The 42,204-nt window shown below is 71.5% G+C and carries 39 protein-coding genes and 3 tRNA genes; 25 read left to right on the plus strand and 17 right to left on the minus strand.

The window, feature by feature from the left end; translation table 11 throughout:
• Positions 1-19 precede the first annotated feature (19 nt).
• Together EYA84_RS02780 and EYA84_RS02785 are read right to left on the minus strand one after the other, a co-directional pair.
• Positions 20-583: a YbjQ family protein gene (locus tag EYA84_RS02780; protein WP_131051410.1), complete on the minus strand. Its 564-nt coding sequence runs from the start codon at positions 581-583 to the stop codon at positions 20-22.
• 23 nt (positions 584-606) lie between these two features.
• The gene (locus EYA84_RS02785; protein WP_131051411.1) at positions 607-1,287 is read right to left on the minus strand and encodes a DUF1986 domain-containing protein; all 681 of its coding nucleotides are present in this window, start codon (positions 1,285-1,287) and stop codon (positions 607-609) included.
• 451 nt (positions 1,288-1,738) lie between these two features.
• Here EYA84_RS02785 and purS point away from each other — a divergent pair, with 451 nt between their 5' ends.
• The 4 genes from purS (at position 1,739) to EYA84_RS02805 (ending at position 6,344) form a co-directional block, all read left to right on the plus strand.
• Positions 1,739-2,002: a phosphoribosylformylglycinamidine synthase subunit PurS gene (gene purS, locus EYA84_RS02790; protein WP_131051412.1), complete on the plus strand. Its 264-nt coding sequence runs from the start codon at positions 1,739-1,741 to the stop codon at positions 2,000-2,002.
• Positions 1,999-2,682, plus strand: a complete 684-nt coding sequence (gene purQ / locus EYA84_RS02795) for a phosphoribosylformylglycinamidine synthase subunit PurQ (RefSeq protein ID WP_131051413.1) — start codon at positions 1,999-2,001, stop codon at positions 2,680-2,682. The genes purS and purQ overlap by 4 nt, the downstream gene beginning before the upstream one ends.
• 67 nt (positions 2,683-2,749) lie before the next feature.
• Positions 2,750-5,587: a phosphoribosylformylglycinamidine synthase subunit PurL gene (gene purL / locus EYA84_RS02800; RefSeq protein ID WP_131051414.1), complete on the plus strand. Its 2,838-nt coding sequence runs from the start codon at positions 2,750-2,752 to the stop codon at positions 5,585-5,587.
• 4 nt (positions 5,588-5,591) lie between these two features.
• Positions 5,592-6,344: a 2-phosphosulfolactate phosphatase gene (locus EYA84_RS02805; RefSeq protein WP_131051445.1), complete on the plus strand. Its 753-nt coding sequence runs from the start codon at positions 5,592-5,594 to the stop codon at positions 6,342-6,344.
• Between the two features lie 123 nt (positions 6,345-6,467).
• Here EYA84_RS02805 and EYA84_RS02810 read toward each other — a convergent pair whose 3' ends face one another.
• On the minus strand, positions 6,468-8,654 hold the full coding sequence (locus EYA84_RS02810) for a carboxypeptidase regulatory-like domain-containing protein (protein ID WP_343232747.1): 2,187 nt from the start codon (positions 8,652-8,654) through the stop codon (positions 6,468-6,470).
• Between the two features lie 234 nt (positions 8,655-8,888).
• Between EYA84_RS02810 and EYA84_RS02815 the strand changes: the two genes are divergently transcribed.
• The 5 genes from EYA84_RS02815 to amcA all read left to right on the plus strand — a co-directional run bounded on the left by EYA84_RS02815 (position 8,889) and on the right by amcA (position 13,654).
• Positions 8,889-9,221 (plus strand): sterol carrier family protein, encoded by a 333-nt coding sequence (locus tag EYA84_RS02815; RefSeq protein ID WP_394347543.1) that lies wholly within the window; start codon positions 8,889-8,891, stop codon positions 9,219-9,221.
• Between the two features lie 163 nt (positions 9,222-9,384).
• Positions 9,385-10,938, plus strand: a complete 1,554-nt coding sequence (gene purF, locus EYA84_RS02820; protein WP_236145569.1) for an amidophosphoribosyltransferase — start codon at positions 9,385-9,387, stop codon at positions 10,936-10,938.
• A 64-nt stretch (positions 10,939-11,002) separates the two neighbouring features.
• On the plus strand, positions 11,003-12,154 hold the full coding sequence (gene purM, locus EYA84_RS02825) for a phosphoribosylformylglycinamidine cyclo-ligase (RefSeq protein ID WP_131051417.1): 1,152 nt from the start codon (positions 11,003-11,005) through the stop codon (positions 12,152-12,154).
• A gap of 191 nt (positions 12,155-12,345) precedes the next feature.
• The gene (amcB, locus tag EYA84_RS02830; RefSeq protein WP_343232748.1) at positions 12,346-13,464 is read left to right on the plus strand and encodes a cyclophane-forming radical SAM peptide maturase AmcB; all 1,119 of its coding nucleotides are present in this window, start codon (positions 12,346-12,348) and stop codon (positions 13,462-13,464) included.
• Complete coding sequence (gene amcA, locus EYA84_RS02835) at positions 13,418-13,654, plus strand: multiple cyclophane-containing RiPP AmcA (RefSeq protein WP_131051419.1); 237 nt, start codon at positions 13,418-13,420, stop codon at positions 13,652-13,654. The genes amcB and amcA overlap by 47 nt, the downstream gene beginning before the upstream one ends.
• Before the next feature lie 142 nt (positions 13,655-13,796).
• Here the strand turns inward: amcA and EYA84_RS02840 are convergent, their stop codons facing one another.
• Together EYA84_RS02840 and EYA84_RS02845 are read right to left on the minus strand one after the other, a co-directional pair.
• Positions 13,797-14,006, minus strand: a complete 210-nt coding sequence (locus EYA84_RS02840) for a DUF3073 domain-containing protein (protein ID WP_131051420.1) — start codon at positions 14,004-14,006, stop codon at positions 13,797-13,799.
• 297 nt (positions 14,007-14,303) lie between these two features.
• The gene (locus EYA84_RS02845) at positions 14,304-15,386 is read right to left on the minus strand and encodes a Glu/Leu/Phe/Val dehydrogenase (protein WP_131051421.1); all 1,083 of its coding nucleotides are present in this window, start codon (positions 15,384-15,386) and stop codon (positions 14,304-14,306) included.
• Positions 15,387-15,660: 274 nt separating this feature from the next.
• Between EYA84_RS02845 and EYA84_RS02850 the strand changes: the two genes are divergently transcribed.
• Together EYA84_RS02850 and EYA84_RS02855 are read left to right on the plus strand one after the other, a co-directional pair.
• Entirely contained in the window at positions 15,661-16,500 is an 840-nt protein-coding gene (locus EYA84_RS02850; RefSeq protein WP_131051422.1) for a hypothetical protein, read from the plus strand.
• Between the two features lie 252 nt (positions 16,501-16,752).
• Positions 16,753-16,962, plus strand: coding sequence for a BldC family transcriptional regulator (locus EYA84_RS02855; RefSeq protein WP_007073996.1), 210 nt, complete (start codon positions 16,753-16,755; stop codon positions 16,960-16,962).
• A gap of 100 nt (positions 16,963-17,062) precedes the next feature.
• On the opposite strand, the gene EYA84_RS02860 is transcribed toward EYA84_RS02855, so the two are convergent.
• The gene (locus tag EYA84_RS02860) at positions 17,063-17,443 is read right to left on the minus strand and encodes a PPOX class F420-dependent oxidoreductase (protein WP_117229983.1); all 381 of its coding nucleotides are present in this window, start codon (positions 17,441-17,443) and stop codon (positions 17,063-17,065) included.
• 55 nt (positions 17,444-17,498) lie between these two features.
• On the opposite strand from EYA84_RS02860, the gene EYA84_RS02865 reads away from it, so the two are divergent.
• On the plus strand, positions 17,499-18,275 hold the full coding sequence (locus tag EYA84_RS02865) for a bifunctional 2-polyprenyl-6-hydroxyphenol methylase/3-demethylubiquinol 3-O-methyltransferase UbiG (protein WP_131051423.1): 777 nt from the start codon (positions 17,499-17,501) through the stop codon (positions 18,273-18,275).
• 128 nt (positions 18,276-18,403) lie between these two features.
• On the opposite strand, the gene EYA84_RS02870 is transcribed toward EYA84_RS02865, so the two are convergent.
• Positions 18,404-18,700: a hypothetical protein gene (locus EYA84_RS02870; RefSeq protein ID WP_131051424.1), complete on the minus strand. Its 297-nt coding sequence runs from the start codon at positions 18,698-18,700 to the stop codon at positions 18,404-18,406.
• Between the two features lie 193 nt (positions 18,701-18,893).
• Here EYA84_RS02870 and EYA84_RS02875 point away from each other — a divergent pair, with 193 nt between their 5' ends.
• Both EYA84_RS02875 and EYA84_RS02880 read left to right on the plus strand, forming a co-directional pair.
• Positions 18,894-19,826 (plus strand): 3-hydroxyacyl-CoA dehydrogenase family protein, encoded by a 933-nt coding sequence (locus tag EYA84_RS02875; protein ID WP_131051425.1) that lies wholly within the window; start codon positions 18,894-18,896, stop codon positions 19,824-19,826.
• A complete protein-coding gene (locus EYA84_RS02880; RefSeq protein ID WP_131051426.1) occupies positions 19,823-20,569 on the plus strand; it encodes an enoyl-CoA hydratase/isomerase family protein in 747 nt (248 codons plus the stop codon). Before EYA84_RS02875 ends, EYA84_RS02880 begins: the two co-directional genes overlap by 4 nt.
• Before the next feature lie 66 nt (positions 20,570-20,635).
• Here the strand turns inward: EYA84_RS02880 and EYA84_RS02885 are convergent, their stop codons facing one another.
• The gene (locus EYA84_RS02885) at positions 20,636-21,973 is read right to left on the minus strand and encodes an ABC transporter substrate-binding protein (protein ID WP_131051427.1); all 1,338 of its coding nucleotides are present in this window, start codon (positions 21,971-21,973) and stop codon (positions 20,636-20,638) included.
• A gap of 154 nt (positions 21,974-22,127) precedes the next feature.
• Between EYA84_RS02885 and EYA84_RS02890 the strand changes: the two genes are divergently transcribed.
• Positions 22,128-22,517, plus strand: a complete 390-nt coding sequence (locus EYA84_RS02890; protein ID WP_131051428.1) for a hypothetical protein — start codon at positions 22,128-22,130, stop codon at positions 22,515-22,517.
• Between the two features lie 50 nt (positions 22,518-22,567).
• Here the strand turns inward: EYA84_RS02890 and EYA84_RS02895 are convergent, their stop codons facing one another.
• Entirely contained in the window at positions 22,568-23,080 is a 513-nt protein-coding gene (locus EYA84_RS02895; RefSeq protein WP_131051429.1) for an SRPBCC family protein, read from the minus strand.
• Positions 23,081-23,265: 185 nt separating this feature from the next.
• On the opposite strand from EYA84_RS02895, the gene EYA84_RS02900 reads away from it, so the two are divergent.
• Positions 23,266-24,180 (plus strand): hypothetical protein, encoded by a 915-nt coding sequence (locus tag EYA84_RS02900; protein WP_131051430.1) that lies wholly within the window; start codon positions 23,266-23,268, stop codon positions 24,178-24,180.
• Positions 24,181-24,258: 78 nt separating this feature from the next.
• Here EYA84_RS02900 and EYA84_RS02905 read toward each other — a convergent pair.
• From EYA84_RS02905 to EYA84_RS02940, 8 genes are all read right to left on the minus strand, one after another.
• Positions 24,259-24,332, minus strand: a tRNA-Phe gene (locus tag EYA84_RS02905).
• A 102-nt stretch (positions 24,333-24,434) separates the two neighbouring features.
• Positions 24,435-24,508, minus strand: a tRNA-Asp gene (locus EYA84_RS02910).
• A gap of 33 nt (positions 24,509-24,541) precedes the next feature.
• A tRNA-Glu gene (locus tag EYA84_RS02915) sits at positions 24,542-24,614 on the minus strand.
• Between the two features lie 153 nt (positions 24,615-24,767).
• Entirely contained in the window at positions 24,768-25,550 is a 783-nt protein-coding gene (locus EYA84_RS02920) for a polysaccharide deacetylase family protein (protein WP_131051431.1), read from the minus strand.
• A 155-nt stretch (positions 25,551-25,705) separates the two neighbouring features.
• The gene (locus tag EYA84_RS02925) at positions 25,706-26,641 is read right to left on the minus strand and encodes a MerR family transcriptional regulator (protein ID WP_131051432.1); all 936 of its coding nucleotides are present in this window, start codon (positions 26,639-26,641) and stop codon (positions 25,706-25,708) included.
• Complete coding sequence (gene idi / locus EYA84_RS02930) at positions 26,631-27,209, minus strand: isopentenyl-diphosphate Delta-isomerase (RefSeq protein WP_131051433.1); 579 nt, start codon at positions 27,207-27,209, stop codon at positions 26,631-26,633. Before idi ends, EYA84_RS02925 begins: the two co-directional genes overlap by 11 nt.
• A gap of 16 nt (positions 27,210-27,225) precedes the next feature.
• Positions 27,226-28,707 (minus strand): phytoene desaturase family protein, encoded by a 1,482-nt coding sequence (crtI, locus tag EYA84_RS02935; protein WP_201272276.1) that lies wholly within the window; start codon positions 28,705-28,707, stop codon positions 27,226-27,228.
• Positions 28,708-28,721: 14 nt separating this feature from the next.
• Positions 28,722-29,876 carry a polyprenyl synthetase family protein gene (locus EYA84_RS02940; RefSeq protein WP_131051435.1) on the minus strand — a complete coding sequence of 385 codons (1,155 nt, stop codon included), beginning with the start codon at positions 29,874-29,876 and terminating at the stop codon, positions 28,722-28,724.
• Positions 29,877-29,941: 65 nt separating this feature from the next.
• On the opposite strand from EYA84_RS02940, the gene EYA84_RS02945 reads away from it, so the two are divergent.
• From EYA84_RS02945 to EYA84_RS02985, 9 genes are all read left to right on the plus strand, one after another.
• Complete coding sequence (locus tag EYA84_RS02945) at positions 29,942-30,853, plus strand: phytoene/squalene synthase family protein (RefSeq protein ID WP_131051436.1); 912 nt, start codon at positions 29,942-29,944, stop codon at positions 30,851-30,853.
• Positions 30,850-32,172, plus strand: coding sequence for a deoxyribodipyrimidine photo-lyase (locus EYA84_RS02950; protein ID WP_131051437.1), 1,323 nt, complete (start codon positions 30,850-30,852; stop codon positions 32,170-32,172). The genes EYA84_RS02945 and EYA84_RS02950 overlap by 4 nt, the downstream gene beginning before the upstream one ends.
• Positions 32,173-32,226: 54 nt before the next feature.
• A complete protein-coding gene (locus EYA84_RS02955) occupies positions 32,227-33,705 on the plus strand; it encodes an NAD(P)/FAD-dependent oxidoreductase (RefSeq protein WP_131051438.1) in 1,479 nt (492 codons plus the stop codon).
• Positions 33,706-33,777: 72 nt separating this feature from the next.
• Positions 33,778-34,779 (plus strand): LacI family DNA-binding transcriptional regulator, encoded by a 1,002-nt coding sequence (locus EYA84_RS02960; protein WP_131051439.1) that lies wholly within the window; start codon positions 33,778-33,780, stop codon positions 34,777-34,779.
• Between the two features lie 350 nt (positions 34,780-35,129).
• Positions 35,130-36,503, plus strand: a complete 1,374-nt coding sequence (locus tag EYA84_RS02965) for an ABC transporter substrate-binding protein (RefSeq protein ID WP_131051440.1) — start codon at positions 35,130-35,132, stop codon at positions 36,501-36,503.
• 85 nt (positions 36,504-36,588) lie between these two features.
• Entirely contained in the window at positions 36,589-37,545 is a 957-nt protein-coding gene (locus tag EYA84_RS02970; RefSeq protein ID WP_131051441.1) for a carbohydrate ABC transporter permease, read from the plus strand.
• A gap of 12 nt (positions 37,546-37,557) precedes the next feature.
• Positions 37,558-38,445 carry a carbohydrate ABC transporter permease gene (locus EYA84_RS02975; RefSeq protein WP_131051442.1) on the plus strand — a complete coding sequence of 296 codons (888 nt, stop codon included), beginning with the start codon at positions 37,558-37,560 and terminating at the stop codon, positions 38,443-38,445.
• Between the two features lie 26 nt (positions 38,446-38,471).
• Positions 38,472-40,109, plus strand: a complete 1,638-nt coding sequence (locus EYA84_RS02980; RefSeq protein WP_131051443.1) for a glycoside hydrolase family 13 protein — start codon at positions 38,472-38,474, stop codon at positions 40,107-40,109.
• Between the two features lie 134 nt (positions 40,110-40,243).
• On the plus strand, positions 40,244-42,204 hold a 1,961-nt coding region (locus tag EYA84_RS02985; protein WP_131051444.1), incomplete at its 3' end, for a glycosyl hydrolase family 28-related protein.

A 42,204-nucleotide genomic window follows, 5' to 3' on the forward strand; every position in this document is an offset into this window, starting at 1 on the left:
GGGGTGGGGTGGGTGGGTGTCAGTCGCGGGTGGGGGTTTCGGCGGCGGAGCTGAGGTTGGGAGCGCTGGCAGGCTCGGCGATGCCGCCCGGGGTCTCGGCGAAGGACGGGTCCTGGGCGGTCTCGGCCGCCACGAGGGGCTGGTCCGGCGGCATCACGTCGGGCATCTTCGGTGCCACGATCACGGCGGTGCCGTAGGCGCAGATCTCCATCCACATCTCGCCGCAGTCGCGGCTGTCGAACCGCATTCCCACGACCGCGTTCGCGCCGAGCCGTCGGGCCTCCTCCCCGAGCCGCGCCACCGAGTCGGTACGCCAGCGGGTGAGGTTGTCCGGTGCGGACGGGTCGTACGCGCCACCGCGCAGGTTCTTCACCCCCTCGCGGTAGGGGTTGCGGGTCCTGGCCATGGAGGAGACCACTTCGCCGAGGATCTGGCGGATCTCGTAGCCGGGAAGTTGGTCCGTCGTCACGACCAGCACGTTTCTGATGCTGGCAGTCGATGCGGGTCGCCAACGCGAGGGTTGTTCACCTGAACGGATGCTGCAAAACGACGCGGCGCGGACGGCGGGCGCGCAGCCCACCATCCGCGCCGACCGGGCGCTAACCGTCAGACACCGGCCACCGAGGTGATCCAGGCACGGTTGAACGCGACACTGCCGTAGTTCTGGATGTTCACCCCGTCGGCCGTCGAGGCGACGCCGACCTGCGCGCCGTTGTAGAACTGCGGACCGCCCGAGTCGCCCCGCCAGGCGTTGCCGTTGATCCGGGTGCTCCGGATCGCCTGCCCGCCGTACGCGTCGGTGACGCCGGTGCTGGTCACCCGGACCGACGCGGTCTTGAGCTGGGGGGAGGCCGCGCAGCCGCTGTAGCAGGTCCGGCCCCAGCCGTAGATCGAGTTGGTGGAGTTGACCGGCGGGTTGCTGCTGGCCAGCGTGACGTAGCTGGTGCTCACCGTGCTGGAGAGCCGCATCAGGGCCAGGTCGTAGCGGCCGTAGGTGGCGCTGACCGTGCGGGTGACGCCGCCGGAGGAGAGGTACACGCTGCCCACCCGGACGGACATGTTGCTGCCGATGCAGTGCTGGGCGGTGAGCACCCACTGGGGCGCGATGATCGTGCCGGAGCAGGTGAACGAGCCGTTGCTGAACACCGCTGCCGCCCACGGCGCGGAGGAGACGGTGCTGCCGCCGATGATGTACGGGCTGACGGGGGAGGCGACGGCGCCGGAACTGGCGCCGACGACGCCGACCATGGCTGTGGCGAAGGCCACGATCAGGGATCGGATGCGCATCGGTAGGGCTCCTTCGGGGTGTGGCGACCCGGGTTGACCGAGTCGATCTGCGCTGGCGGGAGGGGGTGAACCGCCACCGCGACGACAGTTAATCGACGTCTGACGATGTACCGTAGGGCCCGGTGAGGTGTTTCACAAGAGGTTCATCGAAACAGCCGGATGTAACAGTCGGATTCGCTGGCGTCGGGGAAGGGGGGCCGGATCGGGCCGATCAGGGCCCGTCGACCGCCTGGAGGGGGGTGAAACCTGCCCGGACCGGGCCGTCCGGCAACGAACCCGTATCGAGACTGCAACGAACCCGTATCGGTCCCGAAGGCCCCACGCGGGTACGGTCGGACACCGCCGGGACCGCGTCCGGCCGGTGCGTCTGGCGCCGTATCTGCCAGGTAGGCTGGCTGCGCTCGCCCGTTGTGGGTCGGCACCCAACTGCGTACACAGTCAGGAGTGCCCAGTGCCTCGCGTCGTCGTCGACGTCATGCTCAAGCCCGAGATCCTCGATCCTCAGGGCCAGGCCGTCGCAAACGCGCTGCCCCGGCTCGGCGTCAACGACGTCGCCTCGGTACGGATCGGCAGGCGGATCGAGATCGACTTCACCGGTGAACCGGACCTGGACCGGGCCCGGGAGATCGCCGACAAGTTGCTCGCCAACCCGGTCATCGAGGACTTCACCGTCCACCTGGTCGAGGCCGACGAAGCCGCGGACGCCCGCTCGTGACCGCCCGGGTCGGTGTGGTGACGTTCCCCGGCTCGCTCGACGACGGGGACGCGGCCCGGGCCGTCCGGATCGCCGGCGCGGAGCCGGTCCGCCTCTGGCACGGGGACGCCGAGCTGCACGGGGTGGACGCGGTCGTCCTGCCCGGCGGCTTCTCCTACGGTGACTACCTGCGGTGCGGCGCCATCGCCCGGTTCGCCCCGGTGATGGAGAAGATCGTCGACGCCGCAGCCGGTGGTCTGCCGGTGCTCGGCATCTGCAACGGCTTCCAGATCCTCTGCGAGGCGCACCTGCTGCCCGGCGCGCTCACCCGCAACCAGCACCTGCACTTCCGCAACCGGGACCAGGTCCTGCGGATCGAGGCGACCGGCACGGCCTGGACGAACGCGTTCCAGCCCGGCCAGGAGGTGCTGATCCCGGTCAAGAACGGCGAGGGTTGCTACGTCGCCGACCCGGCGACGCTCGACGCGCTGGAGGCCGAGGGTCGGGTGGTGGCCCGGTACCTCGGCGGCAACCCGAACGGGTCGCAGCGCGACATCGCCGCGATCACCAACCCCGCCGGCAATGTGGTCGGCATCATGCCGCATCCCGAGCACGCGGTGGAGGCCCTCACCGGCCCCTCCCTCGACGGCCTCGGCTTCTTCACCTCGGTGCTCAAGCACCTGGTGGGGGCGCCGGCGTGACCGTCGGCTGCGGGATCAACGGTCAGCTCACCCGCCTCCCCGGCGGCGAGCGCAACGAGGAGATGTCATGACCACGCATCCGGACCCGGTACGGGAGACCCCGGAGGCATACCCGGCCGCGCCGGTCCAGCCGAACCCGGCTGCCGCCGCGTCCCCGGTCGCCCCGCCCCGGCACGCCGCCGCGCAGGAGGCCACCGACTGGACCGGCGGGGTGGACACCGTCCCGGCCGCCGACGGCAGCCCGGACGAGCTCCAGCCCTACGCCGAGCTCGGGCTCCGCGACGACGAGTACGACCGGATCCGGCACATCCTGGGCCGCCGGCCGACCCAGTCCGAGCTGGCGATGTACTCGATCATGTGGAGCGAGCACTGCTCCTACAAGTCGAGCAAGGTGCACCTGCGCCAGTTCGGCGAGAAGGCCCCGCCCAGCGACCGGCTGCTGGCCGGCATCGGGGAGAACGCCGGTGTGGTGCAGATCTCCGACGAGCTGGCGGTGACCTTCAAGGTCGAGTCGCACAACCACCCCAGCTTCGTCGAGCCGTACCAGGGTGCCGCCACCGGCGTCGGTGGCATCGTCCGCGACATCCTGGCCATGGGTGCCCGCCCGGTGGCGGTGATGGACCCGCTGCGCTTCGGTGCCGCCGACCACCCCGACACCGCCCGGGTGCTGCCCGGCGTGGTGGCCGGAGTCGGCGGGTACGGCAACTGCCTCGGTCTGCCCAACATCGGCGGCGAGGTCGTCTTCGACCCCTGCTACCAGGGCAACCCGCTGGTCAACGCGCTCTGCCTCGGCGTCCTGCCGGTCAGTCGCCTGCAGAACAAGGCCGCCGTCGGCCCCGGCAACGTCGTGGTGCTGATGGGCGCCAAGACCGGCCGGGACGGCATCGGCGGTGTCTCCGTGCTGGCCAGCGCCACCTTCACCGAGGGCAGCGAGAAGCGCCGCCCGTCGGTGCAGGTCGGTGACCCGTTCATCGAGAAGCTGCTGATCGAGGCGTGCCTGGAGCTGTACGACGCCCAGCTCGTCGCCGGCATCCAGGACCTCGGTGGCGCCGGGCTGACCTGCGCGCTCACCGAGACCGCCGCGGCGGCCGGCACCGGCATGCGGGTCTGGCTGGAGCGGGTGCCGCTGCGCGAGCCGTCGATGGAGCCGCACGAGATCCTCGCCAGCGAGTCGCAGGAGCGGATGCTCCTGGTCGTCGAGCCGGACAAGCTCGACGCCGTGCTCAAGACCTGCGAGAAGTGGGGCGTCCTGGCCACCGCCATCGGCGAGGTCACCGCGCCGCAGCAGGACGGCCAGCCCGGCCGGCTGCTGATCACCTGGCGGGACCACCTGGTGGTCGACGTGCCGCCGGGGTCGCTGGTGGACGACGGCCCGGTCTACGCCCGCCCGATGCGGGAGCCCGCCGACCTGATCCTGCTCCAGGCCGACCGGGCCGAGACGCTGCCCCGGCCGACCGACCCGGACGCGCTGCGCGAGACCCTGCTGCGCATGATCGCCTCGCCGAATCTGGCCGACAAGACCTGGGTCACCGAGCAGTACGACCGCTACGTGCTGGGCAACACCGTGCTCGCCCAGCCGGAGGACTCGGGCGTGATCCGGATCGACGAGCAGACCGGCCTGGGCGTGGCGCTCTCGGTCGACGGGAACGGCCGGTACGCCCGGCTCGACCCGTACCACGGCGCCAAGCTGGCGCTGGCCGAGGCGTTCCGCAACGTCGCGGTCACCGGTGCGACGCCGATCGCGGTCACCGACTGCCTGAACTTCGGTTCGCCGGAGGACCCGGGCGTGATGTGGCAGTTCGCCGAGGCCGTACGCGGTCTGGCGGACGGTTGCGCCGAACTGGGCATCCCGGTCACCGGCGGCAATGTCAGCTTCTACAACCAGACCGGTGCGGCGGCAATCCACCCGACTCCGGTCGTCGGCGTGCTCGGTGTGCTGGAGAACGTGGCCGAACGGGTGGCGTCCGGCTTCGTCGCGCACCCCACCAACGAACACGACCAGCTCTTCCTGCTCGGCGAGACGCACGTCGAGCTCTCCGGCTCGGAGTGGGCCTGGGTCACCCACGAGCACCTCGGCGGCGTACCCCCGCAGGTCGACCTGACGCGCGAGAAGCAGCTCGCCGGGCTGCTGGCCGCCGCTTCCCGGGTCGGTCACCTCAGCTCCGCGCACGACCTCTCCGACGGTGGTCTCGCGCAGAGCCTGGTGGAGTCCTGCCTGCGCCACAACGTCGGCGCGCGGATCGCGGTGCCGGAACGGTTCGAGGGCGGCTCGATGCCGTTCGTCTTCCTGTTCAGCGAGTCCGCCGGTCGGGTGCTGGTCTCGGTGCCGCGCGGGCACGAGAAGGCGTTCACCGCGCTCTGCGCCGAGCACGGTGTGCCGTGGGAGCTGATCGGGGTCACCGACTCCACCGCCGCCGCACTCGAGGTGCACGGCCAGTTCCGGGTCGAGCTGGACGAGCTGCGCGAGGCGCACACCGGCACCCTGCCCAAGCTCTTCGGGGGCGTGCAGCCGTTCGAGGTGACCGCGCCGGAGGCCGTCGGGACGTCGGCCCAGGCCGACGTCGCCCCGACCGCCGACGCCGCCGAGGCGGCTCCGGTCGTCGAGGCGGCACCGACCGCCGACGCGACGCCGGAGACCGCCGACGTGGTGGACGAGGTGGCGGTGGCGGACGAGGTGCCGGCGACCGACAGCCCGGTCGTCGCATCCGAGGAGCCGACGACGGCGGGTGCCGAGGACGAGGACGAGTCGGTGGCCGAGCGGCCGGCCGAGCGGGCGACGCCGCCGGTCCGGGCTAACGCCGCCGGTGAGACCTCGACGGCCGGGAACGCGCCGGTCGACCAGGCCGGCGCCGAAGCTCCGCAGCCCGGTGCCACTGAGCAGCCTGCCGCGTCCGACGAGCGCTGAGGCGGTGGCCTCGGCCGTCTTCGCCCAACCCGGATCGGGAGCCCGGTTCGACTGGGGCCTCGCGGGAGCGGCCGAACTCGGCCGGGTCTGCGCGGCACTGGTGGTGGTGGACGTGTTGTCGTTCACCACCACCGTCGAGGTTGCCGTCGGCCGGGGGATGCGCGTGCACCCGTTCCCCTGGGGCGCCCAGGCCGCCGACTACGCACAGCGGATCGGTGCGGTGGTCGCGACCGGTCGGCGGCAGACCGCGCAACATCCGTGGTCGCTGTCGCCTGCCGCGTTGAGCCGGGCACCCTTCGTCGCCGAACTGGTGCTGCCCTCCCCGAACGGATCGGCCATCAGCGCCGCCGCCAGCGCCACCGGCCTGCCGGTGGTGGCGGCCAACCTGCGTAACGCCCGCGCCGTCGGGAGTTGGCTGCTGCGCCAGGGGTACGGCTCGACCATCGATCCGATCGGCGTGGTCGCCGCCGGTGAGCAGTGGCCGGACGGCTCGCTCAGGCCGGCGGTGGAGGACCAGCTCGGTGCGGCCTGCGTGCTGGACGCCATCTCCGGAGTGCCGGGTGGTCTGTCGGTGGAGGCGGCAATGGCACTCGCCTCGCTGGCCAGCACGCCGGATGTGCCTGCGGCGGTCCGGGGTTGCGTGTCCGGTCGCGAGCTGATCGAGGCCGGTTTCCCCGACGATGTCGAGGTCGCGGTACGGGTCGACGCCTCCGATGTGGTCCCGCTCCTGCGGCAGGGCGTCTACTCCGCCGCCTGACCGTTCCGACCGATCACTGCGGACACGTGACCGATCCACCATCGACGAAGAGCCGTGGACCTTCCGGTCCACGGCTCTTTCTCGTCGGTGCCTCCGCGTCAGCGGGATACGAGGTCCGGGTGGTCAGTCGTCCATCCAGTCCAGCCGGCGACCGCCCCGCTCCTGTCCCGGGCCGTCCGGCCGACCGCGACCGCTCTGCGCCGGATCGCTGTGGTAGCCGCCACCCTGTTGCTGCTGCTCGTAGTCGTTGTCGTAGCCACCGCGCTGGCGTGGCGGTTCCTGGCCGTAGCCGCCGCCCTGGCCGTAGCCGCCCTGCTCGTAGGCGTTGTCGTAGCCGCCGCGCTGCTGCGGTGGTTCCTGGCCGTAGCCGCCGCCCTGGCCGTAGCCACCCGGGGCGTAACCGGTGGGCTCGTTGTAGTTGTCGTAGCCGCCGCGCTGCTGCGGTGGTTCCTGGCCGTAACCGGCGCCCTGGCCGTAGCCGCCGGTCGGCTCCGCGCCGTGACCGTAGCCGCCGGTCGGCTCACCCCGGCCGTAGCCACGGGTGGCGTCGCCGCCCTGACCGTAACCGCCGGTCGGGTCTTCCTGGCCGTAGCCCCGGGGGGTGTCACCGCCGCCCTGGCCGTAACCGCCGGGCCCGCCCTGGCCGTAACCGCCGGTCGGGTCGCCCTGGCCGTAGCCTCGGGTGGCGTCGCCGCCCTGGCCGTAGCCACCGGGCTCGCCCTGGCCGTAGCCGGCACCACCGGGCTCGCCGCGACCGTAGCCACCAGGCTCGGGCTGGCCGTAACCCTGGCCGCCCTCCGGCTGGTAGACGCCGGTCGCGTACGGGTCGGCAGGCGCCGGGTAACGGGTGTCGTCGCCCTGGTAGCGGCCGGTCGGCTCGTCGTACCGCTCGCCGTAGCCGGCGGCACCACCGGCACCGGCCGGCGGGTACTCCGACCCACTGCCGCCCGCGCCGTAGTCACGACTGCCGTAGCCGCCACCCGAGGACGGGCTGGTGCCGTAGCCCCCGCCCGAGGAGGGTGCGTTGCCGTAGCCACCACCGGAGGACGGGGCGTTGCCGTAGCCCGGACCGCCGCCGTAGCCGCCGCCCTGCTCGTCGCCGTAACCGCCCGACCATGCCTGCTGCCCCGAACCGCCCGCCGCGCCGTACGGCTGCGGAGGCGCACCGTACGGGTCCGGCGGGACGTCGTCGACCACCGGCTGGTGCATCATCGTCGGCGCGTTGGCCAGGCCCGGACCGCCCACCATGGTCGGATCCGGAGCGGAGCCGACCCGGTTCACCACCCGGGTCTGGTCGTCCGCCCCGGCGAACGAGCCACGGGCTGCGGGAACCGCACCGGCCGGTGCCCCGGCGACGGGCTCACCGTCGGGATCGGGGTCCTCGTTCTCCTTGCGCTTCATCCAGAGCAGCACGATCGTGCCGACACCGATCGCCACGAAGAGCCCGCCGAGCAGGATCAGCAGCCAGTTGCCGAAGCCGCCGGAGCTCTCGTTGCCGGCCGGGGCCTGGGCGGCGGGAGCGTCGCCGGGAGGCGCGTCCGTCTCGTCGGTGGCGTCGTCCGCGAACGGGTCCTCGGTCGGCTCCGCCGACACACTCTCCGAGGGGGTGGCGCTCGGGCTGGCCGAGGTCTCGATGGCGAGGGTGATCCGTCGCCCGGTGATCTGCTGGCCGGCGTTGGCGGTGAAGCTCACCGTGGCCCGGATGTCGTCCTTGCTCGCGCCGATGTCGACCCGGCCGGGCGCGATCGGGTTGCCGCTGTTGCCGGTGAAGCGGAAGTTGCCGTTGCCGTCGCTGGTGGTGTCCCGCTGACGGCCGGCGCTGTCCACCAGCAGCACGTACGCGTTCGGCACCCCGTCACCGGAGCGCGCCACGACCTTGCCCGCGATGGAGCGCACTGTCTGCGGCGCCTGGGAGGTGGGCGCGGGGTTGGGCCCGCGCACCGTCATGTCGCGCTCGTCGCCGCCCTGGTCGCCGCCGGCCCGGGCGGAGACCCGCACCTTGCCGGAACGCTCCTGACCGGCCGCCACGTCGCCCGCGACCAGGTTGACCGTGATCGAGACCTCTTCGTTGGGCCCGACCACGCGCGCGGGGATGTTGCAGTCGCCCTGGCAGCTCAGCCCGTTGAAGACGTTGACGGAGATGTTGAACGGAGTCGGCAGCTCGTTGTTGTTCTTGACGCGGAACGTCATCGACGTCTGCTGTCCGGACTGGAGAGTGCCGTTCGGCAGGTTGGTGATCTGGACGTCCGGGTTCGCGGCGAGTGCGGGTGTGGCGGGGACGGCGAGCAGGGCACCGACAATCAGCGCCACGACCACACCGGCCCGCTTTTGCCAGGCTCGTCGGTGTGTTGACACGTCCACCGCCTTCCGGACTGACCTCCTCGTACCGGCGAGCGCCGGCCGAAGGAACATCACGGTACGAATACGCCGTCGGCAACTATGCCTTGTCGGGTCGGATCGGCGCGACCCAGGGCCATCGTGACGCGCCGGGCGACCGCGCCGTATCGTCCCGTCGTGTCCTCTCCGTACATTAAGTCCGCTGCGGTGGCCGCAGTGTTGTCGGCGCTCGACGAGGGGCGCGCGCCCGAACGGCCGGTGCTTCGTGCGGCGGTCAGGGCCCTACTGGCCACCCTCGCGGAGCGTGCCCCCGGCCGATCGGTGGAGGTGCGTGTCCCACCTTACGGTGCAGTTCAGTGCGTTCCGGGGCCACGACACACCCGCGGTACTCCGCCGAACACGGTGGAGATGGATCCGCAGACATGGGTCCTTCTCGCCACCGGACGGCTCGACTGGGAGTGGGTCGTCACGGAGGGTCGCGTACGGGCGAGTGGCGCGCGAGCGGATCTGTCCGCGTACCTGCCGCTCGAACTGGAGTGACGCGTGTGGCGCGATGACACTACGCCGCATCAGTGTGACTGTATGTGGCGACATGGATTCGCGTACACTGTCAGGCGACGACAGTGTGGTTCCGGCCGATGCAGCGCGGAGCGGCCCCGGTGGCTCCGACAGGCCAGTCCAGACCAGCAAGAGGGAGCGGCAGGTGCCCCGAGGCGACGGCCGGCTGAGCCACGACCTTGATCCCCAACGACCAGGCCCCCAGGACGCGTGTGGCGTCTTCGGTGTCTGGGCGCCGGGGGAAGAGGTCGCCAACCTGACCTACTTCGGGCTGTACGCGTTGCAGCACCGTGGGCAGGAAGCGGCCGGGATAGCGGTCAGCGACGGCTCCGGCGTGGTGGTTTACAAGGATCTCGGCCTGGTCGCCCAGGTCTTCGACGAGCCGACGTTGGCGAGCCTGCGCGGGCACGTCGCCATCGGCCACACCCGATACTCGACCACCGGTGCCTCGACCTGGGAGAACGCCCAGCCGACCATCCGGGCCACCAGCTCGGGCACCACGATCGCGCTGGCGCACAACGGCAACCTGGTCAACACCGCCGATCTCCAGCGTGAGGTCGCCGAGCGTGGCCTGGGCACCGACGGCTCGACCAACGACACCTCGCTGGTCACCATGCTGCTGGCCAGTCGCCCGGATCTCTCCGTCGAGGCCGCCGCGCTGGAGGTGCTGCCGCAGTTGCGGGGCGCGTTCAGCTTCGCCTTCATGGACGAGACCACGCTGTACGCCGCCCGGGACCCGCACGGCGTGCGTCCGCTGGTGCTCGGCCGCCTGGAGCGGGGCTGGGTGGTGGCCAGCGAGACGGCGGCGCTGGACATCGTCGGCGCGAGCGTGGTCCGCGAGGTCGAGCCCGGTGAGTTGATCGCGATCGACGCCGAGGGGCTGCGCTCCAACCGGTTCGCCGCGCCCGAGCCCAAGGGCTGTCTCTTCGAGTACGTCTACATCGCCCGCCCGGACGCCACCATCGCCGGACGCAACGTGCACTCGGCACGGGTGCAGATCGGCCGCCAGTTGGCCAAGGAGCACCCGGTCGAGGCGGACATGGTCATCCCGGTGCCCGAGTCGGGCACGCCGGCCGCCATCGGCTACGCCGAGGAGTCCGGCATCACCTACGGCGCCGGCCTGATGAAGAACCCGTACGTCGGTCGTACCTTCATCCAGCCGTCGCAGACCCTGCGTCAACTCGGCATCCGACTCAAGCTCAACCCGCTGCGCGAGAACGTACGCGGCAAGCGCCTGGTCGTGGTCGACGACTCGATCGTGCGGGGTAACACCCAGCGCGCGATCGTCCGGATGCTCCGCGAGGCCGGCGCGGTGGAGGTGCACGTCCGCATCTCCTCACCGCCGGTCTCCTGGCCCTGTTTCTACGGCATCGACTTCGCCACCCGCGCCGAGCTGCTCGCCAACGGCCTCGACAACGAGGGCATCCGGCGTTCCATCGGCGCTGACACGTTGGGCTACGTCTCGCTGCCCGGTCTGATCGCCGCGACCGAGCAGCCGAAGACCCGGCTGTGCCGGGCCTGCTTCGACGGGGAGTACCCGATCGAGTTGCCCGTCGGGAACCTGATCGGCAAGCACGTGCTCGAAGGGATCAGCCGCCGGGTCGCGAACCGCGTCGACGACGACGTCGACACCGGTGAGCAGGCCGGCACGACGCCCCGCACCGACGTGACGATGTCGGCGACCACACACCGCCCGTAGCACCATCCGGCTGCGGCGCCGGTCACCGCCGACGCGGCCGCCGAGAACCACTAAGGGGAGAACCGTGACGCACGTGTCCGAGCGCAGCGGCGCAGGAAGCAGCCCGACCGGCGGCGGCGACCGTCAGTCCTGGACGGCCGGCACCGGCCGCCCCGCTCGCAAACGTTCCGTCTCGTACGCGGACGCCGGCGTGTCGATCGAGGCGGGCGACCGCGCGGTCGAGCTGCTCAAGTCCAAGGTCAAGCAGACCCGACGGCCGGAGGTGATGGGCGACCTCGGCGGCTTCGCCGGCCTGTTCCGGCTGGACACCACGAAGTACAAGAACCCGATCCTGGCCTCCTCCACGGACGGCGTCGGCACCAAGCTGGTGATCGCGCAGCAGCTGGACATCCACGACACGGTCGGCATCGACCTGGTCGCGATGGTCGTCGACGACCTGGTGGCCTGCGGCGCCGAGCCGCTGTTCCTGCTGGACTACATCGCCACCGGTGAGGTCGTGCCGGACCGGGTCGCCGAGATCGGCGCCGGTATCGCCGACGGTTGCCGGTACGCGGGCTGCGCGCTGCTCGGTGGGGAGACCGCCGAGCACCCGGGTGTGCTGCGCCCCGACGAGTACGACATCTCGGCCACCGGCGTGGGCGTGGTGGAGGAGAGCGAACTCCTCAGCCCGGAGCGGGTCGAGGTGGGTGACGTGGTGATCGCCATGCGCTCGTCCGGCCTGCACTCCAACGGCTACTCCCTGGTCCGGCACGTGCTGCTGGGCGCCGGCCGGATGCGGCTGGACGTGGTGATCGACGACTTCGGCCGGCAGCGCACCCTCGGCGAGGAGCTGCTGACCCCGACCAAGATCTACGCGCAGGACTGCCTCAAGCTGATCGCCGAGGCGGAGGTGCGGTCGCTGGCCCACGTCACCGGCGGTGGCATCCCCGGCAACCTGGTGCGCATCCTGCCCGAGCACGTGGACGCGGTGGTCAACCGCTCCACCTGGAAGCCGCAGCCGATCTTCGACCTGATCCAGTCCAAGGGGCGGATCGACGACCCGGAGATGGAGGCGACCTTCAACATGGGCGTCGGCATGTTCGCGATCGTCTCGGCCGAGGACGCCGACCGCGCGCTGGCCACGCTGACCGGTCGCGGGGTGGACGCGTGGCAGGCCGGCGAGATCATCGAGGGCACCGGTGAGGTGCAGATGATCGGACAGCACACTCGCGGCTGATCATCTGACACCGATCGTCCAACCACCTGGTCAGGGGTTCACCCAAGTGGCCGTCGCGGCCTAGCCTTAGAGGCTGCTTCGCCTTTGAGGCGCTGCTTCGGAAGCTGTGGGTGCGCCAGTGCCGTGGTGTGCCCGGTAGCCGTCAACCGGTGAGGAGGGCGATGGCTGCACGGGGACGGTCGTTGCGGGGGATGCGGGGTCTGGCCGGCGTCCCGTCGTACGTCGTGATGCAGCCCACCACCCTCTGCAATCTGGATTGCGCGTACTGCTATCTGCCGTTGCGCGCGGCGGACCGGCGGATGCCGGTGGCGGTGGCGGAGGCGGTGGCCGCCTCGGTGAACCCGTGGGCCGCCTCCGGGCGGTTCTCGGTGGTCTGGCACGGCGGGGAGCCGCTCGCGGCGGGCCGGGAGCGACTGGCGGCGCTGATGGCGCCGTTCGCCGCCGAGGTGGAACACCACGTGCAGACCAACGCCACGCTGATCGACGACGCGTGGTGCGAGTTCTTCGTGACGCACCGGATCCGGGTCAGCGTCAGCGTGGACGGGCCCCGGGCGCGTAACGGGGACCGGGTCACCCGGGCCGGTCATCCGGCGTACGACCGGATCGTGCGGGGTGTGGCGACGCTGCGCCGGCACGACCTGCCGTTCTCGGCGCTGGCCGTGGTGAACGACCCGTCGCCGGAGCGGGCGGCGGAGTTGTACGCCTACTTCCTCGACCTCGGGTGCGAGGTGCTCGGGGTCAACATCGAGGAGACCGAGGGCGTCAACACCCGTGACAACGCTCACGACGCCGCCGCGGTGACCGGTTTCTGGGCCGAGCTGGTCGCGGCCTGGCGACGCGAGCCACGGATCCACCTGCGGGAGGTCGAGTGGTCGCTGCGGTACGCCGCCGCGGTCCTGGACGGCACGGCGGACGACCTGTTGCCGGCCAGTCTCGACCCGATCCCCACCGTGGCGTACGACGGCGCGGTGGTCGTGCTCTCACCGGAGCTGGCCGGATTCACCGATCCGCGCCACGGCGACTTCAGCAGCGGGAACGTCCTGGCCACACCGTTGCACTCGATTCTCGCCGGTGCGGCCGGCACGGGCTGGGTCGGTGAGTTCCTGAGCGGGGTGGAAGCCTGCCGCTCGTCCTGCCCGTACTTCGGTTTCTGTGGCGGAGGCCACGCGGCCAACCGCTACTTCGAGCTGGGCCGTTTCGACGGTACGGAGACCGAGCACTGCCGCAACAGCAAGATCCGCCTACTGGAGGGAGTGTTGGATCATGCCCGAGACCACAGGTCACCGGGAGCCCGAGCGGGTGACGGGTAACGAGGCCGACCGGGTCACCGACCGGGTGCGGGAGGCCGCTGCCGGGCTCACCGCACTGCTCCAGGAGGCGGAGGCCGCACGACGGCTACGAGCGGAGGTGGCGGGCGGCGACGGGGCGAGCGCGGTCTGCGCCTGGAACCACTTCGAGAACATCCCGACGTTCTACAACTGGAACAACCGGCCTCGCTGACCGGCCGGAGTCGAGGGCCCGCCACGTTCCCGGATTACCTCCGGGCGTGGCAGGCCCTTGAGCGTCGGGTGGTACGCCGCCGCGTGCCGGGCACATACGTGAGCACGCGGGGAGTTACCGCGTGCTCGGATGTGACCGGGGGTCAGCGGGTGGGACGGACCCAGGTGTCCGGGTCGTCCTCGGCGTGGTCCTCATCATCGTCGACGTACTCTTTGTCGTCGTCGAAATGGTGGTCCGACTTGCCGCTGCCGCCGAGTTCTCGCTGCAAGGCGGCGAGGTCGGTGTTCGGGGAGTGATACTTCAGCTCCCGGGCCACCTTTGTCTGCTTGGCCTTAGCACGGCCGCGCCCCATGGCTCGACCCCCTCGCACAGAATGCGGGGCAGCCCGAAGGCGGGCCCCGATGACGTCAGGCATCTCTCGTGGCTCTTACGGTACATGGGGATGCCACCGTTCGGCACCTCGGGTTACCGCTGACCGCCGCCGCGCGTGGCGGTCAACCGGTCGTCACCCATTGTACCCGGTAAGGAGCGATGCCGGGAACGGTCCTGACACGGGGTAAAACTCCATGAACGCGTCGTATTTTCAGTTTAGCCGGATGCGCCCGTTGAGGGCGGGAGCAACGCGGCCCGCCCTCAACGTTCGGCGAGGTCACCGCAGGTGGATCGCGCGCAGCCGGCCGATGTCGGCCATCCGCCGCTCCGCCAGCCGGTCGGCCGCCACGGCGGGCGGGACACCGTCGGTGTCGGCGAGCCGGAGGATCTCCCGCGTGGTGTCGAAGATGCGGGTCGCCCGCAGCTTGGCGCGGTCGAAGTCGAAGCCCTCGATCTCGTCCGCGACCTGGATCACACCACCGGCGTTCACCACGTAGTCCGGCGCGTAGAGGATGCCCCGGTCGGCGAGCAGCTTCTCCACGCCCGAGTGGGCGAGCTGGTTGTTCGCCGCACCGGCGACCACCTTCGCCCGCAGCGCGCCGACCGTGTCGTCGTCCAGGGCGCCGCCCAGGGCGCAGGGTGCGTACACGTCGATGTCGGCGGCGGCCAGCGCGGACGCGTCCTCGACGAGCGTCACCTCGGGGTGGGTGGTCCGCGCCCAGTCCAGCGCGCGGGGGCTCACGTCGGTGGCCACCACCTCGGCGCCGTCCTCCAGCAGGTGACCGACCAGGTACTTGCCGACCTTGCCCAGGCCGGCCACACCGACCCGCCTGCCGTGCAGCGTGGGGACCCCCCAGACGTGCTCGGCCGCCGCGCGCATGCCCTGGAAGACGCCCCAGGCGGTGAGGATCGAGGAATCGCCGGCGCCGCCGTGCTCGACACTGCGGCCCGTGACGTACCGCGTCTCGCGGGCGATGACGTCCATGTCCGGCACGTACGTGCCGACGTCGCAGGCGGTGTAGTAGCGCCCGCTCAGCGACTCCACGAAGCGGCCGTACGCGCGCAGCAGCGCCTCGCTCTTGATCTGCTCGGGGTCACCCCAGATGACCGCCTTGCCGCCACCCAGGTCCAGCCCGGCGAGAGCGTTCTTGTACGCCATGCCGCGGGACAGGTCGAGCACGTCGGCGAGGGCGGCCTCCTCGCTCGCGTACGGGTAGAAGCGGGTGCCACCCAGCGCCGGGCCGAGCGCGGTGGAGTAGATCCCGATGATCGCCTTCAGGCCGGTCTGCTTGTCCTGGCAGAACACGACCTGCTCGTGGCCCGTGGACCCCGGGTCGTCGGAAGTGGCGAATACGCCCATGACTGGCTCCTGTGTCGGCGGGCGTCCTTGTGGGACGCGGACCTCGGTCGAGCCGGCGGGGATGCTGCCGGTGGTGCGAGCCTAGTATCGACGGGCGCTCCCCGGCCCCTCCCGGGCGTCCACGTCCCGCCCAGCGGGCGTACGCACCGGGCGTCCCGACGCCCGCGCCGTAGGGCGCGACGAGGGCGCCGGACCCCCGTTTCGGCTCGCCACGCGGTACCGGCCGGGTGACGCCGAGCAACGCTCGGCTTGCCGTTCGTGGGAGGATCGCGCCGTGCCGTCGCTCTTCGCCTCATACCTGCGCGTGTACGAGCCGCTGACCGCCTTCGATCGCGATCGTCAGGCGTACTGGCGGCGCTACGTCGAGCAGGGGCGGGCGGTGGCGCCGGTGGAGGGACCGGTACGGCAACGGACCTCGGTGATCGAGGCGCTCGGTGCCGGCTGGACCCGGCTGCCCGACCTGCCCGACGAGGCGTACGTGCTGGAGACGGACGAGACGCTGCTGGTGTGCCCGTGGAACCTGCGTATCCGGGTGGCCGAGGCCGCGCTGAGCGCCCGGGACGGGGTGCCGGCGGTGCTCGCCGACGCGTTCGTGCCGCCGGTGCTGGCCGGGCAGGCCAAGGCCGTGGTGGAGGACTGGCGCAGCGGGGCCCGGGTGCTGGAGCACGGCGTACCCCGGGTGCACGAGCAGATCGCCACCTGGGGGGTGCCGCTGCGCTGGTTCGTGCTCTTCGAGGCGCAGGAGCGTCACCACGTGACCGCACCGGAGCGTCGTGCGTTGCGCTTCCGGACGGAGATCTCGAAGGCCCGTCGCCGGTCGTCGCGTGCGCTGTCGGTGCTGCGCAAGTCGGTGGGGGAGGCGCCCATCACCGAGGCGGTCGAGGAGGCCGCCCGGTGGCTGGAGGAGTTCCACCCCCGCTCGGTGGTGGAACTGGACTACGGGGGTCTGGTCGAGTTGCTCTCCGACGAGACGCTCGCCGAGGACGACTCGGCGGAACTCGTCGCCACGGGACTCGCCGGACTGTCGCGTGGTGAGGCCGAGGAGGCGTCTGCGGCGTACGACAAGCTCGTTGCGCGCTGGCGGGCCGTGCAACTTCTAGAACGCTGCAACTAGTCCGCTTTTGCCCAAATTTCGGGCTGCAACATGAGGCGTGCTCGTAGTTGTTGCGTCACGAACCGTGACTATGAGTCCGAATAAGGTACTTTCTGGCGTGTAATAGTCGTATAAATCGGGCATGGTTCATCCGTCCGTCTAGGGACGTTCGGCCGTTCGGCCCATGTCGGACATCGGGGACTAGCCGGACCATGGGAGACGCGTCGGCCGGCGGGACCCCGGCCGATGTCTCTACATGTGGAGGAGTGACCGATGGCATCGCGAACGCACGAACCAGAGCCGCTACTCACACCGGCCGAGGTGGCGTCGATGTTCCGTGTCGACCCGAAGACGGTGACCCGCTGGGCGAAGGCCGGCAAGCTGAGCGCCATCCGGACCCTGGGCGGCCACCGCCGGTATCGCGAGTCCGAGGTCAGGGCGCTGTTGCAGGGGCAGATCCCGCAGCAGCGTCAGGGGGACTGACCGGCTGGTAGATAGCAGAGACACCACGAAGGGCGACGGATTCTCGAATCCGTCGCCCTTCGACATGTCCCGACCCGGCGGCCGGGTCGGCGTACCGGCCTCAGCCGGTCAGCTCGACCCGGATCCCCACCGTGCCGCCGGTGCCCCGGCGGAGTCGGCTGCCGAGCAGCGTCAGCCGCCCGATCACTCGGTACTTCTGCTTGATCAGCCCCCGGATGCGATCGGTCGCTCCGGGGTCGTAGAGGCTCGCCCGGGCGGGCACCGCCTCGCCATGGGGTCGACCGCGCACGTCGCACGGCGCCACCGTGACATCCCCACTGCGCCGGATCCGCTTCACCTTGCCGGCATCCGCCGCAGACCACACCGCCAGGGCGTCGCCGTCGCGTACCGCCCAGACCGGGGTCGGCACCGCGCGGCCGTCCTTGCGGAAGGTCGTGAGGAGTATGTACTTCTCCGCCGAGAGGCGGTCCAACGTGGTCACGCCGCCCAGGATACGGGCGTCGCGCGCGACTGAGCAGCCCGTTAGCGTTAAGGACGTGACGGGGGAACCACGGATCGGTGACGTCTTCGGAGAACTGCTGCGCGACGCGCTGGCGGTGGCGACCGGGGTCGGTCCCCGGCCGCTGGCCGGCGGGCGGCTGCCCCGACCGGTCATCGAGATCATCGAACGGGACGACGGGCTGGTCAACGGCGCGCCCGCCGCCCACTACCTGGCCGGGCCGCAGGAGTGGCAACCACACGACCACCGGGCCGTGGACCGGGTGCGGGGCGCGACACTGGACGTCGGCGTCGGCGGCGGCCGGATCGCGCTGCTGTTGCAGGAGCGCGGCGTACCCGTGACCGGGCTGGACGTCTCGCCCGGCGCGCTCGCGGTGTGCCGTCGTCGGGGCGTACGCGATCTGGTGCACGGCACGGTCGACGAGCACTGCGCCGACGGGCGGCGCTACGACACGTTCCTGTTGCTCGGCAACAACCTGGGCCTGTTCGAGGGTCGGGAGCGCGCACCCGCCTTCCTGGCGGCCCTGGCCGCGATGGCCAACCCCGGGGCGCAGGTGATCGCGCACGGCACCGACCCGTACGGCACCACCGATCCGCTGCACAGCCGCTACCACGAGCGCAACCGTCGACGGGGCCGCCTCGGCGGGCAGCTCCGGCTGCGGCTGCGCTACCGCGAACTCGGTACGCCCTGGTTCGACTACCTGGTCTGCTCGCCGGCCGAACTCGCCGAACTGGTCCGGGGCACCGCATGGCGACTGACCGACGTGGACGACCGGGACGCCCCGTACTACCTCGCCACCCTGCGCCTGAGCTGAGCGCCGAAGGCCGCCTGAGCTGAGCGCCTGGGCGCCCTGAGCTGAGCGCCTGGGCGCCGCCGGATGTTAGGAAGGGTCCCCTGCTATGCCGTAGGCGTTAGCAGGGGACCCTTCCTTGCTCCGAAGGCTTAGACCTGGACGGTCGGGGGGAGCTGCTCGGGCGGCAGGCCGCCGTCGCCGTCGACGACCTCGTCGGGCTGACCGTCCTCGTCGATGTCGACCATCGTGACGTCCACCTTGCCGTCGCCGTCGGTGTCGAACTGGAACAGGTCGGCCTTGCCGTCACCGTCGGTGTCGACCACCCAGACGTCGGTACGGCCGTCGTTGTTGGTGTCGGCGCGCAGCAACTCGATGCGCTCGTCGCCGCGCGTCTCGACGGTCTCCTGGGTGCCCGAGTCGCCCGTGGTCTCCGGTGCCTGGCTCATCTGTTCGTCCTTCCCTTTGGCTGTCGGCGGTCTGTACCCGATCCCGTCCGCCCCCACGCATCGGGCCCGGTCGGTGCTGCATAGGGTCGCAGCATGACTGAGCGGAGCGTACGGGCCGGTTGCGGCGTGGCGGCGATCCCGCGCGTCGACGGCGTCGGAGAGCGTGTCGTCGTCACCCTGCGGTGGTGGCACCATGACTGAACGATTCGTGGTGGTGGGTGCCGGCACCATGGGCCTCGGCATCGCGTACGTGGCGGCCGGCGCCGGCCACACGGTGGAACTGGTCGAGGTGGACCGGGAACGCGGTGCGGAGGCAATGATCCGGCTCGCCGAGCTGTGGGACCGGGGCGTCCGGCGCGGCAGGTTGACCGTGGCGCAGGCCGCCGCGAACCAGGAACGCGTCACCCTGCGGGCGGGCCTGGCCGAGGTGGCTGCGGAGCCACAGGTGATCGTGGAGGCGGTGCCGGAACGGCTCGACCTGAAGCGGGCCGTGCTGGCCGAGGCGGAGGCGCTGCACCCGGCCCTACTGGGCAGCAACACCTCCAGCATCCCGATCGCCGAGCTGGCCCAGGGACTGCGCCGGCCCGAGCGCTTCTGCGGGCTGCACTTCTTCAACCCGGTCTGGGCGATGGCGCTGCTGGAGATCGTGGTCGGCGCGGCCACCGCGCCGGAGACCACCGCCGCCGCCGTCACGCTCGCCACCCGGCTGGGCAAGGACCCCGTGGTGGTACGCGACATGCCGGGCTTCGCCACCTCCCGGCTCGGGGTGGCCCTCGGTCTGGAGGCGATCCGGATGGTCGCCGACGGGGTGGCCGACCCGGCCGACATCGACAAGGCGATGGTGCTCGGCTACCGGCACCCGGTCGGGCCACTGGAGCTGACCGACCTGGTGGGTCTGGACGTACGCCTCGACATCGCCCGCACCCTCCAGGCCGCGTACGGGGACCGGTTCGCGCCGCCACCGCTGCTGACCGAGATGGTGGCGGCCGGTCGGCTGGGCAAGAAGTCGGGGCAGGGCTTCTATCACTGGGTCGACGGTGTGCGTACGGACGGCACGGCGCGGCCTGAGACGGGCGAGGGGACGCCGGGCGCGGCTTCCGCCGGCCGGACGGGCGCGGTCCGATGAGCGGCGGGCTGCGGGTCGAGGAACGCCCGGACCGGCTGGTGGTCACACTGGACCGGCCGGAGAAGCGCAACGCCATCGACGCCGACCTGATCGCCGCGCTGCACGAGGTCTGCGCCGACCTGGAGGCCCGTCCCCGGATGCTGTTGCTGACCGGCGGCACCGACGGGATCTTCGCCGGTGGGGCGGACATCGGTCAGCTACGCGAGCGGGGCCGCCTGGATGCGCTGGCCGCGATCAACTCGGCCGCCTTCGCCCGGATCCGGGCGCTGCCGATGCCGACCGTGGCGGCCGTCGACGGTCCTGCTCTGGGCGGTGGCGCCGAGCTCGCGTACGCCTGCGATCTGCGGGTCTGCACCGAGCGGGCGGTCTTCGGCCAGCCGGAGGTGCGGCTCGGCATCCTGGCCGGTGCCGGCGCGACGCACCGGCTGCCGGCGCTGGTCGGTGAGGCTCGGGCCAAGGAACTGCTGTTCACCGGTCGCCGGGTGGACGCGGCGGAGGCGTCCCGGATCGGACTGGTCAACCGGGTGGTGGCGGGGCCGGAGGAGTTGCTGCCGGCGGCCCACGCGCTGATCGACGAGATGGCGAAGGGCTCGGCGCTGGCGCTGCGGCTGACCAAGCTCGCCGTGGACGCACCGCCCGCCGCCCATCCGCACCTGGACCTGGTCAGCCAGGCGGTGCTCTTCGAGGACGACGAGAAGTACCGCCGGATGACGGATTTCCTGGACCGGCGTCGCGGTCGCTGAGACCGACCGCAGAGACCACGACGGCCGCACCGGAACCCTCCGGTGCGGCCGTCGCTGTCGGATCGGTCAGCGGCCCAGCGCGGCCAGCGGCACGTCGGCGTCCGCCAGCGCCCGGATCACCGCGGCCGACTCGCTGAAGCCGATGAGAAGTACGGCGTCGGCACCGAAATCCTTGATCTGCTTGGCACCGTCACTGAAGTTGATCGGTGCGGCGTCGGCACCCTCGCCCGGCTCGTAGCCGAGCAGCGTCACCTTGTCGCCGCCGAACCCGGCCCGCTCCAGTTCGGCTCGGACGGCCTCTTGGAGGCCCTCGCCGTAGGCGTCCTTACGGGCCACGATGGCGATCTTCTGCGGCCCGTCGCGGAGGATCACGTCGGCCAACGCCCGACCCTGGAGGCTGTCCGGCGGCGCGGTACGGAAGTAGAGGCCCTTGTCCTCCGCGTCGGTCAGCGACGCGGCGGTGTTCGACGGGGAGAAGAGGATGCGGCCGGCCGCCACCACGTCCGGCAGGACGGCGGCTGAGATACCGGAGGCGCCGGCCCCGATGATCACGTGCACCCCGGCACCGACGTGGCTGGCGACCGTCCGCTTGGCGACCGTCGGGTCCGTGCCGTCGTCGCCGTCGATCCAGACCACGTCCTCGTCGAGCACACCGCCGGCCGCGTTGATCTCCTTGATCGCCAGGCCCACACCGGCTGCGATCGGCGGGTACGCCAGGGCCAGGTCGCCGGTCTTGGGCAGCAGACCGCCGAGGACGAGCGGCGCGCCGCTGGGCTGCTGGCTGCCACGCGGCGGCGCCTTCGTGCTCGCCGCCGACTCGTCCCCGGCGCCGACGAACTCCGTCTTGGCGTCGTTGAGCTGCTGGTTGTCGAAGTGCAGGGTGGCGTAACTGGCGGTGGCGGGCTCACCGGCGTCGGTGAACCCGGCGCGGGTGATCGACACGCTGCGGTACTCGATGTCGTCGCCGTCGCGGGCCAGCCGCAGGCACTGGGCGGGGGTCTCGCAGCGGGTGCCCTCGTTGGTGACGCCGACGATCTGCCGGGCGATGGCCGCCGGGTTGGTGCTGCCGGCGAGTTCCGTCGCGAGCGCGCTGATCACCACCGCGTCGTACGCCTCGGCGGCGTAGAGGAAGTCGTTCAGCCCCGGGTCCATGGACCGGAGCCGGTTCTTGAAGTCCTCCGGCAGCGGAGTCAGGGGAGTGGTGCCCTTCATGCCGTCGACGAGGTTGGCGCGATCCTGCAACTCTTCCGGGTACGAGTTGAGCATGTTGCCGTCCGTACCGTAGAGGCGCACCTGGTCGGCGCCCGCCTCCTCGGTCTGGTCGTTCCCGCACGCGCTGGTGGCGAGCAGGAGGGTGGCGCAGGTGGCCATGATGGCCGCCCGCAAGCCGCGTGACATGTGCATCGTCGTCCTTCCTACGGCGAAGGTCCGCTGCGCAGACTAACGTGCCGTGACGCACGGCGGGACCGTGGAGGCGTGTCTATCCGCAGGTCGCCCTCCCTAATTACGGAGAGTTACCATCGGTGGTCGCTTGACCGGGCCCCCTACCGTGCGGTGGGTGACCGACTCGCCACAGCAGACGTACGACGACGCCTCCGCCATCCTCAGTTCGGCGCTCGACGGCGACTCCGACGGTGTGGTCGGGACATTCGACGCGGTGGTGGACCGGGCCGGCCTCGTCGGGGCGTACGACGTGGCGTGGTGCCTGGCCGCGACGATGGTCGGTGATCCGGTGCCGCCCGGCGCCTGCGCGCTCGACTTCCCCGAAATCGACCAGGCCGAGTACGACGCCCGCTGGGTGGCCCGTTTCGTCAGCGCGTACGCCAACTCGGACCTGGACACCGCCCGTGCCCTGTTCGGTGCGGCGGTCGCCGACGGGCTGCTGCCGGAGTGCCTGCTGACCCTCGCCGGTTCGACGGTGGCCACCCTGCGGCACCGGTCCGCCTGAGCCGCAGCGCCCGGCGGCACCGGTCCGCCTGAGCGACAACGGCAGCCCGTTCAGGTGCCGGACTGGACCACCGTGGTGGCGTACCGGGACAGCAGCTCGTGCCAGCCGGCGGTCAGCGCCTGCCGGTAGCCCTCCGCAGCCTGGCCGTGCCGGTCGAAGTGCCGGTGCGCGACCTCGACCAGGGTGCCGGAGCCTTCCGGCGTGAACAGCACCTCGACCTCGCTGGCCTGCGCCGGATCGGGCACCGGGGCGCGGTCCGCCCCGATCTGCCAGGTGAACACCAGACGCCGGGGCGGATCCCAGGTCAGCACCCGGCCCCAGTCGCTGCGGAAGCCGTAGGGGCCGATCTCATAGAGCATGCCGCCGGCCTGCAGCTCCATGCCAAGCTCGGCCAGGGCCTCCGGGCCGGACCAGGTGTACTCCATCACCCACCAGTCGGCGAGCCTGCTGGTGAACACCGCGTAGGCCTGCTCGGGGGCGGCCGGGACGACCAGGGCGCTGTGGATCGTGAACCGCTCGTGATCCTGTCGGATGTCGATCGGATCAGTAATCCCCTGTCCCATAGGCCCGGACCATACCGGCTCATGCCCGCGTGCGCAGCTTCCCGCAAGGCCGAGACCTGCCGGAAGATCCGCTTACGGGTCGATTCCGGTCCGCCACGGACATCGGCGGATGGCGGCCTCCGGAGCGGGTATCCGCGGCGCGATGCCGCCGGGGTGGTCCAGGGCGGTGGGGCGGAGCGGAGAGCATGGGCGAACAGCCGCAGGCGTCGGTACCCGGGTCCGGACAACCGCACGAGCCGCGCCTCGGGACGGGGCACCGGGACCGTCCCGGCGCAGGCGGCGGCGAGCCGGCACGGGTGGAGCCGGACGTCCTGTTGGACGTGCCGAGGGTGTCGGTCGACTCGCTCCGGCTCTCCGTCGACGGATTGGAAGCCGACCTCTCCCTGCGGGCCCGGGTGGCCGGTCTGCTGGAGGTCGACGCCGGTGCCCGCATCCGCCTGGAGGGTGTGGACCTGGACGTCACCGGGGTGCAGGCCCAGGCTCTGCTCAAGGTACGCCTGGAGAAGCTGGTCACGATCCTCGACCGCGCGCTCACCACGATCGACCACCACCCCCAGGTGATCGACGCGTCCCGCCGGTCGAGAGATGCGAGGGACGAGCACCCCGGCCCCCCGCCGACCAGACCCACTGACAGTTCGCTGGGCGGGTACGCCACGGACCGTACGGGTGGATCACCGGCCGGTCGGGGTGCGGGGCGCGAGGGCCAGGCCGTCGGTCGGACCGCCGACGGGGTCGGTGAGGTGCCGGAACCCGGGATCGGACCACCGGGCGGAGCCACCGACGACCTCGGACAACAGGTGGGGGCGATCGGGGCGGTGGCCGGCAGGGCACGTGGCGACGCCGGTGCCGGCCCGGACCGGACGAGGCCACGCGACATCCAGCGGGACGGGCAGCGGGAAAGGTCGCAGGACGGGCCGCGTCACACCCCGCCGGGCGGGGCCGGGACGGAGCCGGGAGCGGGCACCACCGAGCCGAACGGACCCGAGCCGTCGGCGGCCCGGCAGTTGGCCGAGCAGACCGGGGAGAGCATCCTGCAGGCGGGGCGCAGCGTGTGGGACGCCATCCAGAGCGGATTGGCACAACGTCGCCAGGACGGCTGAGCGGCGTTACCGGGGAAAGCAAAACACCGACCGGCGTTTCCGCTGGTCGGCGTTGCTGTAGCCCGGCGAAAGGCTATGTGGCCAGGGGCGGGGTCGAACCGCCGACCTTCCGATTTTCAGTCGGACGCTCGTACCAACTGAGCTACCTGGCCGTGGTGCTCGGCTCATGCTACCCGTCCCACCGGGTCCCCGTCGGGAGGGTCACATGCCCCGATACGCAGAACGCCGCGCGAGGTGCGCGGCGTCAGCGCTTGCGGTCCTGACGGGACTTGAACCCGCGACCTCCGCCTTGACAGGGCGGCGAGCACTCCAACTGCTCCACAGGACCTAGCTGGTGTTGCATTCGACCGAAGTCGAACCGTGCCCCCAACGGGATTCGAACCCGTGCTACCGCCTTGAAAGGGCGGCGTCCTGGGCCGCTAGACGATGAGGGCGGCCCCGCTATCATTGCACATTCGCAACGTGAGCGGACTTGCTCCCATCCGGCCCCGCCGGAGGCTTGGAAAGCATACGTGATGTCTCACCGGTCGGCCAAACCGGTGTGGCTACCGCCGCAACGTCTCGTAAAAGTGCAGCTCAGAACGGGTCTATCCGAGCTTGGTGATGCCGAGGTCGCGCTTCAGGGCGGCGATCACCCTGGTGCAGGCGGCGAGCGTGGCGGCCCGATTGCCGCCTCCGTCGTGCAGCAGCACCACCGCGCCGGGCTTGGCGCTGCGCTTCACCCGCTTCTCGATCGTGGCGGCGGTCGGCTTGGCCCAGTCCTGCGGGTCCACCGTCCAGTGCAGCGACCGCATGTCCAGCTTCTTGGCGACCCGCACCACCTCGGCGGTCCACCGGCCGCCGGGCTGGCGGTAGAACGGGATCTCCGCGTCGGGCACCGCCCGCCGGATCTCCTTGTTCGTCCGGACCAGGTCGGCGCGGATCTCGGCGACCGGCCGCCGGGCGAGGTCGAGGTCGTGGTTCCAGCTGTGGTTGCAGAGCTGGTGCCCCTCCCGGACGATCCGCCGGAGCAGGTCGGGATGCTTGCGGACCTGGGCGCCGACCACACAGAAGGTGGCGGTGACGCCCGCCTTCTTCAGGCGGTCGAGCACCTTGGGCGTCCAGGTCGGATCGGGTCCGTCGTCGAAGGTGAGAGCCACCCCCTCGGCCCCGGTGGTGCGGACCAGCCCGGCCGGCAGCTTGGCCGGCAGGGCCCGCAGTGGGGGCTTGGGCGGGGCCAGCGTCGGTGACGGCGAGGGCTCCGGGGGCAGGGCGGCCGACGGAGGAGGGCTGGACGGGGTGGTCGCCTGGGGCGACTCGCCGCCACCGCCGCAGCCGGTCACCAGGAGGACCAGGCTCGTGACACACGCGAGCAGGACACGGGTACGCATCGTTCGCTCCCGAGAGGGGTTCGGGTTCGACGGACTGCCCGACGCTAGTTCACCCGATTTGAGTAGACAAACGCCGGGTCAGGACGCCACCGCTTTCCGTGCCGACCTAATGCCGTGAACCCCTATGGAAGCCTGCAAAGGCCCCGAAATTTCTCTCAGGATGCGGCCGAACGGTCGAGCGAGTCGCGTACGGCGACGATGAGCGAGACCGCTTCGGTCAGGTCGATCGGCCGGACCACCCCGGCCGGCAGACTCTCGGCCCGCCACCCCGGTCCCGCCGCGAGGACCAGCAGCGGTCGACGCGGAACGGTCAGCAAGGCGCTGAGCTGGGTGGCATCGGCCGTGGCCCGGGTGTGCGACCAGACCACCACGGCGGCCGGTCCGGTCCGGTCGATCGCGTCCAGCAGCGCCCTCACCGGGACCCGGGCGCCGAGCATCCGGTGCGCGACACCGGCCTCGGCCAGCGCGGCGGCCAGCGCCTCCAGGGGCAGGCTGTGCTGCTCCTCGTCGGCGCAGGACAGCAGGATGCGCGGCGGCCCGAGGACGGGACGGGTGGCCGCCGCCAAGGCGAACGCCGCCGAGACACAGCGCGACAGCAGATGCTCCACCTCGATCAACACGTCTGTCGCGGCGTGCCGTTGCCCGATGCCGGCGAGCACCGGGCGCAGCAGCCTGTCCCAGGTGCCGATCACACCCTCGGTGGCCAGGCTGCGTGAGATCGCCTCGTTGATCGCGACCGCGTCCAGCCGCATCGCGGCACGCGCCAGGCCGCGCGCTGCCGGACCGGCGCGGCCCACCGGAATGGTGTTGCCTCCGCCGTCCCGCGCGGTCCTCGACCGGGCGACACCACCCGCCGCCGTGGCGGGAGCCTGCCGGGCCCATCGCGCCGCCTCCGCCGGACTGAGCCCCTCGCCGGTGAGCCGTCGCATGACCTCCAGCCGGGCGAGGTCGGCCGTCGTGTAGCGGCGGTGGTGTCCGGGTACGTGCTCGCTGGGCCCGAGGCCGTAGCGCTGGTGCCAGGTGCGCAGCGTGGTCACCGCGACGCCGAGTCGTCGGGCGACCGCCCCCGCGCTCAGTGCCTCATCGGCCACCCGGCCGCTCCGGCCCGTCGCCGGCCGGGGCCGAGGGGTGGAGCAGACGGTCCACCACGCCGACCAGCCACGGCGCGTACGCGTCGGGGTCACGGTCGAGCTCGGCGGCCAGTGCCGCAGGGTCGACCCAGCGCAGCTCGGCGACCTCCGCAGGCTCGGGACTCAGTGGTGTGTCCGGCGAGAACTCGCCACGCAGGACGTGGTCGTACTCGACTTCGACCCGACCCGTGGACGGGTCCTCGGCGCGGTACACGTGCACGCCGACCTCGGTCAGCACCACCGGGCCGACGCCGAGTTCCTCGTGTAGCCGGCGGTTGGCGGACTCGGCCACGTCCTCACCGGGCTGCGGGTGACCACAGCACGTGTTGGCCCAGCGCAGCGGGAACCGTGTCTTCGCCGCAGCCCGACGCTGGAGGAGGATCCGGCCGTCCGGCGAGACGAGCAGCACGGAGAAGGCACGGTGCAGTTGACCGGGGGTCTGGTGGGCGGCGGACACGGTGGCCGACCCGATCCGTCGGCCCGAATCGTCGACCAGCTCGACCAGGTGGGCTTCCCGCGACAGTGACATCAGAGCCATCCTTCGTTCAGCGGCCACGGCCGGTGATGCGACCGGCGGCCAGCTTGCCCGAGATGAGCACCATGGGAACCCCGACGCCGGGCTGCGTGCCCGAGCCGACGAACACCACGTTGGACAGCGACGGGTGCAGGTTCGACGGGCGGAACGGACCGGTCTGGAACAGGGTGTGCGCGGCGGCGAACGGCGTGCCGGCGGCCATGCCCTGCTCCGCCCACTCGGCCGGGGTGACCGCCCGGAGCACCTCGACGCCGTCGCCGAAGCCGACGTAGCCGCGTTCCTCAAGGGTGGCGACGAGCTGGTCGGAGTAGCGGGCGGTGAGGTCGCCGCGCCACTCGAAGGGTGCCCGCTCCAGGTTCGGCACCGGGGCGAGCACGTAGTAGGTGTGCCGTCCGGCAGGCGCGACCGCCGGGTCCGTCCGGCTCGGGTTGGTGACCAGCAGGGACGGGTCGCTCATCAGCTCACCGCGTCGGATGACCTCGTCGAACGTGCCCTTCCAGGAGCGCCCGAAGTGGATGTTGTGGTGCGCGATGCGCCGGTAGCCCTGGGTCGAGCCGACGTGCAGCACGACGCAGGACGGCGAGTAGGTCAGGCGGCGTTGCCGGGTCGCCGGCAGCAGGTCGCGGTAGGCCACCGGCAGGTCGGGGTTGAGGACCACGACGTCGGCGGGGACGAACTCGCCGTCGGCGGTCAGCACGCCGGTGGCCCGGCCGTGGGCGGTCTCCACCCGGGTCACCGTGGTGCCGTACCGGATCTTGACGCCGTGCTTCTCGGCGGCGCCGGCCAGCCCGCGCGAGACCGCGTGGATGCCGCCGCGCGGGAAGAAGACCCCGGCGACCGAGTCGAGGTACGCGATGACCGCGTAGATGGCCAGCGCGTCGTGCGGGGCGAGGCCGGCGTACATCGCCTGGAAGGAGAAGATGCGCCGGGTACGCGGGTCGCGGAAGAACTGGTCGATCTTGGTCTGGAGCCGCCGGAAGGCGCCGGTGGCGACCAGCTTGAGCAGGTTGGCGGTGAGCAGGTCGGTGGGGGCGTCGAGGTTGCGCTCGATGAAGTCGGCCCGCTCCAACCGCCACAGGTTCCGTGCGAAGTCGACGAACCGCAGGTAGCCGTCGGCCTCGCGGGGCCCGCAGACCCGGGAGATCTCCGCCGCCATCCGGGCGGTGTCGGTCAGCACGTCGAGCGTGGAGCCGTCCGGGTAGTAGGCGCGGTACGCCGGGTCGAGCGGCATCAGGTCGACCCAGTCGGACAGCTCCTCGCCCACCGCGCCGAGCGCCTCGGCGATCAGGTCGGGCATGGTGAGCACGGTGGGGCCGGTGTCGAACTCGTAGCCGTCCACGCTGAGCCGTCCGGCCCGTCCACCCGGCACCGGCTCACGTTCCAGCAGGGTCACCTGCCGCCCGCTGCCCGCCAGGTGCAGTGCGCAGGCCAGGCCGCCGAGGCCCGCTCCGACGACCACGACCTGATCCGTACGCCCGTCCACGGTTCGCACCGAGAACCTCCCCATCATGCTCTCCGGTGGGTGGCCACAGTCGCGAGACCGGCCAACGCCACCCGTGCCGTCTCGTCCACGGCGACGGTGTCGAGCGCCGCCAGGGCCTGGTCGACCCGCTCGTCGATCATCCGCTCGATCCGGTCCACCGCGCCGGTGTCCACCACCACCTCAGCCAGCCGGGCGACCTGGGGCGTGCTGACCGGGTCGCCGGTGCCGTCCAGTTCCCGCAGCTGCGTCGGAGTGGCCATCTCCCGCGCCAGCACGAGCAGCGCGGTCGGCTTGCCGGTGCGCAGGTCGTCGCCGGCCGGCTTGCCGGTGGTGGCCGGGTCGCCGTAGACGCCGAGCAGGTCGTCGCGGAGCTGGAACGCCTCGCCGACGCAGAGGCCGTAGGCGGTGTACGCCGCGGTCAGGCGGCCGTCGCCGGTCACGCCGGCCAGGCTGGCGCCGAAGAGCAGCGGACGCTGGACCGTGTAGCTGGCGGTCTTGTAGCGGGCCACCCGCAGGGCCCGGTCGACCGACCAGCTCGCCGGGTCGGCCTCGCCGAGGATGTCGAGGTACTGCCCGGCGACCGTCTCCACCCGCATCCGGTCGTACCCGCGGCGGACCGCGAGCAGCCGGTCCGGGGGCAGGACGGTGCGCGAGAGCAACTGGTCGGCCCAGACCATGCAGAGGTCACCGATCAGCACCGCGACGGCCTCCCCGAAGCGGCCGGAGTCGCCGTTGCGGCCGGCGGCGGCGTGCTGGGCGGCGACCGCCATGTGTGCGGTGGGTCGGCCGCGACGGGTGGCGGACGCGTCCATCACGTCGTCGTGCACCAGCGCGAAGGTGTGCAGCAGTTCCAGGGTGGCCAGTGCGGGCAGCACCGGGGCCAGCGGTTCGTCGCCGCCCACCGCGCCGCGCCATCCCCAGTAGGCGAAGGTCGGTCGGACCCGCTTGCCGCCGACGAGGACGTAGTCACGTGCCGTTGCGGCGAAACCACCCATCGCCGCGTCGATTTCGGCCAGCGCGTCGACCTCGGCGTTCAGGAAGTCGGTGAGGGTCTCATCGACGGCGGCGACGAGATCCCGGGTGTAAGCGGCCAGAACGGCCCGGATCGGATCGTCGTTCCCGACCGGCTGCTCAGGCCCCACGCGAAGCAGGTTACCGGTAAGTCGGTCGCTGGCCATGCGGCTGAGCGTACCCTAAGGTTTCAAGTTGCGTCGATTGGTGCGTCGATTTTCGAGGAGGGCTCGTGGAGACGGATCTCAGTGCCGCCTACGAGAGGTGCCGTGAGCTGCACAAACGCCACGGGCGTACCTACTATCTCGCCACCCGGCTACTACCCGCATGGAAACGGCGTCATGTGCACGCCTTATATGGATTCACTCGGTACGCGGACGAGATCGTCGACCAGACAGAGGAGCTGCCACCGCCGGCGCGTGCCGCCCGGCTGGACGACTGGGGCGGCCGGTTCATCGCCGGACTGCACGGCGAGCAGGTCGACGACCCGCTGCTCCCGGCGGTGCTGCACACCATCGCCGTGTTCGACCTGGACCGGGAGGACTTCGCCGCGTTCCTCAAGAGCATGGCGATGGACCTGACCGTGACCTCCTACCGCACCTACGCCCACCTGCTGGACTACATGGAGGGCTCGGCGGCGGTCATCGGCACCATGATGCTGCCCATCCTGGGCAGTTCCGCCCCGGCGGCGGCCCGGGAGCCGGCCCGTCAACTGGGCTTCGCGTTCCAGCTCACCAACTTCGTCCGGGACGTCGCCGAGGACCTGGACCGGGGGCGGACGTACCTGCCGGAGGAGGACCTGGCGGCCTTCGGCCTGACCCACGAGGACCTGCTGGCCTGCCGTGCGGCGGGACGGGCCACCGAACCGGTCCGCGAGTTGATCCGGCACGAGGTGGATCGCGCCCAGACCCACTACGCCGCCGCGGCACCCGGAGTGCTCCTGCTCGACCCCGCCTCGCAGGCGTGCATCCGCACCGCGTACGCGCTGTACGGCGGGATCCTCGACGAGGTCGCCGCCCAGGACTACGACGTGTTCGTCCGGCGGGCCACCGTGCCCCGGCGACGCCGGATGGCGGTCGCCTCGCGTGCCCTGCTCACCCCGGCCGGCACGCCGGTCGAGCTGCCCGGGCCTCGGCTGCGGTGAGCGCGCGTACCGCCGTCGTGCTGTTCACCCGCGACCTGCGGGTGCACGACCACCCTGCGCTGGCGACGACCTGCGCCGCCTTCGACCGGGTGGTGCCGTTGTACGTCCTGGACCCGGCGTTGGCCGGACTGTCGCCCAACCGCACCCGCTTCCTGCACCAGAGTCTCGCCGACCTGCGCGACGCGCTGCGGCGGCTCGGCGGCGACCTGGTGCTGCGGCACGGCGACCCGGTGGCCGAGACGGTCCGGCTGGCCGGGGAGGTGGGCGCCGAGGCGGTGGCGCTCTCGGCCGACGTCTCCCGGTACGCCACCCGGCGGGCCGACCGGCTGCGCGCCGAGTGCGACCGGCACCGGTTGCACCTGCGCTTCTTCCCGGGTCTGACGGTGGTGGAGCCGGGGGCCACGACGCCGAGCAGCGGCGACCACTACCGGGTGTTCAGCCCGTACCACCGGGCCTGGAGCGGGCAGCGGTGGCGCGACGAACTGGCCGCGCCGTCCCGGGTGTCGCTGCCGGGCGGGGTTTCGGTGGGCCGCCTGCCGGCGCTGCCCGACGGCGAGTCACCGGACGCGGCGGTGGGTGGCGAGACGGAGGCGCGGAGTCGCCTCGACCGGTGGATGCCGCACCTGGCCGAGTACGGCGACCGGCACGACGACATGGCCGGTGACGCGACCTCCCGGATCAGCCCCTACCTGCGGTTCGGCTGCGTGTCGCCGCTGACCGTGGCGAACCGGGCCGGCGACCCCGCGTCGCCCTTCGTCCGCCAGGTCTGTTGGCGGGACTTCTACTACCAGGTCACCGCCGCCTTCCCGGACATCTCCCGGAAGGTCTACCGGCGTGGCGCCACCGAGCAGTGGCGGTACGACGACGGCGCGGTCGCGGACTGGACGGTGGGCCGCACCGGCGTACCGATCGTGGACGCCGGGATGCGGCAGTTGCGGGCGGAGGGCTGGCTGCACAACCGGGCCCGCCTGATCACCGCCGGCTACCTGACCAAGTCGCTCGGCCTGGACTGGCGCGCCGGACTGGCGTTCTACTTCCGGTGGCTGCTCGACGGGGACGTGGCCAACAACTCGGGCAACTGGCAGTGGGTGGCCGGCACCGGCAACGACACCAGGCCGTACCGGGGGTTCAACCCGATCCGGCAGGCCGAACGGTACGACCCGGAGGGCGCGTACGTGCGGCGCTGGGTGCCGGAACTGGCGGCGGTGTCCGGCAAGGCGGTGCACCAGCCGTGGCGGCTGCCCGAGGCGCTCCGCCGGAGCCTGGACTACCCGCCGCCCACGGCGGCGCGCGGGGTCGATCCGGTCTGGCTGCGCTGAGACGGTCCGCGTGGCCGGGTGGTCGGCGGGCGGACGGTGCGCGATGCTGACGGCATGGCGGAGCCGGAAGTGGTGGACGTGGTCGTGCTCGGGCTCGGTGTCGGCGGCGAGGAGGTGGCCGGGCGACTCGCCGAGGCCGGTCTCACCGTGGTCGGCATCGATCGGAACCTGGTGGGTGGGGAGTGCCCGTACTGGGGCTGCATCCCGAGCAAGATGATGATCCGGGCGGCGAACGCGCTGGCCGAGGCGCGGCGGGTCGACGGGCTGGCCGGCACCGCCGAGGTCCGACCGGACTGGGCGCCGGTGGCGCAACGGATCCGCCAGGAGGCCACCGACGACTGGGACGACCGGGCCGCCGTGGAGCGGTTCACCGGCAAGGGCGGACGCTTCGTCCGGGGCAGTGGCCGCCTCGACGGACCGGGGCGGGTGCGCGTCGGCGACCAGGTCTTCCAGGCCCGGCACGGGATCGTGCTGGGCACCGGCACCGCGCCGTCGGTGCCGCCGATCGACGGGTTGGCCGGTACGCCGTACTGGACGAACCGGGAGGCCGTCGAGGTCGAGGAGCTGCCCGAGTCGGTGCTGGTGCTGGGCGGCGGGGCGATCGGCCTGGAGTTGTCCCAGGTGTTCGCCCGCTTCGGCGTACGCGTCACCGTGGTCGAGGCGTTCGACCGGGTGCTCGCGGTGGAGGAGCCGGAGGCGTCCGAGGTGGCCGCCGCCGCGCTGCGCGCCGACGGGGTCGAGATCCACACCGGGGTACGCGCGACCCGGGTCACGCACGGCCCGGACGGGTTCACCCTGCACGGCGCGGACGGCGCGGAGTTCACCGCCGAACGGCTGCTGGTGGTGACCGGCCGCCGCGCCCACCTCGACGAGTTGGGGCTGGACACGGTGGGTGTCGACGCGAGCCGGCGGTACCTGGCCGTGGACGACCGGCTGCACGTGACCGACGGGATCTGGGCGGTCGGCGATGTGACCGGCGAGGGCGCATTCACCCACATCGCCATGTACCAGGCGTCCATCGTGGTCGCCGACCTGCTCGACCACGTGCGGCGGACGGACGGCGGCGCGGATCCCAGTGGCACCTCCAGTGTGGTCGGTGGCGCGGTCGGCGTGGCCGGCTCGTTGGCGGCCACCGGGTCGAGCGGCGGGGCCGGGTCGGTGCCCCGCGCCGACTACCGGGCCCTGCCCCGGGTGACCTTCACCGACCCGGAGATCGGCGCGGTCGGCCTCACCGAGCAGCAGGCCCGGGAACGCGGCGTCAACGTGCAGGTCGGTTTCACCCCACTCGCCTCGTCCACCCGGGGCTGGATCCACCGCACCGAGGGGGCCGGGTTCATCAAGGTGGTCGCCGACGCCGACCAGGGGGTGCTGGTCGGCGCCACCTCGGCCGGTCCGGCCGGCGGCGAGGTCCTCTCCGGTCTGGCGGTGGCGGTGCACGCGGCGGTGCCGGTGGCGCAGCTCCGGCACATGATCTACGCGTACCCGACCTTCCACCGGGCGGTGTCCGAGGCGTTGCGTGATCTGAGTTCGTGATCTGACGTCACCCGTCAGTCCGCGACAAGTGGCTGTTCTGTTTTTGCAGTCTCAGGACGTAGGATTGCGGCCGTGACGAAACGGTTGACCGAGGTGGCCCGCAAGGCGGGCGTCAGCGAAGCCACCGTGAGTCGGGTGCTCAACGGCCGCGGTGGCGTGGCCGACGCGACCCGGACCGCGGTGCTCACCGCCCTGGACGTGCTCGGCTACGAGCGCCCGAGCAAGCTGCGCGGCGAACGGGCCCGGCTGGTGGGCCTGGTGCTGCCCGAGTTGCAGAACCCGATCTTCCCGGCGCTCGCCGAGGTGGTCACCGGTTCGTTGGCGCAACGCGGGTTCACCCCCGCGCTCTGTGCCCGGACGATCGGCGGGGTCTCCGAGTCGGCGTACGTGGAGATGCTCCTCGACCACCAGGTCTCCGGGGTCATCTTCGCCGGTGGCTCGTACGCGTTGGCCGACGCCTCGCACGAGCACTACCGCCGGCTGACCGATCGGGGCCTGCCGGTGGTGCTGGTCAACGCCGGCGTCGACGAGTTGGGCTTCCCCCGCGTCTCCACCGACGACGCGGTGGCGGTGGAGCAGGCGTACGGCCACCTGCGCTCGCTCGGGCACGAGCGGATCGGCCTGGTGCTCGGCCCGGAGGACCACGTGCCGTCGCGACGCAAGCTGGACGCCCTGGGGCGGGTCGCCGGCTGGGCCGACGACACCGAGTTCGTCGCGCGGTCCAGCTTCTCCATGGAGGGCGCCCGGGTCGCCGCGAGCAAACTGGTCGACCGTGGCGTGACCGGGGTGATCTGTGCCAGCGACGTGCTGGCCCTGGGCGCGATCCGCGCGGTCCGCCGGCTCGGCCGCTCGGTGCCGGGTGACGTCTCGGTGGTCGGCTTCGACGACTCCGCGTTCATGACCTGCACCGACCCGCCGCTGACCACGGTGCGCCAGCCGATCGAGACCATGGGGCAGGCCGCCGTGGACCTGCTGGTGACCCAGATCGAGGGTGGCGGCGTGTTCACCGACGAACTGCTCTTCGAGCCGGAGCTGGTGGTGCGCGGGTCGACCGCGCCCGCGCCCGGCCGCTGATCCCGCCCGCCGTCCCGGTTCGTCGGTCCCGGCCGACACCTGCCCTTCGCTGACCCCCATCCCGCGCGACCCGAGAGGCCGCCGACCGCTGCTCGCGGTCGGCGGCCTTCGTCGTGATCCCGAGCGAGGCCCATGTCTTTGTCTCTCGGCATAGTGTCGCTAAATTTCATCATCAGATCGAAACCTTGCTGAGAAGAGTCGCCCTCGCTACAGTGACTCCACTCACACCCGGCCCCCGGTCAGTCACACGGGGTCAGGACACCGATCAGCAGCAGGCATCGCGGCGGTGGCGATCACCGCGGTTCAGCGAACTTCACGGCGACACTTCGTTTTCCCGAAGGGATGGACAGATGTCCGTACCGCAGTACCGGAAGGCTGCGGCGTTGGCGCTCGTGGCCGGGCTCAGCCTCACGGCGTGCTCCACCAAGAGCGGCGACACCAGCGACGACGCGAGCGGCAAGGTCACCATCACCGTCGACTGCCAGCCGGTCGGCGCGCAGAAGGAGCTGCTCCAGAACTGGAACGAGGACGTCGCCGAGTTCCAGCGGCAGAACCCCGACATCGTGGTCAAGAGCGTCAGCGTCGGCGAGCAGTGCAACAACCCGCCGGACTTCACCGCCCGCCTGGCCGGCGGCACGGTGACCGACGTGTTCTACGGGTACATGACCGATCTCCAGCAGGTGCTCGACTCCGGCCAGGCGATGGACATCACCGAGTACGCCACCGCCGAGACGGTCCCGACCTGGGACAGCGTCGACCCGGCGCTCAAGGAGGTCTTCACCGACGGGGGGAGGCTCTACGCCGTACCGGTGAAGAACTACTCGATGGGCCTGGTCTACAACAAGGTGCTGTTCCAGCAGGCCGGGCTCGACGTGAACAACCCGCCGAAGACATGGGGCGAGGTCCGGGAGGCGGCCAGGAAGATCTCCGCGCTGGGCAGCGGGATCGCCGGCTACGCCGAGTACAGCGCCGGCAACACCGGCGGTTGGCACTTCACCGCGTTGCTCTACTCCCAGGGCGGCCAGGTGCTGACCGAGGACGGCGGCAAGGCCGCCTTCAACAGCCCGCAGGGCCGCCAGGTCCTGCAGAACCTCAAGGACATGCGGTACGGCGACGACAGCATGGGCGACCGTCAGCTGCTCCAGTGGGGTGACCTGTTGACCAACGCCGGTGCGGGCAAGGTCGGCATGTTCGTCGGCGCACCCGACACCACCCAGGCGATCGTCAGCCAGTTCCAGGGCAAGTTCGAGGACTGGGCGATGGCACCGCTGCCCGGCCAGGACGGCAGGGCGTCGGGCACGCTCGGCGGCGGCGAGGGTTACTTCTTCAAGAAGGACCTCACCCCGGAGCAGGTCGAAGCCGGTCTCAAGTGGATCGCTTACCAGAAGCTGACGCCGGGCAAGGGGCAGCTCGACTACGCCCGGGCCAAGCCGCAGAACTACCCGGTCGGTCTGCCGCAGCCGCTGCTGTTCAGCAACGGCAGCGACGCCCAGAAGCAGGAACTCGACCTGCGGAAGGCGAACGCGAACGTGGACACCGCGAACTTCGCCCTCTTCGAGGCGAACCCGGTCCCGATCAAGGGCGAGCCGCGCAACGCACAGGCGATCTACGCCGTCCTGGACGCCGCGATGTCCGGGGTGCTCACCAACCGCAACGCCGACATCGACGCGCTGCTCAAGACGGCCGAGGAGAAGGTCAACCAACTCCTCGCCGCGCAGGGCTGACCCGCACGGGTGGGGACCGGCCCGCCGGCCCCCACCCGCACCACCGCCGTACCACCCAGGTCGTCCCACCCCACCAGGAGTTGCCTTGGCGATCACCGCTGCCCCGGCCGCCACCCGAGCCCCGGGGCGAACCCCCTCACCGGCCCCGGCCGGGCCGCCTCGGTCCAGCCTCGGCCGCAAGGTCCGGGACAACCTCACCGGGCACGCGTTCCTGATCGGTGCGGTGCTCTGCTTCGCGGTCTTCTCCTGGTACCCGATGGTCCGGGGCGTGGTGATGAGCTTCCAGCGCACCCGGCGCGGCGAGACCACCTGGGTCGGCTGGGACAACTACCTGCGCATCCTCGACGACCCCAGCTTCGCCACGGCCTGGCAGAACACCTTCTACTTCACCGGTCTCGCGCTCGTCCTCGGGTACGCGGTGCCGTTCTTCGTGGCGATCCTGCTCAACGAGTTCCGGCACGCCCGGGGATATCTGCGGATCCTGGTCTACCTGCCGGTGATGCTGCCCCCCGCCTCGGCCCTGTTCCTGTTCAAGTTCTACGCGTACGACCCCGGCGACGCCGGTCTGTTCAACGCGATCCTCAAGGGACTGGGCCTGCCCACCTCGCAGTGGATGCAGTCCCCGGAGATGACCGTGCCGGCCATGGTCATCGCGTCGACCTGGATGAACATGGGCAGCGCGGTGCTGATCTATCTGGCCGCCCTGCAGAACATCCCCGGTGAGCTGTACGAGGCCGCCGAACTCGACGGCGCGGGGATCTGGCGACGCATCCGGCACGTCACCATCCCGCAGACCCGGCTGATCCTCGCCCTGCTGGCGATGCTCCAGATCGTCGCCACCATGCAGCTCTTCATCGAGCCGCTGATCCTGGCCAACGGCGCGGGCGCGGAGGACTCGGCGACCTCGGTCGCGTACCTCATCTATCAGCACGGGTTCTTCCAGAACGACCTCAACGGTGCCGCCGCACTCGGCGTGATCATGCTCGTCGTGCTGGCCGGCTTCTCCGCCGTCTACCTGCGGCTGACCGCGAAACAGGACTAGGACACCGACGCCATGGCACAGGACTCCGGCACCCGTACCCTCATCTCGCAGGCGCAGCTCCGGCGCGGCCCCGGCCGGGCGATCTACTGGACGTTGCTCGTCGTCGTGGTCGTCGGCTTCACGCTGGTCTTCCTCGGGCCGCTGTACTGGATGGTCACCGGTGCGCTCAAGTCCGGTCAGGAGATCGCGCAGACCCCGCCGTCGCTGTTCCCGCAGAACCCGCAGTGGCGCAACTACGTCGACGCGTGGCACCACCTGGCCCTGGCCAAGCTGCTGTTCAACACGTTCTACTACGCGGCCGGCGCGGTGCTGTTCCAGCTCGTCTTCGACACCGCCGCGGCGTACTCGCTGTCGAAGCTGCGGCCGGTGCTCGGCTCCGCGATCCTCGGCCTGATGCTGGCCACGCTGATGATCCCGGCGATGGTCCTGATCGTCCCGCAGTACGTGACCGTGATCGACCTGCCGATCCTGAACGTCAGCCTGCTCGACTCGCCGTTCGCGATCTGGCTGCCGCTGGTCGCCAACGCCTTCAACATCTTCCTGCTCAAGCGGTTCTTCGACTCGATCCCGGAGGACCTGATGTCGGCCGCCCTGATGGACGGGGCGACGCCGCTGCGCACCCTCTGGTCGATCGTCCTGCCGATGTCCCGCCCGATCCTCGGCGTGGTCTCGATCTTCGCGGTGACCGCGGTCTGGAAGGACTTCCTCTGGCCGAAGCTGGTGATGCCCTCGCCGGAGACCCGGACGGTCAGCGTCGGCATCTACGCCTTCGCCGGCGGTACGCCGATGAACGTGGTGATCGCCGCCTCGGTGATCGCCGCGATACCGACGGTGGTCATCTTCCTGATCTTCCAACGGAACATCATGTCCGGCCTGACCACCGGCGGACTCAAGGGCTAGCCCCCAAACGCAGAAAGCAGGTGCTCGTGTCCCCAGCAGACAGCGGTCCGTGGTGGCGAGGCGCGGTGATCTACCAGGTGTACCCCCGGAGCTTCGCCGACGGCAACGGTGACGGCATCGGCGACGTGGCCGGCATCCGCTCCCGGCTGGGCTACCTCGCCACGCTCGGGGTCGACGCGATCTGGTTCAGCCCCTGGTATCCCTCGCCGATGGCCGACGCCGGCTACGACGTGGCCGACTACCGCGACATCGACCCGGTCTTCGGCACGCTGGGCGAGGTGGAGGCGTTGATCGCCGAGGCGCACGCGGTCGGTATCCGGACCATCGTCGACGTGGTGCCGAACCACTGCTCCGACGCGCATCCCTGGTTCCGGGCCGCGCTGGCCGGGGGGCCGGACGCCCCCGAGCGGGAGCTGTTCTGGTTCCGCCCGGGACGAGGCCCCGACGGTGACCAGCGCCCCACCGACTGGGTCGGCGAGTTCGGCGGCCCCACCTGGACCCGGACCACAGACCCGGACGGTCGTCCCGGTGACTGGTACCTGCACCTGTTCGCTCCGGAGCAGCCGGACTTCAACTGGGACCACCCCCGGGTCCGCGCCGAGTTCGAGGACGTCCTGCGCTTCTGGTTCGACCGGGGAGTGGACGGCATCCGGATCGACTCCGCCGGACTGCTGGTCAAGGACGCCACGTTGCCCGAGGTGACGGCAGACCGGCCGCACCCCTTCCACGACCTCGACGGGGTGCACGAGATATACCGGGACTGGCGACGGATCGCGGACGCGTACCCGGGGGAGCGGGCGTTGATCGGGGAGGTGTGGCTGCCCGACCGGCAGCGGTTCGCCGCCTACCTGCGGCCCGACGAACTGCACGCGGCCTTCAACTTCGACTTCCTCGGCTGCGCCTGGGACGCCGCCGCGCTGCGGGAGAGCATCGACGGCACGCTGCACGCCCACGCGCCGGTCGGCGCGCCGGCCACCTGGGTCCTCTCCAACCACGACGTCACCCGGCACGTCACCCGGTACGGCCGGGCGGACACCACGTTCAGCTTCGCCGCCAAACGCGAGGGCATCCCGACCGACCTGGAACTGGGCACCCGGCGGGCCCGCGCCGCCGCGCTGCTGTCCCTGTCGCTACCGGGTGCCGCCTACGTCTACCAGGGCGAGGAACTGGGTCTCTGGGAGGTCGAGGACATCCCGTACGAGCTGCGCCAGGACCCGATGTGGGAGCGGTCCGGGCGGATCGACCCGGGTCGGGACGGGTGCCGCGTACCCCTGCCGTGGTCGGGGGAGTCGCCGCCGTTCGGCTTCGGTCCGGACGGTGCGCAGGCCACGCCGTGGCTGCCGCAACCGGCCGACTGGAAGGACCGCACCGCCGACGCGCAGGCCGGTGACGACCGGTCGATGTTGGAGCTGTACCGGGCCGCCATCGCCGTCCGCCGCGCCGAACCGGCGCTCGGCGACGGGCCGATGGCCTGGCTGCCCGCCCCGGACGGGGTGCTGGCGTTCCGGCGGGACCCCGGTTTCGCCTGCGCGGTGAACCTCTCCACGGTGGCGGTACCGCTACCGCCGCACACCGGTCGGCTGCTCGCCAGCGGGCCGCTCGACGACGACCTGCTGCCGCCGGACACCGCCGTCTGGCTGCGGACCGCACCCGAATCCGCCTAGTTCCGCGCCCGGTGTCGGCGGCTCCGTCCCGCCGCCGGCACCGGGCGCGTCCGGAACCGACGAGGAGGTGACGGCAGCACCGGCACCATCACCACGGGGGACCTGGCCACCTGAGGAAAGGGAGAGCGCCGCTCATGGCCGACCACACCGTCCCGCACCACCCCCATCCACCCGGCCACCGGCTCCGCACCACGCTGGCCGCCCTCACCGGCACCGCCCTCGCCGCCGCCTCGATCTCGGTCGTCACCCTCGCCGGGACCGCGACCCCGGCACGCGCCGCCGGGCTCAGCCCGTTCGACATCGTCGGTCGGGGCGCCACCGTCGCGTTCGTCGAGCACGAGGCCGAGTACGCCGCGCACACCGGCACCCGGATCGGCCCGGACCGCCGTTACGGCACCTTGCCGTCGGAGGCCAGCGGCCGGGAGGCGGTCACCCTCGACGCGGTCGGGGAGTACGTCGAGTTCACTCTCACCGCACCCGCGAACGCGGTGACGTTCCGCTACAGCCTCCCCGACAACGCCGCCGGCACCGGCCGGGACGCCACGATCGACCTGCGGGCCAACGGCAGCCTGGTCAAGCCGGTGCCGGTGACCTCGAAGTACGGCTGGTACTACGGCGGTTACCCGTTCAACAACAACCCCGGTGACGTCAACCCGCACCACTTCTACGACGAGGCACGGACGCTCTTCGGCACCACCTACCCGACCGGTACGAAGATCAGGCTCCAGGTCTCGTCGACCGCGCAGTCCCCGACGTTCACCATCGACCTGGCCGACTTCGAGCTGGTCGCCGCGCCGATCACCAAGCCGGCGAACGTGCTCGACGTGGTCACCGACTTCGGTGCCGACCCGACCGGCGCGACCGACTCCACCGCCCGCTTCCAGGCCGCCGTCGACGCCGGGAAGGCCCAGGGGCGTACGGTCTGGATCCCGCCGGGCACCTTCACGCTCTGGGACCACGTGGTGGTCGACGGGGTGACCCTGCGCGGGGCGGGGCCGTGGCACTCGGTGCTCGGCGGCCGACACCCCACCGACCGGAAGCGGGCCGCCGGCGTCTACGGCAAGTACGTCTCCGGCGGCGGATACCGGGGCGAGATCCGGCCGCACGAGGCGGGCGGGCCCAGCCGCAACGTGGTGCTGCGCGACTTCGCCATCATCGGTGACATCCGGGAACGCGTCGACGACGACCAGGTCAACGCCATCGGTGGGGCGATGTCGGACTCGGTGGTGGACAACCTGTGGCTCCAGCACACCAAGGTCGGCGCGTGGATGGACGGGCCAATGGACAACTTCACCCTCCGCAACAGCCGGATCCTGGACCAGACCGCCGACGGGGTGAACTTCCACTGGGGAGTCACCAACTCGACGGTCACCAACACGTTCGTCCGCAACACCGGTGACGACGCGCTGGCGATGTGGGCGGACACCGTGCCGAACGTGGGCAACTCCTTCACCCGCAACACCATCGGCGTGACCGTTCTCGCCAACCACCTGGTCACGTACGGCGGTCGGGACATCCGGATCACCGACAACGTCACCGCCGACTCGGTCACCAACGGTGGTGGCATCCACGTGGCGAACCGGTACACCGGAGTGCAGGGTGCGACCGCGGTGGCCGGCACGATCACCGTGGCGCGCAACACGCTGATCCGGAACGGCAACTCCGACTACAACTGGCGGTTCGGGGTCGGCGCGATCTGGTTCTCCGCGTTGAACGAGCCGCTCCAGGGCGCGTCGATCCAGGTCAGCGACACCGACATCCTGGACAGCTCGTATGCGGCGCTGCACTGGATCGAGGGCGTCAGCAGCGGCATCAGCTTCACCAACGTCCGCATCGACGGCACCGGCACGTACGCGCTCCAGGTGCAGGCGCCCAGCCAGGTCTCCTTCACCAACGTACGGGCCACCGGCATCGCCCAGCCCAACCCGATCCACAACTGTGTGGGCAGCGGCTTCCAGATCAGCCAGGGTGCCGGCAACTCCGGCTGGTACACCGCCAACCCGTACTGCGGTCCGTGGCCGGAACCGCAGTGGGGCGGCGGCCCGACGAGCCCGCCACCGACCACCCCACCGCCGACCACCCCACCTCCCACCAC

This window comes from Verrucosispora sp. SN26_14.1, from assembly GCF_004307965.1.
GTDB lineage: Bacteria > Actinomycetota > Actinomycetes > Mycobacteriales > Micromonosporaceae > Micromonospora.

What these genes read in the sequence shown, in the direction of transcription:
- EYA84_RS02900 (WP_131051430.1), top strand. Translation starts at nt 23,266, where the DNA reads ATGGGCGAACAGCCGCAGGCGTCGGTACCCGGGTCCGGACAACCGCAC.
- EYA84_RS02965 (WP_131051440.1), top strand. Translation starts at nt 35,130, where the DNA reads ATGTCCGTACCGCAGTACCGGAAGGCTGCGGCGTTGGCGCTCGTGGCC.
- EYA84_RS02875 (WP_131051425.1), top strand. Translation starts at nt 18,894, where the DNA reads ATGACTGAACGATTCGTGGTGGTGGGTGCCGGCACCATGGGCCTCGGC.
- EYA84_RS02845 (WP_131051421.1), bottom strand. Translation starts at nt 15,386, where the DNA reads ATGGGCGTATTCGCCACTTCCGACGACCCGGGGTCCACGGGCCACGAG.
- idi (WP_131051433.1), bottom strand. Translation starts at nt 27,209, where the DNA reads ATGTCACTGTCGCGGGAAGCCCACCTGGTCGAGCTGGTCGACGATTCG.
- EYA84_RS02780 (WP_131051410.1), bottom strand. Translation starts at nt 583, where the DNA reads ATGGTGGGCTGCGCGCCCGCCGTCCGCGCCGCGTCGTTTTGCAGCATC.
- purL (WP_131051414.1), top strand. Translation starts at nt 2,750, where the DNA reads ATGACCACGCATCCGGACCCGGTACGGGAGACCCCGGAGGCATACCCG.
- amcA (WP_131051419.1), top strand. Translation starts at nt 13,418, where the DNA reads ATGCCCGAGACCACAGGTCACCGGGAGCCCGAGCGGGTGACGGGTAAC.
- EYA84_RS02840 (WP_131051420.1), bottom strand. Translation starts at nt 14,006, where the DNA reads ATGGGGCGCGGCCGTGCTAAGGCCAAGCAGACAAAGGTGGCCCGGGAG.
- EYA84_RS02885 (WP_131051427.1), bottom strand. Translation starts at nt 21,973, where the DNA reads ATGCACATGTCACGCGGCTTGCGGGCGGCCATCATGGCCACCTGCGCC.
- EYA84_RS02785 (WP_131051411.1), bottom strand. Translation starts at nt 1,287, where the DNA reads ATGCGCATCCGATCCCTGATCGTGGCCTTCGCCACAGCCATGGTCGGC.
- EYA84_RS02920 (WP_131051431.1), bottom strand. Translation starts at nt 25,550, where the DNA reads ATGCGTACCCGTGTCCTGCTCGCGTGTGTCACGAGCCTGGTCCTCCTG.
- EYA84_RS02880 (WP_131051426.1), top strand. Translation starts at nt 19,823, where the DNA reads ATGAGCGGCGGGCTGCGGGTCGAGGAACGCCCGGACCGGCTGGTGGTC.
- amcB (WP_343232748.1), top strand. Translation starts at nt 12,346, where the DNA reads ATGCGGGGTCTGGCCGGCGTCCCGTCGTACGTCGTGATGCAGCCCACC.
- EYA84_RS02870 (WP_131051424.1), bottom strand. Translation starts at nt 18,700, where the DNA reads ATGAGCCAGGCACCGGAGACCACGGGCGACTCGGGCACCCAGGAGACC.
- EYA84_RS02955 (WP_131051438.1), top strand. Translation starts at nt 32,227, where the DNA reads ATGGCGGAGCCGGAAGTGGTGGACGTGGTCGTGCTCGGGCTCGGTGTC.
- EYA84_RS02855 (WP_007073996.1), top strand. Translation starts at nt 16,753, where the DNA reads ATGGCATCGCGAACGCACGAACCAGAGCCGCTACTCACACCGGCCGAG.
- EYA84_RS02895 (WP_131051429.1), bottom strand. Translation starts at nt 23,080, where the DNA reads ATGGGACAGGGGATTACTGATCCGATCGACATCCGACAGGATCACGAG.
- EYA84_RS02975 (WP_131051442.1), top strand. Translation starts at nt 37,558, where the DNA reads ATGGCACAGGACTCCGGCACCCGTACCCTCATCTCGCAGGCGCAGCTC.
- EYA84_RS02940 (WP_131051435.1), bottom strand. Translation starts at nt 29,876, where the DNA reads ATGGCCAGCGACCGACTTACCGGTAACCTGCTTCGCGTGGGGCCTGAG.